This window comes from Streptomyces sp. CA189, assembly GCF_056428985.1.
Genome location: NZ_JBWJVM010000066.1, coordinates 1 through 49,898, shown reverse-complemented (window position 1 = coordinate 49,898; position 49,898 = coordinate 1). Strand labels below are relative to the sequence as shown.

44 protein-coding genes and 2 pseudogenes are annotated in these 49,898 nt (G+C 68.5%); 28 read left to right on the top strand and 18 right to left on the bottom strand.

Features of this window, described 5'->3' with window-relative positions; translation table 11 throughout:
• Positions 1–109: 109 nt before the first annotated feature.
• Together AC061S_RS33990 and AC061S_RS33985 are read right to left on the bottom strand one after the other, a co-directional pair.
• Positions 110–520 carry a reverse transcriptase N-terminal domain-containing protein gene (locus tag AC061S_RS33990; protein ID WP_478689731.1) on the bottom strand — a complete coding sequence of 137 codons (411 nt, stop codon included), beginning with the start codon at positions 518–520 and terminating at the stop codon, positions 110–112.
• A gap of 893 nt (positions 521–1,413) precedes the next feature.
• Positions 1,414–2,280 carry an NmrA family NAD(P)-binding protein gene (locus tag AC061S_RS33985; protein ID WP_478689730.1) on the bottom strand — a complete coding sequence of 289 codons (867 nt, stop codon included), beginning with the start codon at positions 2,278–2,280 and terminating at the stop codon, positions 1,414–1,416.
• A gap of 192 nt (positions 2,281–2,472) precedes the next feature.
• Between AC061S_RS33985 and AC061S_RS33980 the strand changes: the two genes are divergently transcribed.
• Positions 2,473–2,871, top strand: coding sequence for a winged helix-turn-helix transcriptional regulator (locus AC061S_RS33980; RefSeq protein WP_478689729.1), 399 nt, complete (start codon positions 2,473–2,475; stop codon positions 2,869–2,871).
• 66 nt (positions 2,872–2,937) lie between these two features.
• Here AC061S_RS33980 and AC061S_RS33975 read toward each other — a convergent pair whose 3' ends face one another.
• The 8 genes from AC061S_RS33975 to AC061S_RS33940 all read right to left on the bottom strand — a co-directional run bounded on the left by AC061S_RS33975 (position 2,938) and on the right by AC061S_RS33940 (position 10,607).
• Entirely contained in the window at positions 2,938–3,243 is a 306-nt protein-coding gene (locus AC061S_RS33975; RefSeq protein ID WP_478689728.1) for an antibiotic biosynthesis monooxygenase family protein, read from the bottom strand.
• A 10-nt stretch (positions 3,244–3,253) separates the two neighbouring features.
• Positions 3,254–3,934: a GTP cyclohydrolase II gene (locus AC061S_RS33970; protein WP_478689727.1), complete on the bottom strand. Its 681-nt coding sequence runs from the start codon at positions 3,932–3,934 to the stop codon at positions 3,254–3,256.
• Positions 3,935–3,975: 41 nt separating this feature from the next.
• Positions 3,976–4,596, bottom strand: a complete 621-nt coding sequence (locus AC061S_RS33965; RefSeq protein WP_478689726.1) for a malonic semialdehyde reductase — start codon at positions 4,594–4,596, stop codon at positions 3,976–3,978.
• 160 nt (positions 4,597–4,756) lie between these two features.
• Positions 4,757–5,224: a MarR family winged helix-turn-helix transcriptional regulator gene (locus AC061S_RS33960; RefSeq protein WP_478689725.1), complete on the bottom strand. Its 468-nt coding sequence runs from the start codon at positions 5,222–5,224 to the stop codon at positions 4,757–4,759.
• A 302-nt stretch (positions 5,225–5,526) separates the two neighbouring features.
• Complete coding sequence (locus AC061S_RS33955; RefSeq protein WP_478689724.1) at positions 5,527–6,018, bottom strand: esterase/lipase family protein; 492 nt, start codon at positions 6,016–6,018, stop codon at positions 5,527–5,529.
• A gap of 412 nt (positions 6,019–6,430) precedes the next feature.
• Complete coding sequence (locus AC061S_RS33950; RefSeq protein WP_478689723.1) at positions 6,431–7,102, bottom strand: response regulator transcription factor; 672 nt, start codon at positions 7,100–7,102, stop codon at positions 6,431–6,433.
• On the bottom strand, positions 7,099–8,310 hold the full coding sequence (locus AC061S_RS33945) for a sensor histidine kinase (RefSeq protein ID WP_478689722.1): 1,212 nt from the start codon (positions 8,308–8,310) through the stop codon (positions 7,099–7,101). Before AC061S_RS33945 ends, AC061S_RS33950 begins: the two co-directional genes overlap by 4 nt.
• Positions 8,311–8,390: 80 nt before the next feature.
• Positions 8,391–10,607 (bottom strand): MMPL family transporter, encoded by a 2,217-nt coding sequence (locus tag AC061S_RS33940; protein WP_478689721.1) that lies wholly within the window; start codon positions 10,605–10,607, stop codon positions 8,391–8,393.
• Positions 10,608–11,015: 408 nt separating this feature from the next.
• Here AC061S_RS33940 and AC061S_RS33935 point away from each other — a divergent pair, with 408 nt between their 5' ends.
• The 18 genes from AC061S_RS33935 to AC061S_RS33850 all read left to right on the top strand — a co-directional run bounded on the left by AC061S_RS33935 (position 11,016) and on the right by AC061S_RS33850 (position 30,086).
• Positions 11,016–11,597, top strand: a complete 582-nt coding sequence (locus tag AC061S_RS33935; protein ID WP_478689720.1) for a hypothetical protein — start codon at positions 11,016–11,018, stop codon at positions 11,595–11,597.
• Between the two features lie 129 nt (positions 11,598–11,726).
• Entirely contained in the window at positions 11,727–13,376 is a 1,650-nt protein-coding gene (locus AC061S_RS33930; protein WP_478689719.1) for an FAD-dependent oxidoreductase, read from the top strand.
• The gene (locus tag AC061S_RS33925; protein ID WP_478689718.1) at positions 13,373–13,714 is read left to right on the top strand and encodes an antibiotic biosynthesis monooxygenase family protein; all 342 of its coding nucleotides are present in this window, start codon (positions 13,373–13,375) and stop codon (positions 13,712–13,714) included. Before AC061S_RS33930 ends, AC061S_RS33925 begins: the two co-directional genes overlap by 4 nt.
• Before the next feature lie 354 nt (positions 13,715–14,068).
• Positions 14,069–15,355, top strand: a complete 1,287-nt coding sequence (locus AC061S_RS33920) for a DUF6716 putative glycosyltransferase (protein ID WP_478689717.1) — start codon at positions 14,069–14,071, stop codon at positions 15,353–15,355.
• Positions 15,352–16,617, top strand: coding sequence for a cytidylyltransferase domain-containing protein (locus tag AC061S_RS33915; RefSeq protein WP_478689716.1), 1,266 nt, complete (start codon positions 15,352–15,354; stop codon positions 16,615–16,617). The genes AC061S_RS33920 and AC061S_RS33915 overlap by 4 nt, the downstream gene beginning before the upstream one ends.
• Entirely contained in the window at positions 16,614–17,552 is a 939-nt protein-coding gene (locus tag AC061S_RS33910; RefSeq protein ID WP_478689715.1) for an N-acetylneuraminate synthase family protein, read from the top strand. Before AC061S_RS33915 ends, AC061S_RS33910 begins: the two co-directional genes overlap by 4 nt.
• Positions 17,549–18,580, top strand: coding sequence for a hypothetical protein (locus AC061S_RS33905; protein ID WP_478689714.1), 1,032 nt, complete (start codon positions 17,549–17,551; stop codon positions 18,578–18,580). The genes AC061S_RS33910 and AC061S_RS33905 overlap by 4 nt, the downstream gene beginning before the upstream one ends.
• A 189-nt stretch (positions 18,581–18,769) precedes the next feature.
• The gene (locus tag AC061S_RS33900; RefSeq protein WP_478689713.1) at positions 18,770–19,702 is read left to right on the top strand and encodes an ATP-binding cassette domain-containing protein; all 933 of its coding nucleotides are present in this window, start codon (positions 18,770–18,772) and stop codon (positions 19,700–19,702) included.
• Positions 19,699–20,538, top strand: coding sequence for an ABC transporter permease (locus AC061S_RS33895; protein ID WP_478689712.1), 840 nt, complete (start codon positions 19,699–19,701; stop codon positions 20,536–20,538). Before AC061S_RS33900 ends, AC061S_RS33895 begins: the two co-directional genes overlap by 4 nt.
• 254 nt (positions 20,539–20,792) lie before the next feature.
• A complete protein-coding gene (locus AC061S_RS33890) occupies positions 20,793–22,133 on the top strand; it encodes a sensor histidine kinase (RefSeq protein WP_478689711.1) in 1,341 nt (446 codons plus the stop codon).
• Positions 22,130–22,798 carry a response regulator gene (locus AC061S_RS33885; protein WP_478689710.1) on the top strand — a complete coding sequence of 223 codons (669 nt, stop codon included), beginning with the start codon at positions 22,130–22,132 and terminating at the stop codon, positions 22,796–22,798. Before AC061S_RS33890 ends, AC061S_RS33885 begins: the two co-directional genes overlap by 4 nt.
• Before the next feature lie 203 nt (positions 22,799–23,001).
• Positions 23,002–23,877, top strand: a complete 876-nt coding sequence (locus AC061S_RS33880; RefSeq protein ID WP_478689709.1) for a serine hydrolase — start codon at positions 23,002–23,004, stop codon at positions 23,875–23,877.
• A 107-nt stretch (positions 23,878–23,984) separates the two neighbouring features.
• Positions 23,985–24,713 (top strand): response regulator transcription factor, encoded by a 729-nt coding sequence (locus AC061S_RS33875; protein WP_478689708.1) that lies wholly within the window; start codon positions 23,985–23,987, stop codon positions 24,711–24,713.
• Entirely contained in the window at positions 24,713–26,224 is a 1,512-nt protein-coding gene (locus AC061S_RS33870; RefSeq protein ID WP_478689707.1) for a sensor histidine kinase, read from the top strand. Before AC061S_RS33875 ends, AC061S_RS33870 begins: the two co-directional genes overlap by 1 nt.
• Before the next feature lie 151 nt (positions 26,225–26,375).
• Entirely contained in the window at positions 26,376–26,912 is a 537-nt protein-coding gene (locus AC061S_RS33865; RefSeq protein WP_478689706.1) for a hypothetical protein, read from the top strand.
• Complete coding sequence (locus tag AC061S_RS33860; protein ID WP_478689705.1) at positions 26,909–28,162, top strand: peptidoglycan-binding protein; 1,254 nt, start codon at positions 26,909–26,911, stop codon at positions 28,160–28,162. Before AC061S_RS33865 ends, AC061S_RS33860 begins: the two co-directional genes overlap by 4 nt.
• Positions 28,159–28,872 carry an ABC transporter ATP-binding protein gene (locus AC061S_RS33855; protein ID WP_478689704.1) on the top strand — a complete coding sequence of 238 codons (714 nt, stop codon included), beginning with the start codon at positions 28,159–28,161 and terminating at the stop codon, positions 28,870–28,872. The genes AC061S_RS33860 and AC061S_RS33855 overlap by 4 nt, the downstream gene beginning before the upstream one ends.
• Positions 28,869–30,086: an ABC transporter permease gene (locus AC061S_RS33850; RefSeq protein ID WP_478689703.1), complete on the top strand. Its 1,218-nt coding sequence runs from the start codon at positions 28,869–28,871 to the stop codon at positions 30,084–30,086. The genes AC061S_RS33855 and AC061S_RS33850 overlap by 4 nt, the downstream gene beginning before the upstream one ends.
• A gap of 120 nt (positions 30,087–30,206) precedes the next feature.
• Here AC061S_RS33850 and AC061S_RS33845 read toward each other — a convergent pair whose 3' ends face one another.
• The gene (locus tag AC061S_RS33845; RefSeq protein WP_478689702.1) at positions 30,207–30,818 is read right to left on the bottom strand and encodes a TetR/AcrR family transcriptional regulator; all 612 of its coding nucleotides are present in this window, start codon (positions 30,816–30,818) and stop codon (positions 30,207–30,209) included.
• A gap of 160 nt (positions 30,819–30,978) precedes the next feature.
• Between AC061S_RS33845 and AC061S_RS33840 the strand changes: the two genes are divergently transcribed.
• Entirely contained in the window at positions 30,979–32,508 is a 1,530-nt protein-coding gene (locus AC061S_RS33840; protein WP_478689701.1) for an MFS transporter, read from the top strand.
• A gap of 831 nt (positions 32,509–33,339) precedes the next feature.
• Here the strand turns inward: AC061S_RS33840 and AC061S_RS33835 are convergent.
• The 4 genes and pseudogenes from AC061S_RS33835 to AC061S_RS33820 all read right to left on the bottom strand — a co-directional run bounded on the left by AC061S_RS33835 (position 33,340) and on the right by AC061S_RS33820 (position 37,752).
• A complete protein-coding gene (locus tag AC061S_RS33835; RefSeq protein ID WP_478689700.1) occupies positions 33,340–34,212 on the bottom strand; it encodes a MurR/RpiR family transcriptional regulator in 873 nt (290 codons plus the stop codon).
• A gap of 353 nt (positions 34,213–34,565) precedes the next feature.
• Positions 34,566–35,159 (bottom strand): hypothetical protein, encoded by a 594-nt coding sequence (locus AC061S_RS33830; protein WP_478689699.1) that lies wholly within the window; start codon positions 35,157–35,159, stop codon positions 34,566–34,568.
• A gap of 642 nt (positions 35,160–35,801) precedes the next feature.
• Complete coding sequence (locus AC061S_RS33825; RefSeq protein WP_478689698.1) at positions 35,802–37,016, bottom strand: M20 family metallopeptidase; 1,215 nt, start codon at positions 37,014–37,016, stop codon at positions 35,802–35,804.
• Positions 37,013–37,752: pseudogene (locus tag AC061S_RS33820) on the bottom strand (amino acid ABC transporter ATP-binding protein). Before AC061S_RS33820 ends, AC061S_RS33825 begins: the two are co-directional and overlap by 4 nt.
• Before the next feature lie 201 nt (positions 37,753–37,953).
• On the opposite strand from AC061S_RS33820, the gene AC061S_RS33815 reads away from it, so the two are divergent.
• The 5 genes from AC061S_RS33815 to AC061S_RS33795 all read left to right on the top strand — a co-directional run bounded on the left by AC061S_RS33815 (position 37,954) and on the right by AC061S_RS33795 (position 43,173).
• Positions 37,954–39,276 carry a transposase gene (locus tag AC061S_RS33815; RefSeq protein WP_478689732.1) on the top strand — a complete coding sequence of 441 codons (1,323 nt, stop codon included), beginning with the start codon at positions 37,954–37,956 and terminating at the stop codon, positions 39,274–39,276.
• 799 nt (positions 39,277–40,075) lie between these two features.
• On the top strand, positions 40,076–40,867 hold the full coding sequence (locus AC061S_RS33810; RefSeq protein WP_478689697.1) for a DsbA family protein: 792 nt from the start codon (positions 40,076–40,078) through the stop codon (positions 40,865–40,867).
• A 286-nt stretch (positions 40,868–41,153) separates the two neighbouring features.
• Complete coding sequence (locus tag AC061S_RS33805) at positions 41,154–41,549, top strand: WhiB family transcriptional regulator (protein WP_478689696.1); 396 nt, start codon at positions 41,154–41,156, stop codon at positions 41,547–41,549.
• A gap of 283 nt (positions 41,550–41,832) precedes the next feature.
• Positions 41,833–42,429, top strand: coding sequence for a transposase family protein (locus AC061S_RS33800; RefSeq protein WP_478689695.1), 597 nt, complete (start codon positions 41,833–41,835; stop codon positions 42,427–42,429).
• 411 nt (positions 42,430–42,840) lie between these two features.
• Positions 42,841–43,173 carry a hypothetical protein gene (locus AC061S_RS33795; RefSeq protein ID WP_478689694.1) on the top strand — a complete coding sequence of 111 codons (333 nt, stop codon included), beginning with the start codon at positions 42,841–42,843 and terminating at the stop codon, positions 43,171–43,173.
• 112 nt (positions 43,174–43,285) lie between these two features.
• Here the strand turns inward: AC061S_RS33795 and AC061S_RS33790 are convergent.
• The 3 genes and pseudogenes from AC061S_RS33790 to AC061S_RS33780 all read right to left on the bottom strand — a co-directional run.
• Positions 43,286–44,038, bottom strand: a pseudogene (locus AC061S_RS33790) (transposase family protein); the annotation flags it as partial.
• A 301-nt stretch (positions 44,039–44,339) separates the two neighbouring features.
• Positions 44,340–45,122 (bottom strand): hypothetical protein, encoded by a 783-nt coding sequence (locus tag AC061S_RS33785; protein WP_478689693.1) that lies wholly within the window; start codon positions 45,120–45,122, stop codon positions 44,340–44,342.
• 108 nt (positions 45,123–45,230) lie between these two features.
• Complete coding sequence (locus tag AC061S_RS33780; RefSeq protein WP_478689692.1) at positions 45,231–46,118, bottom strand: transglycosylase family protein; 888 nt, start codon at positions 46,116–46,118, stop codon at positions 45,231–45,233.
• A gap of 489 nt (positions 46,119–46,607) precedes the next feature.
• On the opposite strand from AC061S_RS33780, the gene AC061S_RS33775 reads away from it, so the two are divergent.
• Genes AC061S_RS33775 through AC061S_RS33765 form a run of 3 tightly spaced genes read left to right on the top strand, consistent with a single transcriptional unit; the run spans position 46,608 to position 49,793 of the window.
• A complete protein-coding gene (locus tag AC061S_RS33775; protein ID WP_478689691.1) occupies positions 46,608–47,801 on the top strand; it encodes a sensor histidine kinase in 1,194 nt (397 codons plus the stop codon).
• Positions 47,798–48,454: a response regulator gene (locus AC061S_RS33770; RefSeq protein ID WP_478689690.1), complete on the top strand. Its 657-nt coding sequence runs from the start codon at positions 47,798–47,800 to the stop codon at positions 48,452–48,454. The genes AC061S_RS33775 and AC061S_RS33770 overlap by 4 nt, the downstream gene beginning before the upstream one ends.
• Positions 48,455–48,506: 52 nt before the next feature.
• On the top strand, positions 48,507–49,793 hold the full coding sequence (locus tag AC061S_RS33765; RefSeq protein ID WP_478689689.1) for an IS701 family transposase: 1,287 nt from the start codon (positions 48,507–48,509) through the stop codon (positions 49,791–49,793).
• The last annotated feature ends 105 nt before the right edge of the window (positions 49,794–49,898 follow it).

The window sequence follows — 49,898 nt, the reverse complement described above, 5'->3', positions numbered from 1 at the left end:
TGCACCACTGCGCCGCTTGACGAACAGAATGTCCAACTGCATGCCCGACAGGGCGTGGAACGGGTGGGTCACCGTCAAGGAACCCAAGGACTGCCTGGACGCTGCGGCACTATGCCGTGTCCGTCGGAATTCCTAGCGGCCTGGTCTTGCCGTTGGCCTTCGGGATGTATACACACTTTACCGGTGACGGCTTCACGTTCTTCTCCGCGATCAGGTGCCTCGCGAGGAGGCCCCTTTCCTGCGGAGTGAGTGCCGTGTCGCCGTCCACGCCGGCCGTCTTTCTCCCCCTGCTCACCTGCGTTACCCGCCGGACACTCAACAGAGTGTTCGCCGTCGAACGCAACATGAGCTTCTGGAGGTTCCTGACCTTCGGCATGTCGTACTCCTGAGCAGCCTTGAAGATCCTCTGCCTGAGCCTTCGTACATCCGCGTCCACCCGGTTCCAGTCAATGCTGTGCCAGGCTTCGGCGTCGTCGCCGGTTTCGTTCCAGAAGGACTTCCGTCCCACGTTCTCGTCCATCTGTCCTCCCTGTCTAACGTGCACCGTCGTTATGTCGGCGTTGGTTTCTGGTTCTTCAAGGACGAACCTGGTCCGCGTGGGCCCCCTTTCGGGTCCGGCCATCAGGCCGGTATCCACCGGGTTATAGCTGGAGGGTGGAGCCCCTTTATCCAGCCTTTCCCCTGGGCTTTCGCCCCAGTGGCATTCGCTTCTCGGACCATCCTGCGCCCGCAGAGGTTCTGTGCCTTTGTTACCTCCGGCCTACCCTCAGGTGGGGGACCTCTACGGGGTTGTCTAGTTCCACACAATCAAGTTGCGTTCGGGGTGGGTGCCGTCTCTATCCCGGGAGCCGTGGTGACCTATCCGCGCTTTCACAGCCAGCTTGGCGGATCGCGTGAGGGAATCTCACCCTCTGCTCCTTTTCCGCCCGGTTACAACCCACTAGGGCGGTTCGTTCTTTACGAGACCTCAGCGACGATTCACTTTCGTTCACCCGTCCGAACTTCCACCGGACCCGTACCGTCGCAGTGGACGCTTCGGCCTTCGGTCGCGAACTCGGGCTTCACACGAAAGGATTACTCCTGACGCATGCCGAGCGGTGGACGGTCCATTGGTCACAGGACCGACCTGCCCTTATCTCCTTCCGGGCAGGTCCTTGATTGTGCGGCTTCTAGCCGCACTGACCCTTGACGATGTCGACGAGTGGGACTGGTACCCCGGTTGTATCCCAGGGGAGGATGCCCAGGCGGTAGAGGGTGCGGTAGGTGCGGCGCATGTCGATTCCTGTGTCGTGGGCCGGCGTACCGGCGCCCGGCCGCCGACACTCGGGGAAGCGCTGGAGCGCGCCGGTGAAGAGCAACCGGACGAATGCCTGGCGCGGGGCCCCCGGCCGGCGGGCAGGGCCCCGCGCGAGTTCAGTGGGATCGCAGCAGAGGGGCGAATACGTCCTGGGGCGTGGTGGTGCCGTGTTCGATGGGCGCGTCGTCGTTGAAGGCGACGCGGCCGTTGGCGAAACCGACGTACATCTCTGCGTAGAGTTCCGCGGCCTGCTGAGGGAAACCCATCCCGGTGAAGGCAGCGGTCGCGTCTTCGGCGGGTGCGGGGGCAAGTGGTACCGGCTTGCCGAGGAGGTCGGCCAGGGCGGAGGCGATGTCCTGCGGGGTGTACTGGACGGGGCCGGCGACGTGCCTGATCCGGTGGCCCTGGGCCGGGTTCAGGAGGGAGTCGGCGACGAAGGCGCCGATGTCGGCGGTCGCGATCGTGTCGATCGGGGTGTCGGGCGCCAGGAACGTCGGCAGCACACCGTGCTCGAGCACGACGGGAAACACGGGAGCCCAGTTCTCCAGGAAGTACGCGGCCCGCACGAAGGTGAGGTTCCGGCCGGCGGGCCTCAGCGCCTGCTCGCCCCAGTTGACGGTGACGATCGGGCCGGTGCCGGAGTCGTGCTGCGCGCCGACGGAGGAGAGGAACACGGTGTGCTCCACTCCGCTGTCCTTCACAGCGGTGGCGAGCGAGGAGATGAGTTCCCGGCTCGCTTTCAGGTAGTCGGGGACGGAGAAGTTCGGCGGGACCATCAGGAAGGCGCCCGCCGCTCCGGTCAGCAGTCTGGTGAGAGCGGGTGTGTCGGTCAGGTCCAGGACCGCGGCTTCGGCACCCTCCTCACGCCACTGCCGGGCCTTCTCCTCGGAGCGGACGATGACGGTGACCGGCTTGCCGGCCTTGATGAGAGTGCGTGCGGCCGCCGATCCGACGTTGCCGGTGGCTCCTGCGATGACGTACATGTCCGGTTCCTTGTCTGTTTCTGCTGCGAGGGGATCGGGACTGAGTCAGGCCGGGGGCCGGGTCTTCCCCCGGAGGCATCGGCACGGCGGGAACTCCCGCGCCTCCCGGTGGTGCACGTTCAGTGACAACCGGCCGTGCGCGGTCATGATTTCCGAGAGATACACATATCTTCAAAGTGCTATAGTTACCTGATGGAAACCATCGAGGTCAGCGCCGTCGGCCAGCTCGTACGCTGTGGCGATCTGAGCAACCCCGACTGTCCCAGCCGCGATGCTCTCGATTTGCTCGGCGGCAAATGGAGCGTGTTGATCATCCTGACGCTCGCGTCAGGCACTCACCGGTTCTCCGCACTGCGCGACGCGGTCGCGGGTATCACTCCCAAGGTCCTGACCGCCAACCTGCGCGCGTTCGAACGCGACGGCCTGGTGGAGCGAAAGGTGTATGCCGAGGTGCCGCCGCGCACCGAGTACAGCCTGACGCCGCTGGGGGCCAGCGTGATCGAGCCCTTCACCGTGATCCGGCACTGGGCGGAGACGCATGCGGCCGAGATCCACCGCAATCGCACTGCCCACGACCGGGCGGCGGGCTGACCTGCCCCATGCTCCTGAACCACGGGCGCGGGATGAGTGGCGTCACGGTCCGTGGTTGGTTTCGGCTCAGCCTCCGTCCAGGGCGACTGTCTGGTACCGGTCCATGCTCATGGTGGCCGCGTCGATCACCGACATGAATCCCTGGGTGTTCGGGTCCGTGGCGAAGCGTGACATGGAGGCGTCTGCGTCTTCCGCGGTGCGCCAGTGGACTACGACGATGTATTTTCCTCCTTCGCCCGAGGCGAGTTCCCGGCTGAGGAAACCGGGCTGCTTGACGATGTATCCGGCTTCCAGGACACGGTTCTGCTCGATGAACTGTTCATGCGTCGCTCCTGACGCCAGGGCGACATGGGCGATCTCGATCACGCTCATGGGATTCCTTTCATACGCCGACGCGGCTGTCGAGCACGTGACGCGCCGGTCGGGCGGGCCGGCCCGTCAGGGCGATGTCATGGCCGGTCTGTTCGACCTTGGCCCACAGGTAGGCCTGATTGCTTTCGGTCACGAAGGCGCCGGTGGGTACCCGATCACGGACAGTGATCCCCGGCCGTCGCAACTGCCGTGCCTTGTCAGGGTTGTTGGACAGCAGGTCGAGGGTGTCGATGCCCAGCGCGGTCAGCATCTGGGCGGCGGCGGTGTAGTCCCGGCCGTCCTCGGGCAGGCCGAGAGCGGAGTTGGCGGCGTAGGTGTCCAGGCCGCCGTCCTGCAGAGCGTAGGCGTCGAGCTTGTTGTAGAGGCCGATGCCACGCCCTTCCTGGCGCAGATACAGCAGAACGCCGCCGACAGCGGAGATCCGTTCGAGCGCCTCCTCCAGCTGGGGGCCGCAGTCGCAGCGGGCGGAGCCGAAGACATCGCCGGTCAGACACTCGGAGTGCAACCGCACCAGCGGGACCCCGGTGGCCGCCCGGTCTCCCAGCAGCAGCGCGACGTGCTCCGCCCCGTCGGCCAGGCCGTGGAAGGTGACCGCCTCGGCGGTGAGGGTGAAGCCGTCGCCGAGACGGCAGGGGATGGGTACCCGGGTACGCTCCGTCGCTCCGGCGAAGGTGGGCCGCATGGAAGTCATCCGATCATCCGGTCAGTAGTGAGGGGTCTGGGAGGCCGGCGTCAGAGGGTGGTGACGACTTCGTCGTAGTCCAGGCGGGGCAGGCGGGGGAACCAGGCGTTCTCGCCGGGGTGGCCGATGTTGACCACGACCATCGCCTGGTGCTCGCCGTCGGGGAAGAACTCCTTCGACACGCCGTCCGCGTCGAAGCCGGTCATCGGTCCCGCGGCCAGTCCGGCGGCCCGCACGCCGACGATGAAGTAGGCGATCTGCAAGGCCGTGTTGAGGCGGGCGGGCTCGACGCGGGCCTCGGCGTCGCCTTCGAACATGTCGCGGGCGCCGGGGAAGTGCGGGAACAGCTTGGGCAGCTCGTCGTGGAAGCGGGTGTCGGCCGCCAGGACCGCGACGAGGGGGGCGGTCGCCGTCTTCTTCCGGTTTCCCTCGGCCAGGTACGGGACGAGGCGCGAGCGGGACCCTTCGGAGCGCAGCAGCACGACCCGCAGCGGGCTCTGGTTCATCGCGGTCGGACCGTACTTGACCAGCTCGTACACCGCCCGCATCTGCGCGTCGTCCACCGGCTCCGCGGTGAAGGTGTTCGCGGTACGGGCCTCGCGGAACAGCAGGTCCTGGGCGGCCTCATCGAGGGCGAGAAGGTCGGTGCGGTCCTGCACGGCGGTCGTCATGGGTGTGGCTCCTCGGTACACGACCCCGGCCGGCGCACGACGGCGGCGCGGGTGATTGCTTCCGCATTTTCTGCGGATGCAGATAAACCTAGGGTGAGGTTTACGGGCGGAGAAGAGGCGGACGGGCCACGTGTTTCCGGGACCTTGGTCCCGGCCCGTATCACTCCTGCGGGGAACTGTTCCAGGCGTCCAAGCGGACCAGCACCGACGTCATGACCCGGCGCTCTTCGGCAGTGAGCGGGTCCAGCAGGTACCGGTGCAGCCGGGGCGCGTGCACGGTCAGAGCGGCGAGCAGCTTCTCCTCGCCCAGATCGGTGACGGCCACCCGTACGGCCCGCCGGTCCTCCGGGTCGGACGTACGGGCCAGCAGGCCGTCCCGCTCCATGCGGTCCACGAAACGCGTGAAGCCGCCGGAGCTGAACGTCATCTCCTCGGCCAGCACGCTCATCCGGGCAGTCCCGCCCGGGTGGCGGGAGAGCCGCAGCAGCACCTCGAACTGTTCCGAGCTCAGCCCGACCTCCGCGATGTCTCGCACCGCCCTGGCCTTGACCACGTATCCCGCACGCAACAGCAGGCCCAGCAGCACGACCGCGTCGTCATCGAGCAGCCCGTCGAATCGACCATTCATACCGGCCATGCTCACACGTGCGTCGGCCGAGATCACGGCACGGCCACCGCTCCAAAACGTCCGGCACCCGGCTGCGCCGCGCCACGGATTCGCGGGCGGGCCGGCCGCACGGGAGTGGCGGCCGTGCCGCGCCCCCCGCGGGGCGCACCCCGCGGCGGGTCAGCCGACGAACGACTTGACCTGACCGTAGGCGGTGCTGTCGGAGCGCAGTTCGCCGTGGCTCATGCAGGCGGTTTGCTGTTGCTCACGCCGGAGAGCGCGACGCTGGTCTCCGGGTTGATCACGGAGTCGCAGGGCCACCATCACGTGGCGTACCGGGAGGCGCCGGGGGTCTCGTCGCCGGAGTTGGGGGCGCCCAGGTAACTGGAGCCGGGGCGCATCTCGGTGCAGGAGGCGCACCCCCAGAAGTACGCGGTGTCCGTTCCGTGGTTCGGCCCGCCGAGGGAGATCCAGGCGTCCGCCTTCGCGTCTCCGCCGAGATTCTTTGTGTAGTAGCGGGACGATAGGGCGCTTATGGCGTGCGTCACCACATCGACCTCGGACGCTCCCGTCGCGGCGAGGACACGGTCGATCTCCTGGGACAGCTGCGAGGCGGTGGTGGCGTTGGGCTGGCTGGCGTTGTAGGTCCACTGGCCGGGGGCGTCGATGGGCTCCCAGCCGACCCCCTCATCAGCCCACGCCCGGACCCGTCGGGGTGCCGACCGCCGACGACGCGGCCTGACCGCGGGGGATCCACCGGACGGCGTCCGACCAGCGCCCGCCCGCCGGGGCGCCGACACGGGGGCGAGTATCATCAGAGGTTCACCGCCTTCGCCTCAGAACTTTCCGCTGTTCCCTGCCTCGGCGGGAGAGGGAATTGGCTCGGCGTTGTCCCAGTGCTCCACGATCAGGCCGGAAGATGTCGAACACCGCCATGGGCGTGCCCGCCCAGTCGACCTCGCCCCGGACGTCCCCGCCCGGACGTAGCAGTTCTACTTCCCCGGCACCAACCAGACGGTCTTCGACTCCGCGGCTCTCTGCCTCGCGCTGACGTCCGGCGTGCCGGTCGAGATCGACGGCCCGGACACCAGGTCCTCGTTCAAGCTGCTCGAAGGTGAGGCCGCGGTCTTCGCGCTCGACCGGATCGGCGGCGATGTGGGGCAGCGGTCCTTTGGGGGTGGCCGAGGCGGAGGAGCTGTTCGGCGCCACGGTGCGGTACTGGCGTTGTCAGCGGGCTTCCGGCCGTACCAGGCCGGTCCGGTAGGCGATGACAACCAGTTGGGCGCGGTCACGGGCGTGCAGCTTGGACATGGCCCGGTGTACATGCGTCCTGATGGTGAACGGGCTGACGTGCATGCTTTGGGCGATCTCGTCGTTCGAGAGGCCGGCTGCGACCAGGGCCATCACTTCCCGCTCCCGAGCGGTCAGGGCTTTCAGCGGCGAGTCCGAGAGTTGCAGTGGTGGCCCGGGAAGGGAGAGGAACTGGGCGATCAGGGCACGGGTGGCCAGTGGGGAGAGCAGGGAATCGCCCGCTGCCACGGTGCGGACCGCGGCCAGGAGGTCTTCGGTGCTGGTTCCCTTTCCGAGGAACCCGCTCGCTCCGGCCTGCAGGGCATGCGCCACGTACTCGTCGATCTCGAAGGTGGTGAGAATCAGTACCCGGGTGTCTGGCAGATCCTCATCTGTGCAGATGGCGGCGGTGGCCGCGATGCCGTCCATTCCGGGCATACGGATGTCCATGACCACGACGTCGGGCCGGGTGGCTTTCGCCATTTCGACTGCCTGGCGGCCGTCGGCTGCTTCCGCGACCACTTCCATGTCATCGGCGGAGTCGAAGAGCAGACGGAAGGTGCCGCGTAGCAGTGCTTGATCGTCGGCGAGTAGTACGCGGATGGTCATGTCGGGGTCTCTTCCTCGTCGGTTGGTTCACCGGTGTGCAGGGGAAGCTCCGTGGATACCCGGAAGCCGCCTTCCGGCCGCCGTCCCGCCCGGAGTCTTCCTCCGACGGCGGCCGCCCGTTCCCGCATGCCGATCAGCCCGTAGCCCGACGGGCTGTCCGGCTGCCGGACCGGGGGGCTCCCACTGTCCTCCACGGTGATCATCAGCCGGGTCCTGGTGTACTTGAGGGAGACGGTGGCCGACCCGCTGCCGGCGTGCTTGGTGACGTTGGTCAGGGCCTCCTGGACGATGCGGTAGGCGGTCAGGTCCACGCCCGCCGACAGCGGGTGTTCCTCGCCCTCCCGCCGGACCGTCACTTCCAGTCCGACATGCTGGAACGACTCCACCAGAGCGGGAAGTTGGGCGATTCCAGGGGTGGGTTCCAGCGGAGCTGCCGGGTCGTCCGGCTGGCGTAGCAGTCCGACGGTGGCCTTCAGCTCTCGCAAGGCGGAACTGGTGGTCTCGGTGATCTGTTCCAGCACCGTGCGGGCCTTCTCGGGGTCCCTGGCCATCAGGTGAACCGCGACGCCTGCTTGGGCGTTGGCCAGCGCGATGTGATGGGCGACGACGTCGTGCAGATCCCGGGCGATGCGCACTCGCTCCTCGCCGACCCGCCGACGGGCCTCCTCCTCGCGAGTCTGCTCCGCGCGCTCGGCGCGTTCCTCCACCGCGGCCAGGTAGCCGCGCCGGGAGCGGACCGCGTCACCGACTGCCCCCGGCAGGAGAGCCCAGGCCAGCACGGCGACCTTCCCGGGTTCCAGCCATGAGCCGGGGCCGAAGATGAAGGCCGCCCCGGTGAGTGCCGCGGCCGAGGACAGGGAAGCCGTCCAGGCGGTGCGCCGGTCCGTCCGTACGGCGAGCCGCCAGAGCGAGACCATGGCGGGACTGAGCAGGAACGGGTTCGGGCGGTAGCCGAGGAGGATGGACAGCACCCCGCACGCCACGGTCACGGCGGTGACCGTGCGCGGCAGCCGGCCATGAGCCGTTACGACCGCACAGGAGAGCGCCGCGATCGCGATCGCGGAGACGCGCAGGGGTCCTTGGAATCCGTCTCCGTCCAGCAGAGATCCGAACAGGGACAGGGCGAACAGTGCAGCCGCCGCGAGGCAGCCCGTCACCTGCTCGCGCCTGGTCCTGCGGCCATGCCGCCGCGATTCAGTCGCTTCCACAGTGCCTATGGTCCTTACGCAAGCGTTGTGCGGTTTTCGCGGTCTGTCCAGAGTGCCCTGCCTACGGTCCGGGGAGGATCTCAGACGTGGCTGACCTCTGCCAGCGCAGGTTCCCGAGCCGGCAGCTGCTCGCTGAGGCTCTCGCCTTCGACGTCCACGCGGGGCAGGAACCGCTCAAGCTTGCGGGGAAGCCACCACGCTCGGTGGCCGACCAGGGCCAGTATGGCGGGGACTATCGCCATGCGGACCACGAAGGCGTCGAAGGCGACGGCGGATGCGAGACCGACTCCCATCATCTTGAGCATGGGTTCGGGCATACCGATGAAGCCGGCGAAGACGGCCATCATGATGAACGCGGCGGCGGCCACCACCCGGGAGCTGTGGCGGAATCCACTGACGATCGCGGCCCCGGGGCGCTCCCCGTGGACATACGCTTCCCGGATCCGGGTGACGAGGAAGACCTCGTAGTCCATGGCGAGACCGAAGACCACGCCGATCATGAAGATTGGCATCATCGACATCACCGGGCCGGTCTGCTCGACTCCGAAGAGGTCGGCGAGCCAGCCCCATTGGAAGACGGCGACGATCACGCCGAGACCGGCCGTCACGGAGAGCAGGAAGCCCAGGGCGGCCTTGACCGGCACCAGCAGTGACCGGAACACGACCATCAGGAGCAGGACGGCCAGACCGACCACGAGGGCGAGATAGGGCACCAGGGCGTCTGTGAGTTTCTGGGAGACATCGATGTTCATCGCGGTGGTTCCGCTCACCAGGATGGTGGCACCGGCCTCGGCTTTCAGGTCACCGGCCTCACCGCGAATGGCGTGCACCAGGTCTTTGGTCGCGGTCGTGCTCGGACCCGTAGCGGGCACCACGGTGATCATCGCGGTGTCGCCGGCCTTGTTGAACCGGGCGGGGGAGACCGTGACGACACCAGACGTCGCGGCAACGGTCTTCGACACCTGCTGCGCGGCGGCCTTGGGATCGTCCGCGCCCTTCGCATCGACCAGGATCGTCAGCGGCCCGTTGAAGCCGGGGCCGAACCCGTCGGACAGCAGATCGTAGGCCCGGCGCTGCGTTGTCGAGGTCGGCTGCGCCTCGTCACCGGGCAGGGCCAGCTTCAGGTCCATGGCCGGTACGGCGACGACACCCAGCCCCACCACACCGAACAGCAGCACCGCGACCGGCCTGCGCAGTACGAACCGGGCCCAGCGGACACCCAAGCCGCGCTCCTGGGATGACCCAGCCGACGCCTTGAGCCGTGGCCGCCGCTGCTTTCGGGCACTGCGCGCAAGCACCTTGCCTCCGAAGAAGCCCAGCAGGGCAGGCACCATCGTCAGCGCGATCAACACGGCGACGACCACCGTGCCCGCCGCGGCCAGGCCCATCTTGCCCAGCATGGGCACTCCCACCACGGACAGTCCGGCGAGTGCGATGACCACGGTCAGGCCCGCGAACACCACCGCGGAACCAGCGGTGCCGACGGCCCGGCCGGCCGCCTCCTCCGCATCATGGCCCTCCGCACGCTCGGCGCGGTAACGCGACACGATGAACAGGGCGTAGTCGATGCCCACCGCCAGGCCGATCATCATCGCCAGCTTGTTGGTCGTGGCGGAGAGACCCAGCGTGCTGCTCAGCGCCGCGATCGACGCCACGCCCAGCCCCACTCCGATGAGAGCGGTCAGTAGCGGGAGCCCCGCGGCGACCAGCGACCCGAAGGTGACCACCAGGACGATGGCGGCCACGGCGACACCGATCAGCTCCGTCGTGGGATTGGTCTCCGGTGACTCTTTCAGCGCGGTCCCGCCGACCTCCACCGTCATCCCCGTGTCGCGGACCTCCTGGGCCGCGTCCGCCAGCGATCGGGTGGTCGACGCGGTCAGGTCCTGCGCCTTCCCGTCGTAGGAGACCGTGGCGTAGGCGGTCGACCCGTCCTTGCTCACCCCTCCCGCCGCGAAGGGGTCGGTGACCGAGGTCACCTGGGCTCCTGCGGTCAGCTCTCCAAGAGTCCTGTCGATCGCCGCCTTGTACGAGGTGGCGGTGACCTTTTGGCCGTCGGGAGCGGCGAACACCAGACGGGCGGAGGCGCCGTCCGCCTTGACGCCCGGGAAGCGTTCGTCCATCAGATCGAAGGCACGCTGCGCCTCCGTTCCGGGCACGGAGAACCCGTCGTCGGGGGCGGTGGGCGCCATGGCAGCGCCCACCCCCGCAACGGCCAGCAGGCCCACCCACACGAGTGCGACGAGCCGCCGCTTCCGGAAGGCCAGCCGGCCCAATCGATACAGGAGTGTGGCCACGGGGAGAAGAGCTCCAGTCGAACGGGGCCCGCAAGGAGGCAGGGCCGGCCCTCAGCGCGGTTGCTGTGCCAAGGGCATGAGTGCAGAGGGGCAGGGCGCCCGGGCGGCAAGGGCCGGTCGAGCTTGGTCGGCCTCCAGCCTGCCCACGCCCGGCCGTGGAGTCGTCGTCCGGGTGCAGGCAGCTGCCCGTAGTGCCGATGCGGTACGGTCGTCGGCTCGTACGGCGGTGGTAGGAGAAGGGTCGGGAGACGGCCGAGGGGCACATCGCGGGGGGCCTCTGGGCGAATACAGCGTTTACGCCCGCATCGATAGTGTCGATGAGGACGATCCCCCAGGGGCGTCGTTCAACTCTTTGGTTCCCGCGGGTGCGGCAGGCCGCACACGCCGAAGACAGGAAGGGCACGGGTCATGACCCTCGCTGCGGCGCACCGGGCCAGAGCCCGCCGCGCATCCCTGAAAGACGTCAATGCCATCGTCCGCCTGTTGACGGACGACTCCCTGCCTCCCGAGCAAGCCGTGATCACCCGAGAGCATCAGCCTGAGCTCCGGCTGGCATTGGCTCACTTCGGACTGGAGGCCGGAGAGGTGTGGATCGCCGAAACGAATTCCGGGGTACTGGAAGCGGCAGCGGTGTGGATTCCGCCCAACGCTGCCATCGACGAGGCGCAGTACGCAGCCCTGCTGAGACTTCACGGGTTCGGCGCTCTCGCCACGGTGTCCTCCAGACGTCACGACGGCCCGATGCAGCCGCGCGAGGAGCACTGGCTGCTTGCCGCCTTCGGCGCGGCTGCCACAGCTGACCTCACCGCTGCGGACGCTGTCCTCATGCCGGTCCTGCGGGCCGCGGACCACGCACGTCTGCCCGCGTACGCCTGCGCCCCCGCGTCCTACCGAGCTGAGGCGCTCAGGCCATTCGGTTTCGTCTCGTGGACTTCGGGATCCCTACCGGACAGCGCCGGCTGGCTGCACCGTGCACCCACCCCGCGGTAGATGGCCCCTCAGTCGGATCCAAGCCCGTCCGGGCCTCGCGGAGGATTGATTCCGGGCAGGTCATTCACGACTCGCACACCGCTGTTCACCTCCCGTGCCGAGTCCGTCGCGGCCGGTAGTTTTCTTGTCATGCGTTCAGGAAGCAGTGATTCGCCCGTACTGATCGTCGGCGGTGGCATCGTCGGACTGTCCTGCGCCCTGTTCCTTGCCCGAACTGGCGTCCCGTGCGTCCTGGTCGAGCGCCACGAGGGCACATCGACCTACCCCCGGTTCCGCGGTATCAACGTCCGCACGATGGAGCTGTACCGGAGTGTCGAACCCGCCCTGGAACGTGACCTGCTGGCCATCGCGGAACGGGAAGAGGAGAGCGGTGAGCTGGGCAAGGGACAGACCCTGACCGACCCGGATCTCGTCTGGATCAACACCGCGAGCGGGGCGGTGCCGCAGCACCTGAGCCCGACGTCCACGTGCGTGGCCGACCAGGACCGGGTGGAGCCGATCGTGCGCCGCCACGCCGAACGCCTGGGCGCCCAGCTGCGTTTCCATACCGAACTGGTCGCCTTCGAGGACCGGCTCGACGGTGTCGTGGCCCGGCTGCGCGACCGGACGACCGGTGAGGAGTCGAGCATCCGCGCTTCCTTCATGATCGCCGCGGATGGAGCTGACAGTCCCGTACGGCAGCAGCGGGTGATCACCAGCCACGGCCCGGGCCACCTCGCCCACCGGATGGCCCTCTACTTCCGGGCGGACCTGAGCGCGCTCACGCCAGGACGCAAGGTGTTCGCCGCTTTCCTGGACAGCGTGGGAGGACACCTGGTCCGCCGGGACGCGGACAAGGGCATGTGGCAGCTCAGCGCGCCCTTTGACCCGGAGAGCGGCGAGCGGGTCGAGGACTTCACCCCGGCACGGTGCCTGGAGATCATCCGTACCGGCGTGGGGCGGGCCGACTTGGACGCCGAGATCGTCGGGGTGCTGCCCTGGGAGATCGCCGCACGGGTAGCCGACCGATACCGCTCGGGCAGAGTCTTCCTCGCCGGCGACGCGGCCCATGTCAACGGACCGTGGGGCGGGCTGGGCGCAAACACCGGCGTGCAGGACGTCCACAACCTGGCCTGGAAACTCGCGGCAGTCCACCACGGCCAGGCCGCGGACGCCCTCCTGGACACCTACGACGCCGAACGGCGCCCGGCGGCCGATCTCGTCGTCGGCTACGCCTTCCGCTCCATGCTTCAAGACGTGTCGCCCGGCGCTCCTCTGCCCCCGGGCCCGGAGATCGAGTTCCCCGAGGTCGTCCTGGGGTACTGCTACCGCTCCGCGGCGGTGTCCGGCAGGCCGGCCGACATCGTGGAGCCTCTGGTCCCCAGCCTCCCCGACCCCGCCCCGGTCGAGAATCCCTTGTGGCCCTCCGGGCGGCCCGGCACACGAGCCCCCCACATCATCCTGGACCAGGCCGGCCGGACGGTGTCCACCATCGACCTGACCGGCTACGGCTTCACACTGCTGGCCGCGCCCCGGGCCGCTTGGGCCGATGCCGCCGTGGCGATCGCCACCGACCTGGCACTACCCGTGACCCTGCACCGGATCGGCCCCGGCCTGGACCTCGAAGATCCCGACGACGTCTGGGCCCAGGCCTTCGGCCTCACCCCCACCGGGGCCAGTCTGCTGCGGCCGGACGGCTTCATCGCCTGGACAAGCCCCTCCGCCGAGAACGACCCCCTGACCGGATTCCGCACCGCACTCACCGGCCTGCTCGGCCGTACCCCGCAGGAGCACACGTGACCTCGTTCGTAGCGATCAACCTCTTCACCGTCACTCCCGAGAAGCAGCACGAGCTCGTCGAGGTGATGGGCCAGACCATCACCGACGACGTGGCATCTGAGGGCCACCCCGGGGTCCACAACGCGTTCCTCTACCGGAGCCTGGACGGGTCCCGCGTTGCGAACGTCACGGTATGGGCGAGCAAAGGCGACTTCGATACGGCTCACAGCCTACCGAGCTTCCCCAAGGCGCTGGCCCGGCTGGCGGGAATCGCGGACTCCGCCGACGCCAACACGTACGAACTTGCCTTCGAGCTGATCAAGGCCCCGCCTCATGAGGGCGATACGCGGCATCGCTGAACTTCTCCTCGGCGCCGACTGCGGCAATGGGTTGGCCGAGACGTCCGTGGACTTCGCGTGTGAGTCCGGTGCAACGAGGCCCGGCGGAGCGGCCCAGTTTCGTCCGCGGGCCTCCGCCGAGGTGGCTGTTCCCTGAGCAACCGGTGATTTCGGCCCCTTTCAGGGAGGGACTGACTTACCTCCCAGGCCACTCCCATGCTGGCCCCAGGTGTGTCTCACGTTGCGTCTGTACGTTCGGTTCAACCTTGTCCCACCGAACGCGTCGTCCCCTTGTCCTCTACCACAGGGGGTGATCGGCCATTCATGTAAGGGCCTTCATACGTGATCAGAGAAAGACGTCATCGGGTCGTCGTAGTGGCCGACTCAGACACCCGTTGGAAGTGGGGTGCATCGGTCGCCCGCCGGATCGGCCCGGACCATGTACTTGATGCGTGCTTCTTGCGGACCCGGGCAACGCCCACCGAGCGTCAGCTCGCGGAGATCGGCATTGTGCCTGACAGCCGACGGGACGTTGACGCTGCCCAACTCGGCGTCGACGAACAGCTGGCGTGCGCGGATCTGCTGGTGCTTGCGACCGCGGGCGGCACCACGGTGTCGCTCCTCCACAGTCTGGGGCAGAACTGGGCGGCTCTTGACCATCGTCCGATCACGGTTACGGGATATGTGGGAGTGGTCTACGAGAAGCTCGTCGACGGTCTGCTCACCCGAGCCGGCGCCGATCTCGTACTGGCCAACAGTGCTTATGACGCCGAACGGTTCCGCGAGGTATTGCGGGGTGTCGGCGCCGACCAGACGTCTGTGGTGGAAGCGGCACTTCCTTTCATGGACGGGAATCCGTACGACCCCACGATGGCAGGTGTCACCAGGCCGTTCACGGTGTGCTTTGCCGTGCAGCCTTCGGTACCGAGAGGTAAGCGGGCCCGACTTCGAATGCTCGAACGGGCGGCCGAGCACGCGCGCCGCCATCCGGAGCGGATGGTGCTGATGAAACTGCGGAGCCTACCCGGCGAACACACCACGCACATAGAGGCGCACCCCTATCAGACGCTGATCGGACAGCTGGAGCATCCGGCCCCGCCGAATCTTCAGCTGGTATACGGAAACATGGGAGAAGTCCTCGACCGCACAGACCTCCTGGTCACCGTCTCCTCGACGGCCGCCCTGGAGTCCTTGCACCGCGGGATACCCACAGCGATCCTCACGGACTTCGGGGTGCGGGAGGCGAACGGCAACCACTACTTCACCAACTCAGGCTGCCTGACCTCCTGGTCAGAGATTGACGACGGGCATGTTCCTCGGGCTGACCCGGACTGGACGGCGCATCAGGGAATCGGCAAGGACGATCCGTACGCCGCCGCGCGTGCCCGGATCGCCGCGCTGCGCGCTGCCGGCCCGTTGCCCCCGATCACACCGTATTACACGCCTGAGCGCGCTTCCTGCTACCTGCCCGAGCTGTTGGCCAGGCACGGTCTGGACGAGCGGGGCAGGCCGCTACCCGTGCCGCTCGGAGGTGGGCCCGGCGCGCGCGGCATCGTTCCGCGCCACCTGCGAAAGATGCTGAGGCCGCTTGCCAAGCGTGCGTACCAGTTCGGGTATCAGCGAGTCGCCCCCGCTCTGCGGCGCATCGGAGGCCAGCTGTGAGCACCCGTCATATACCCCGTGTCCTGGTCGTCATTCCAGCCCGGGGCGGCTCGAAGGGGGTACCCGGCAAGAATGTGGCGCTGGTCGGCGGCGTACCCCTTGTCGCGCGTGCGGTGCGTGCCTGTCTGGCCTCCCAGCGGGTGACGGACGTGGTCGTCTCCACGGACGATGCGTCCATCGCAGCCGCGGCAGCCGCAGCCGGCGCGGATGTCATCACGCGTCCCGAGATCATCGCGGGCGACACGTCGAACAGTGAGGCCGCGCTCATGCACGCGCTGAACAGGTTCGAGGCGGAGCGCGACGTCACAGTGGACGTCTTGGTGATGGTCCAGTGCACCAGCCCGTTCCTCCTTACATCAGAGGTGTCGGGTGTGGTCGCCCGCGTACTCGATGATGGCGCTGACAGCGCACACACCGCCGCGCCCTTCCACGGCTTCATCTGGCGGGAGAGTGATGGGCCGGCCGAGGCGGGTGAGGTCGGTGCGCAGGGCGTCAATCACGACAAGACGTATCGGCAGCGCCGCCAGGACCGGCCGCAGGAGTTCGTGGAGACAGGCGCCGCGTACGCGATGCGCGCCGCCGGCTTCCGCAGGGCTGGCCACCGCTTCTTCGGGCGTACCGCACTCGTGAGTACCGATCCCGCGCGCATATTGGAGATCGACGAGCCCGCGGATCTGGAACGGGCGCACACCCTGGCACCGCTCCTCGACCGGTACGACAGCGCGCTCGACGGAACGAATGACACCGCGGTGCCCACCCCGCCGGCACCCGCGTCCATACCCATGCGCGCTGACGTGGACGCTGTCGTCCTCGACTTCGACGGCACCTTGACCGATGACCGAGTGTGGATCGACGCCTCGGGCCTTGAGACGGTCGCGGTGCACCGCGGCGATGGGCTCGCCATCGCGGCACTGCGCCGGGCGGGCCTGAAGGTGCTGGTCCTGTCCACCGAGAAGAACCCGGTCGTCGCCGCCCGCGCCCGGAAGCTGGAGGTGCCTGTGCTTCAGGGCATCGACCGCAAAGACTTCGCACTCAAGCAGTGGTGCGAGGAGCAGGGAGTCGACCCCCAGCGGGTGCTCTACGCCGGAAACGACGTGAACGACCTCCCGTGTTTCACCCTCGTCGGCTGGCCCGTCGCGGTCGCCGACGCCCAACCAGAAGCCCGTGCCGCCGCCAGGACTACCACGACCAGTAACGGCGGACACGGAGCTGTCCGGGAGATAGCCGCCTGGCTACTCGGAAAGGAACTGTACAAGTCATGACCTTCCCTATACGCGCCCGCCGGATCGGCGACCGCCTGGTAGGCCCCGGCCACCCGGTCTACGTCACCGGTGAGATCGGCATCAACCACAACGGTGATCTGGAGAACGTCTTCGCCCTGATCGACGCCGCCGCCGAGGCGGGCTGTGATGCCGTGAAGTTCCAGAAGCGCACCCCGGAGATCTGTACCCCGCGCGATCAGTGGGACATCGAGCGCGACACCCCCTGGGGCCGTTTGTCCTACATCGACTACCGCCACCGCGTGGAGTTCGGTGAGGACGAGTACCGGGCTATCGACGAGCACTGCGCCGATCGGGGAGTCGACTGGTTCGCCTCCCCGTGGGACACGGAGGCCGTCGCGTTCCTGGAGAAGTTCGAGAACGTCACGGTCCACAAGGTGGCCTCCGCGTCCCTGACCGATGACGAGTTGCTGCGCGCCCTGCGCGACACCGGCAAGACGGTCATCCTCTCCACCGGCATGTCCACCCCTCAGCAGATCCGGCACGCGGTGGAGGTGCTCGGCAGTGGCAACATCGTGCTCTGCCATGCCACGTCGACGTACCCGGCGAAGAACTCGGAGCTCAACCTGCGCATGGTCAACACCCTTCGGGAGGAGTTCCCGAACGTCCCGATCGGCTACTCCGGACACGAGATCGGGCTGCAGACCACCCTGGCCGCGGTCGCCCTTGGTGCCGTCTTCGTGGAGCGGCACATCACCCTCGACCGCGCCCACTGGGGCTCCGATCAGGCCGCTTCGGTCGAGCCTCAGGGCTTGGAGCGCCTGGTGCGCGACATCCGCATCATCGAGGAGGCGCTCGGCGACGGAGTCAAGCAGGTGTATGAGGGCGAGCTCGGCCCGATGAGGAAGCTCCGCCGCTTCCCCGGTGTGGTCGCCGAGCGCGAGGCAGCCGAGCGCGTGCCGGCAGCGGCGTCGTGAGCGGCACGCTCGCGCTGATCGAGAGTCCCGCCCAGTTGCTGAACCTCCTTGAGTGGGTGACGGGGGAGCGGCGTGGCACGGCTGATCCCGGGCGGGTGCGGGCCGCGGTGCTGCTGCCCCGCGATGCCACCACGCGCCGCCAGCTAGCCGCGGTGACTCCCTTCGCCACTGCCGAGGGCATTCGCGTGAGCGTGCACGACATTCGCCGCAGTCCAGCCGCTCTGGCCTACTGCGGGGCCGTACTGGCCCCGCAGCTGGCCGGGGCGGACCGGTTGGTGCTCGGCGATCCGTTCTCCGGCCTGATCCAGCAGCTGCTGCCGCTGGCCAGGTCGGCGAGGGATGTCGTCCTGGTGGATGACGGCACGGCCACGCTGGAACTCGCCACTCAGCTACTCGCCGGCCGACCCCTGGTGCGCTGGCACCGCACGGGGCCGCCGCCGGCCGCCGCCTATCGCACCACGCGCCTGCTCACCCCGGGCCGCGGCCGGCGTCTGGAGGTCTACACCTCCCTTGCGAAGGATCTGCTCCTGCCGCCAGGAGGAGTGGTCACCGTGAACGCGTACTCCTGGACCCGCGGCCGATTCGGGCCGCCCGACGTCCTGCCCGGCGTCGACCTGGTCGGTACGTCGTTGACGGAGACGGGACTTGTGGACCCGGGCCGGTACGTGACCGAGGTCGTCGCGCTGGCCAGGGAGCTGGGCTGCAGCCGCTATCTGGCCCACCGCCGCGAGGATCCCGGCAAGCTGGAGCGGATCTCCCGGGCGACTGGCGCCGAGATCGTCCTGCCGGAGCTGCCGCTGGAACTGGCGCTGCGTACGGGCCCCGTGGGGCGGACGGTGGTCAGCTTCGCGTCAACGGTGGTGCACACCCTGCCCGCAGTCCTGGCGGGCACAGGCGTCGACGTGGTGGTCCACGACGGGGCCGTCGACTGGCTGAAACGGGACGCCCCCGACCGCGTCCGGGCCTTCCTGGAGGAGGTGATCACCACAGCCCGCAACCGGCACCGCCTGCGGATCGTGCACCGCTGACCGGTTCCCGGGTGGACCGGCCCAGGCCCCACTGAGTCCGACCAGCTCGCGGCATCGGGCGGAGGTGTACTCAGGTACCACCCGGCCGTCGAACGGTCACCCACGGTGCCATCCCCGAGCCGTTTCCGCCTTCTAGCGTGGAAGGCATGCGCTCGGGGATGGCCCGGCCGCCGAGTGGAAGGTGCACGGGTGATCGAGGTACGCGAGCTGACGAAACGCTACGGGGTCAAGACCGCCGTCGACCGTCTGGACTTCGCCGTGAAACCCGGCGCTGTCACCGGCTTCCTCGGCCCGAACGGCGCCGGCAAGTCCACCACGATGCGGATGATCGTCGGCTTGGATGCGCCCACCGCGGGAACGGCCACGGTCAACGGAAAACGGTACGCGGAGCATGCCGCGCCCCTTCAGGAGATCGGCTCGCTCCTGGAGGCCAAGTCGATCCACCCGGGCCGGACGGCCGAGGGCCATCTGAAGGCGCTGGCCTACACCCACGGAATCTCACGGGCCCGGGTGGCCGAGGTCATCGAACTGGTCGGTCTGACGAGTGTGGCCCGCAAGCGCGCCGGGGCCTTCTCGCTGGGCATGGGCCAGCGGCTGGGCATCGCTGCGGCGCTGCTGGGTGATCCCGCCGTCGTGATGCTGGACGAACCGGTCAACGGTCTCGACCCCGAGGGTGTCCTGTGGGTGCGCAATCTGCTGACCGGCCTGGCGGCCGAGGGGCGCACCGTCCTGGTGTCCTCCCATCTCATGAGTGAGATGGCGCTCACCGCGGAGTACCTGGTGATCATCGGGCGGGGGCGGCTGCTGGCCGACACCACGGTGGCGGACTTCGTGCGTGAAGCCGACGGCAGTGGAGTGAAGGTGGTTACTGCCGAGCCTGCCCGTCTGCGGGAACTGCTGGCTGGGCCGGGTGTGGAGATCACTGGTTCGCCAGGCACGGAGGAACTGCATGTGAGTGGGCTGGAGGCCCGCCAGATCGGAACGGTGGCCGCCGAGTACGGCGTGCCGATCTTCGAACTCACACCACGTGAAGTCTCTCTGGAAGAGGCGTTCATGGACCTGACCCGTGACGCCGTCGAATACACCAGCGCCAGTCACGACGATTCCAAGAAGGCGGCATGAGCAGCGTTTCCACCAAGATCCGGGAGGTTCCCGGCTCCGTCCGGCCTCAGTACCGGGTGACCGCACTCCGGGTGCTCCGTTCGGAGTGGGCGAAATTCTGGTCGCTGCGCTCCAGCTGGATCACCCTGGGTGTGGCCGCGCTCATTCTCGTGGCCTTCGGATTCATCGCCTCAGTCTCGTTCGACCCCTCGGGTACCGCAGCGCAACGCCCCGTCGGCCCCACCCCCGCTACCGACGCCGTCGGTCTGGCCCTGACCGGCACCTCGCTTGCCCAGCTGGCGATCGGCGTCCTCGGGGTCCTGGTGGCCGCGGGCGAGTACAGCACCGGCATGATCCGGTCCACGCTGACCGCCGTACCACGACGCCTGCCGGTCCTCTGGTCGAAGGCCCTCACCTTCGCAGCCGTCGCCCTGGCGGCCTGCACCGTGGCCGTGCTGGCCGCCTTCCTGGTGGGCAGCACCCAAGTGAGTGGCACGTCCGCGGCACTGTCCCTGTCCGACGACGGTGTACTGCGCAGTCTGGCGGGCGCGGCCCTGTACCTCGCCATGGCGGGAGTCCTCGGCGTTGCCCTGGGAGCACTGCTGCGCTCGGTGGCCGGAGGCATCGCGGTACTCGTGGCGTCTTTGATGGTCATTCCCGGCCTGACGTCACTGCTGCCCGATTCCTGGGCCGACACCGTGGGCCCCTACCTGCCGAGCAACGCCGGCGGCGCGATGATGAGTCTTCACCAGGCATCGGACGCCCTCAGCCCGGGGGCGGGCCTGGCCGTACTCGCCGGATGGGTCGCCCTGGTACTGGGCGCCGCCGCCCTGCGCCTCGTACGTACGGACGTATGAGCACGCCACCCCTTTAGGGGTGGCGTGCTTATCGGACACCCGACCAGGCAGGTTAGCCATCCGTAGCAATGAGGTGACAGTGTGTGCGTAAGTCCGGTCTTCAGGCCACTGCGGGCACCCTCGATCCGGATAACGCTTCGAGCGGCAGGCCCTACTCAATCAGAGACGCTCGGGTTCGCACGATGGCTGACGAGAACAGGTTTCCACCGCGGCCCGGCAGAGGCGCGGGCCCCGGCGCCCGCCCGGTTCTCTCCGTGAACTCGGAGAGAACGGGCGGGCACCCCTTCCTGGACCGGCTGCTCGGATGGCAGCAACGGCTCCAGCGCGTCGATCACCGGCGGCCGTGGATACTCGACACCGGTGTTGTGGTCTTCGTGGTCCTGCTGGGCCTTCCGGCCCTTCTCGGGGGACAGACCGGACCCCCCATGTCGGCGCACCGGGTGAGTGAACCGCCGGCTGCCGTCCTGCTGCTGCTGCACGCAGGCCTCGCCCTGCCGCTTTGGTGGCGGCGCCGGATGCCGACGGTCGCCTTCAGCGTGGTCGCGGTCACCTGTCTGACGCAGTGGATCAGCTCCATCTGGCTGCCCAGCGGCATCAGCCTGCTCCTGGTCCTGTACAGCCTCGCTCTGTACGGGGCCATGAAGGTGCTTCCCTGGGCGGCGGCCGTGACCGCTGCGGGACTGGGAGTGGCCGCCTTCCGGTCCGGCACCGGCCAGCCCTGGCTCGCTGTTTTCTTCCTGGTCGGGACGGCGACCGCCGCCTTGGCGCTGGGCCTCGTTTTCCGGATCAGACGCGCCTACCTTGGGGCGCTGGAGGACCGCGCCGCCCGGCTGCACACCGAGCAGGAGCAGCAAGCACGTCTGACAGTTGCGGCCGAACGCTCCCGTGTGGCCCGCGAGATGCACGACATCGTCGGTCATAATCTCGCCGTCATCGTCGGCCTCGCCGATGGCGCGGCGTCTCTCGCCGCCAGCCGCCCCGAGCGCAGCGCCGAGGCACTGCGCATCATCTCCGGCACGGGACGCCAGGCGCTCAAGGAGCTGCGGCGCGTCCTCGGAGTCCTGAGGGACGAGTCCGAGGAAGCGGAGCTCACCCCTCAGCCGGTACTGGCTGACATGGAGGCCCTGATCGAGCGCGTTCGGGCGGCGGGTACCCACGTCACCTACCGGACCAGCGGCAGTCTCGCCGAGCTGAGCGGCGGCGTTCAGCTGACCGTGTACCGCATCGTCCAGGAAGCTCTGACCAACACGCTCAAGCATTCCGGCTACCGCTCGTCCGTACGCATCTCCGTCGAGTTCCACGACGGCCGAGTCAGGGTGACGATCACCGATTCAGGAGTGCCGTCCGAGTCGGCGGAGCCGCGCCCAACAGCCCCGGACCACCGTCAGGCCGGCCATGGGATCATCGGCATGCGGGAACGGGCCGCGATGTACGGCGGTACCCTCACCGCAGGTCCCCGGGCAGGAGGCGGCTGGAGCGTGGACGCAGCCTTCGATGTGGAGCCCTACGCCGCCCATGAAGGGGAAGTCCACGGACCGCAGCCCAAGCCCGGTCCAGGGCCAGGGCCAGGGCACGGCGGCAGGAGAGCACCTTGACGACTGTGTTGATCGCGGATGATCAGCCGCTCCAGCGGCTGGGTTTCGTGATGCTCATGGAAACCAGAGACGACATCGAGGTGGTCGGGGAAGCGACCCATGGCGCCGAGGCTGTCCGCCTCACCGCCTCGCTCCGCCCCGACGTGGTGCTCATGGACGTGCGGATGCCCGGAATGGACGGCATCGAGGCCACCCGGCGCATCGTCGCGGCCGGCGGCCGGTCCCGCGTTCTCATCCTCACCACGTTCGACCTCGACGAGTACGCCTACGCTGCCCTGCGCGCGGGCGCCAGCGGCTTCCTCCTCAAAGACGCCATGCCCGATGAGCTCCTAGCCGCCATTCGGTCCATCTCGGCCGGGGACGCCGTGGTGTCCCCCAGACTGACCCGTCGCCTGCTCGACGCCCACGCGCGTGACCTGCGCCCGCCGGGGCAGCGTCCCAGCGGCAGCGATCCCCGGCTGCGTCTGCTCAGCGAGCGTGAACGGGAGGTCCTGATCGCGATCGGCCAGGGGTGGACGAACACCGAGATCGCCGAAGGTCTGAGCCTGTCCGAATCGACGGTGAAGAAACACGTGGGCCGCGTTCTGGCGAAGCTGGAAGCCCGGGACCGGGTACAGGCAGTGATCATCGCCTACGACACGGGCCTGGCACACACCACTCCCTGACACACCTGAGTCCGCCGCAGACCCGGCGCGTCGGTCTTCGGCGGCGCGCCGACTCGCTTGGATGCAACTTGGAGGCGACTCTCAGGGCGCTCTGACCGTGGTCCCAGGCTGCGCACAGCTGTGATTCGTAGCGTCGCGGCATGCTTGGATCCGGAACTCGTCGCCGCCCGCGCCCTCGTCGCCGCCCCCTTCGTCTCCTTGTCATGGTGACGGGCACCGCTGCTCTGCTCGGTGGTGTCGTGGCCGGTGCGGCGAACTTGCGTCAGGAGTCAGTGGGTACTGTTGCCGTCGCGGCGGTGTCCTCTTCGGAGCCCAGCCTCAGCCCCGAAACCGAGGCCGCCCCGGCACCCGAAGCTGATCTCGACGAGCTGCTGGCGGGTGAACTTGCGCGGGTAGCCCCGGGCGGCGACGTGCAACTATCGGTGGCGGTGATGGATCTGGAATCGGGTGACCGCGCCGTGTTCGAGAGTGGCCGGTACGACACGGCGAGCATCGTGAAGGTCGATATCCTGGCCGCGCTGCTGCTCCAGGCCCAGGATGCGGGGCGGGCGTTGAGCTCACGCGAGCGTACCCAGGCGACGAGCATGATCCGCAGCAGCGACAACACCGCGACCAACGTACTGTGGGACGCCATCGGCGGGGCACCGGGGCTGGACGCCGCCAACGAACGCCTCGGCCTGACCGTCACCTCCGCCGGCGGAAACGGCAACTGGGGCCTCACCCAGACAACAGCCGAAGACCAATTGATCCTGCTCGACGCGATATTCGGCACCGCATCACTCCTTTCCCCAACCGACAGGGACTTCATCGAGGATCTGATGGAGGGTGTCGCGGCAGGTCAGGACTGGGGTGTGTCCGTCGCCGATTCCGGTGCGGCGCTCAAGAACGGCTGGCTCCCGCGCACCGCGACCGGACTGTGGGACATCAACAGCATCGGGCGCGTGGACATCGACGGCCGCGACTGCCTGATCGCGGTCCTCTCCGACGGAAACCTCACCCAGGCCGACGGCATAGCTCTCGTCGAGGATGCCACCCAGGCCGCCGTCTCAGTCATCAGTACAGCCGGAAGAGCCTCTTGACCATCACCGCCCTGGTCAGCTGGTCGGCTGGTATGTGCGGATCGTTCTGGCGCGACGTGAAGGTTGTTCTCAGCTGGCTTTGAGGTTGGTGCGATACGGATGAAGCCATGACTGATTCCGCACCGGCCCCGACCACCGTCCTCGTCGTCGACGATGAGCCGAACATCCGTGATCTCCTCTCCCAGACGTTGCGTCTGGTCGGCTTCGAAGTCGTCTCGGCGGCGACCGGCTTCGAAGCCCTGACGGCCGCCGAGGATACGCGGCCGGGTCTCATCGTGCTGGACGTGATGCTTCCCGATCTCGACGGATTCGAAGTGGCGGCCCGGTTGCGTGCGGCCGGGCAGGAAGTTCCGGTGCTGTTCCTCACGGCCCGGGACTCGATGGACGACCGTATCCGCGGGCTGACGGCCGGTGGTGACGACTATGTGACGAAGCCGTTCAGCCTGGAGGAGGTGGTCCTGCGGATCCGTGCGATTCTGCGCCGGACCGGGGCAGCCACGAAGGCGCACCCCCAGGCTGTTCCGGATCCGGTGCTGCGTTACGCAGACCTGGAGCTGGATGAGGACCGGCACGAGGTACGCAGGGGCGGCAGGCGCATCGAGCTGTCGCCGACCGAGTTCAACCTGCTGCGCTTCCTGCTGGAGCACCCGGGCCGGGTCATCGGCAAGGCCCAGATTCTGGACCGGGTGTGGTCGTACGACTTCGGCGGGGACAGCCGGATAGTTGAGTCCTACGTCTACTACCTGCGCAAGAAGCTCGACACCACCGGTCCCCGGCTCATCCACACCGTCCGCGGTGTCGGGTACACGCTGCGGCTGCCGCACGGGGAACAGTGATGCCCCGGCTTCGGCGGTGGCGCCACTGGACGCTGCGCTCGCGTCTCGTCGTGGTCAGCGCCGCCCTGACGGCTCTAGCCCTCATCGGCGCCAACACGGCGGGGGTGATCCTGCTGCGCTCCTATCTCATCGACCGTGTCGACCGGCAGCTGGCGATACCCGGAATGGGGGGACAGCAGCAGCGGCTGGTGCGCAGCCTCGGCGATCGCCCGGCGGAGGAGCAGTCCGCGAGGGCTCCGGGTGACTCGTTCCTGTCCGGGGTCTTCGGCGACGATTCACGGATCTACGTGTATGGGCAGAGCGGCGTGCGCGCCGTGTACCCCGAGGAGGCGCGTGAACCCGGCCCTGCCCTGCCGGCGGCCGCTGAACTGGCCGGGTATTCGGGTGCCCCGTTCACGGTCCCGGGCAAGGGAGGCGGTTCCGACTGGCGGGTCGTAGTCAAGGTGGTGGAGCCGACCACCGGCCTTGAGGACGGCGGGTTCATCGTCACGGCCGTCTCGCTGGCCCAGGTGGAGGAGACCACGGACCGGCTGCTGCTGATCGACGCGGCCGTCGTGGCGGGCGCGCTCGCCCTGCTGGGCGTCGGGGCCACGTTCCTGGTCCGTGTGGGACTGCGCCCCCTGACCCGAATGGAGGCCACCGCCGGGTTCATCGCGGCAGGGGACCTGTCGCAGCGCGTGGCCGACACGGATCCGCATACCGAGCCGGGCCGGCTGGGCGGGGCGATGAACGCGATGCTCGGCCGTGTGGAGCACGAGATCGGCGCCCGTACGGCGTCCGAGCTGAAACTGCGCCGGTTCCTCGCCGATGCCTCCCACGAACTGCGTACCCCGCTGACGTCGATCCGTGGCTTCGCCGAGCTCTACCGGCGCGGTGGCGACCCTGTGGACGCGATGCGGCGCATCGAGGCCGAAGCCGCCCGGATGGGAGTGCTTGTGGAGGACCTGCTGATGCTTGCCCGGCTGGACGAGCAGCGCGTCCCGCAGGAGCTACCGGTCGACCTTCTGGAACTCACGGTGGACGTGGCACGCGCTCTGCACGCCCGCTCCAGCAGCCGGGTCGTGCGGATCGTGGACCTGGACGAGTCGGGGGGCCTGATCGAACCGATGGTCGTCATCGGTGATCCACTGCAGCTGCGCCAGGTGCTCGGCAACCTGCTGGCCAACGCGGACCGCCACACGCCACCCAGCGCAGTGATCGCGATCCGCCTCGGACCGCGGCGGCCCGACGCTCTCGGCCCCGCCGTAGCAGCCGCGGGCGCGCTGCTGCCCTCCGACCGGCCGGCCGCGGTCATCGAGGTCGCCGACACGGGTCCGGGCGTCCCGCCCGGTGATGCTCCGTACGTGTTCGAGCGTCTCTACCGCGCCGATCCAGCGCGCTCCGGGGGCGGCGCGGGCCTGGGTCTGTCCATTGCCGCCGCCATCGTCGCAGCCCATGGCGGCCGTCTCGATCTAGCCGCTCAGCGCCCCGGAACGGGTGCGACATTCCGCGTGGGGCTCCCGCTGCTGTGAATCGTTCGGGATTCCCAGGTGGCTTCGAGGTTGGGCCCAGGATCCGCTGAGTTTGTGCTGCCAGCATCGCCCTTTGTACGGACCGCAGACCACGTGGTGGTCTGCGGCATTCGGATTCAAGGGAGTGGTGAGGATGCGAGGAGCACTCAGGGTGCGGGCGCTGGCGCTACCGGCCGCCGGGCTCGTGGCGGTCGGCCTGTTGGCAGGGTGTGGCAGCTCCGACAGCGGCACGTCGAAGGTGGCCTCCGTCAGCGGTGAGGGAGGCACTTCGGGTGGAGGCGGCTCGGCGAAGAGCGAGGCCGAGCAGTCGCAGGCGTTCGTGGGCTGCATGCGCGAGAACGGAGTCGACATGGAGGACCCCGACCCGGAGACCGGGAAGCTGAATCTTCAGTCTGTCATGGGCGGCGGTGCGAACAGCGACGCCCTGCGCAAGGCGATGGAGGCGTGCCGCGACAAGGCACCGCAGGCGATGAAGGACCGCGGCGGCAGCCAGGGCGCGCCGGATGCCGCGCAGTTGGAGAACATGAAGAAGTTCGCCGCCTGCATGCGCGAGAACGGTGTCGACATGGACGACCCCGGCCCCGAGGGCCTCGACCGGGAGTCGATGAACATGAGTGATCCCAATTTCCAGGACGCCATGGGTGAGTGCCGCGAGTTCCTCGGCGGCATGATGGGGGGCCAGCAGTGACCCTGCACCAAAGCACCGAGAACATGGCGGCCGCGGCTGCCGAAGACACGAGCGGTGGCCAGACACAGAATGCCGGTCGCCGCAGGAAGCGCCCGCTGCGTACCTCGCTGATCGCCATCGGCGTGGCGGTCGTCGCCGCGACCGGCGTGGCCGCCGCGACCGGAGCCCTGGGCGGTGACAGCGAGACGAGCACCTCCGCGGCACCGGCCGGTCCGCCCAAGACGGCCAAGGTCGAGACCACCTCGCTGACCCGTACCGAGACCGTGAACGGAAACCTCGGCTACGGCGACGCCACCGCGGTCCAGGCCCCACCCGCGGCAAGCTCTTCCTCGAGTGGCTCCACGTCCTCCAGTGCCGCGCAAGGCGGCCAGAGCACGGCCGGCAGTGGTTCGGGGGTGCTCACCTGGCTGCCGGCGGAGGGCGAAACGATCAAACGCGGCGCAGCCGTCTACAGCATCGACGAACGGAAGGTGCCGCTGCTGTACGGCTCGACGCCGCTGTACCGCACGATCCAGTCGGGCAGCGAGGGCAAGGACGTGAAGCTGTTGGAGGAGAACCTCTCCGCCCTCGGCTATACGGGGTTCACCGTGGACGACGAGTACACCGACGCCACCGCCACCGCCGTCAAGGCGTGGCAAGAGGACCTCGGCCGTGACGGGAGCGGCATCGTCGCACCCGGTGACGCGGTCGTGGCAAGCGGGGAACGGCGCGTGGCCGACGTCAAGGCCACCAGCGGCGGCTCGCCCACCGGGGACATCCTCACCTGGTCCGGCACGGAGCGCATCGTCACCGTCGACCTCGAAGTGAAGTTCGAGGACCTGGTGGACGACGGTACCAAGACCACGATCAAGCTCCCCGACGGCACAAAGGTCGACGCCACGGTCAAGGACATCGGCACGGCGGCCACCGCTGCTCCCGCCGCCGGCAGTACAGGCGGCGCCGGGACAGCCAGCACCAGTTCCGCCGACGCCACGCTCCCGGTGAAGCTGGAGATCAAGGACCAGACGAAGCTCGGCCGCTATCAGGCCGCGCCGGTGGACGTCACCTTCGAGGCGGAGACCCGCAAGGACGTCCTCGCGGTTCCGATCAACGCCCTCGTCGCACTGCGCGAGGGCGGCTACGCACTGGAGACTGTCGGCACCACAGGCATCGAATACCTGCCAGTGGAGTTGGGCATGTTCGCAGGTGGACTGGTCGAGGTATCCGGCCAGGGAGTCACCGCGGGCCTGGTCGTAGGGGTTCCCAAGTGAGCACCACCACCCCGCCGGTCATCGAGCTGAGGGGCGTCACCAAAACGTACGGGGAGGTCGCCGCCCTCGCCGGGGCCGACCTGGTCGTACAGCGGGGTGAACTCCTGGCCGTCGTCGGCCCTTCCGGCTCGGGCAAGTCCACGATGCTCAACATCATCGGAACACTCAGCCTGCCGACCACCGGAACCGTGGCCATCGACGGCCACGACATCACCGACCTCAGCGACCGCGAACTGTCCGCACTGCGCGCCGCCACCATCGGGTTCGTGTTCCAGCAGTTCCACCTCGCCCCCGGTGTCCCCGCACTGGACAGCGTCGCCGACGGACTCCTGTACAGCGGCAAGCCCCGGGGCGAGCGGCGCAGGCTCGCCGAGCAGACCCTGCGCCGGGTGGGCTTGGGCCACCGCCTCCACAACGAACCGCACCAGCTGTCCGGCGGGGAAAAGCAGCGCGTCGCCATCGCACGTGCCGTCCTCGGCGATCCACCCCTCCTGCTCGCCGACGAGCCGACCGGCGCACTCGACTCCACCTCCGGTGCGGTCGTCATGGAACTCCTCCACGAACTGCACGACTCCGGCACCACCGTCGTGATCATCACCCACGACCGTGACATCGCCGCCTCCCTTCCCCGCGAAGTGCGCATCAAGGACGGCCGCATCGAACACGACTCTGCCCTACCGGACAGGGCATACGAGAGGGCGGGGACATGAGCACCGCAGCACCGCCCAGGCCCCGCCCGAAAGCCGCCCGCCTCAGCCCCTCCGACGTCCTGCGCGTCGGCGGATCCGGCCTGCGCTCGCGCCCCATGCGGGTGTTCCTCTCCGCGCTCGGCATCGCCATCGGCATCGCCGCGATGATCGGCGTCGTCGGGATCTCCACCTCCTCCAGCGAAGAGCTGAACCGAAAACTGGACGCACTGGGCACCAACCTGCTCACCGTCTCCCCAGGCCAGTCCTTCGGCGGAGGCGACGCGCACCTGCCCGCCGAAGCCGTCGACATGGTCGCCAGGGTCGGTGCCGTCGAATCCGTGTCGGCCATTGGCAAGACGGACGCCAAGGTCTACCGCAACGACCGCATACCCAAGCAGGAGACCGGCGGCATCGGCGTCTACGCGGCCCGCACCGACCTCCCCGCCACCGTGGGCTCACACGTCACGACCGGACAGTGGCTCAACGACGCCAACGGCAAGTACCCGGCTGTCGTCCTGGGACCCAAGGCCGCCGAACAGCTGGCCGTCTCCCAAGCCGACCCCGACACCCAGGTGTGGCTGGGCGGACAGTGGTTCACCGTCGTGGGAATCCTGGAACCCAACGAACTCGCCGCCGAGCTGGACTCCGGAGCGTTCGTAGGCTGGGAAGCCGCCGAGGGGGAGCTCGACTTCGACGGCTACCCGACCACCCTCTACACCCGCGCGCAGGGGAGGGCCGTCGCCGACGTGCAAGCCGTCCTCGGAGCGACCGCGAACCCCGAAGACCCCAGCTCCGTCGAGGTCTCCCGGCCCTCCGACGCGCTCGCCGCCAAGGAAGCCACCGACGACACCCTCAGCGGGCTGCTCCTGGGACTCGGCGCCGTAGCCTTGCTCGTCGGCGGAGTCGGCGTGGCCAACACCATGGTCATCTCCGTACTGGAGCGCCGCGCTGAGATCGGCCTGCGCCGCTCTCTGGGCGCCACCCGCGGCCAGATCCGCACCCAGTTCCTGTGCGAGTCCCTGTTGCTGTCCGCCCTCGGCGGGGCCGGCGGCGTGCTCCTCGGCATCGGCGTCACCGCCGGCTATGCCACCTACCAGGGCTGGCCCACCGTGGTGCCTGCCTGGGCCATGGCCGGCGGAGTCTGCGCCACCCTCCTCATCGGCGGACTCGCCGGCTTCTACCCAGCCGTCCGAGCCGCCCGACTGCCCCCGACCGAAGCACTCGCCGCGGCGTGACCGTCCTGAAACACCAGTCGGCACCGGCCCGTTCTGCCCGTACGTGTCCATGGCAGAGCGGGCCGGAGCGATGGGCTCACCTTGAGTGGTACGTCACTGCGGGCTGGAAACGCAGAGATGTCAGCCTTGGGGCGACAACGCGGGGAGGATCACAGCATCGACATAGCGGTGCAGGTACTCGGCGTCCGCGTCGCAGCCTTCGAGCGGGAAGCGGGCGAGGACCGCGCCGATGACCAGGTGCGGCAGGAACTCGGCCGCCGGACCGGCGGCGCCGAGTTCCCCGCGGGCGACAGCGCGCTCCATCACCATGCGCAGGGCGGCCACCTCCGGACCCGCCATGACCTCGCGCAGGGCCGTGGCCAGCTCCTCGTTGCGTCGCGCGGCGTGCATCATGGCCTGCATGAGTTCCGTGTCCTCGCCCGACACCACCCCCATCCGGTCCGCGAGCTCGTGGAGATCTCCCCGAAGGCTGCCGGTGTCGATGGCGGATAGCTGGACGCGCCGGGTGTGGCGGATCGCTGTGGCCACGAGCTGAGGCTTGGATTTCCACCGGCGGTAGAGCGTGGCCTTGCTGGAGCGGGTGGCGGCGGCGATGGCTTCCATGGACAGGGTCTCGTAGCCCGCCTCCCGGAGCTGGTCCAGCACGCAGGTGTAGAGCTCCTGCTCCCTGTCGGGGCTCAGGCGGGACTTGCGGCCCGGCTTGTCGGCTCCTGGCGGTGCGCTCTCTGTCACGGATCTCCTTGTCGACACGGTGCCGTTTCGATAATCGGCTGCCCTGGGTTAGCATCATAGTGAAACGCACCCGTTTCTTTAATGTGAGAGCCGGCAGCCCCTGGCCTTGGGCACCCCGCTCCCCCTGCTTCGTTCTCCGTGACCGCGAGGTGATCCCGCCATGCCCCTGTCCATGCCCGATACCGATCCCAGGCGATGGAAGGCATTGCTGTTCATCTGCCTTGCCCAGCTGATGGTGGTGCTCGACGGCACGATCGTGAACATTGCGCTGCCCTCGGCACAGGTCGACCTCGGCTTCTCTGACGGAAACCGGCAATGGGTCGTCACCGCGTACGCACTGGCCTTCGGCGGCCTGCTGTTGTTCGGCGGCCGTATCGCCGACCTGTGGGGCCGCAAGCGGGCCTTCACCATCGGCGTGATCGGATTCGCCCTGGCCTCCGCACTGGGCGGAGCCGCCACCACCACCGGGATGCTGCTCGGCGCGCGAGCCCTCCAGGGCGCCTTCGGAGCCCTGCTGGCCCCGGCGGCCCTGTCGCTGATCACGGTCATGTTCACCGAATCGAAGGAGCGCGCCAAGGCGTTCGGCATCTACGGGGCCATCGCGGGCGGCGGCGCCGCCCTCGGGCTGATCCTCGGCGGTGTACTGACCGAGTACCTCAACTGGCGCTGGACCCTGCTCGTTAACATCTTCTTCGCGATCGCGGCGGCGGCCGGCGCCTTCCTGGTCATCCGGGAGCCCGAGGGTGACCGGCAACGAACCGGCCGCCTCGACATCCCCGGTGTCGTTCTCGCCTCCACCGGCCTGGTGGCCCTGGTGTACGGCTTCACTCGCGCCGAGACCGCCGGCTGGACCTCGGGTTCCACGATCGCCGTGTTCGCCGCGGCCGCGGCGCTGCTGACCGCGTTCGTCGTCGTCGAGAAGCGGGTCCAGGCCCCGCTCCTCCCCCTGCGCGTCGTCCTCGACCGCAACCGCGGCGGGGCGTACCTGTCGCTGGGCACCGCGGTCATCGGAATGTTCGGCCTGTTCCTGTTCCTCACCTTCTACCTTCAGGTCGTCCGCGGATACAGCCCGGTGATCACCGGCCTGGCGTTCCTGCCCATGGTGGTCGGCATGATGATCGGCTCGACGCAGGTCGCCACCCGCCTGGCCACACGTGTAGCGCCCCGCTACTCGATGGGAGGCGGCTTCCTCGTCGCCGCCGGCGGGCTCGTCATCCTGGCCCAGATCACGACCGACAGCCCGTACGCCGCCGTCGTCATGCCGGGCATGTTCATCATGGGCCTGGGACTGGGCACCGCCTTCATGCCCGCGATGAACCTGGCCACCCTCGGCGTGCGGGCCGCGGACGCGGGTGTCGCCTCGGCCATGGTCAACACCTCACAGCAGATCGGCGGCGCCATCGGCACGGCCCTGCTCAACACCCTCGCCACCAGCGCCACCGCCACGTACGCCGCCTCACACATGTCCACGGCCGCCACCCCCGACGGAGCGAGGCTCCTTCAGCTCCAAGCGATGGTCCACGGCTACTCGGTGGCGATCTACTGGGCCGCCGGCATCCTGGCCCTCGCCTCCGCCATCGCGTTCGTGTTCATCAACCACCTGCAACCGAAGGACAACCAGCAACCTGCGGGAAGCGCACCGCCGGTCATCCCCGCCCAACTCCCGGAAGCCACCAAGGCACCGCGCTGACGCCCGCGACGAAACGGACGCGCCCGCCTGCCTGCGCCACGGGTCCTGCGTGCTTCCGGCCCGACCTGCTGCGGCCATTCGGCCTTGAACAGCGGCGCGTAGCGTCAGCCCGAGCCCAGTAGCCCGCCTGGAGCAGGAGCATCGGCGCACGGGGAGACAGCGCAGCGGGCGGCGGTGCCGCGGTCGCCGATGCCGCAGGACCGGGGCGCTCGGCAGGCTGTTCCAAATCGTCGGACCTGGGTGGCGAGGCGATTGTTTCGGTCACGCCACAAGCCCTGCCCGTCATTAACGCGTGGGTGAGAGCGCCCCTGGGCCGCGCGCGCTCACATGCTCCCCGCCGCCGCGTCTATCGCAAGGACTCGCGCCCAGGCCGTGGACGTCCGTCCTGCTGGCAGTGGTGGGCGAGTTGGACGTACGGCAGAGGCCCGGGCAGCTGCTCCTGGACGGCGGCGGCTCGGTGGTGAAGGCGCCGGCGTTCCAGTGGTGGCACCGAGTCATAGGCGGCGTGCCGGCCAGGGCGTGCCGGAAGCCGTAGCGGCCGGATTCGTGATCGTGCAGCAGTGCTCCCGCGAGGGCACGGGACAGCGCGTTCGTCGCCCGTCCTGAAGTCAGACCCAATACCGACCCGATCAGTGCCTCGCTTGCCGGTACTCGGAGAACGGCGGCGGCACTGACGATGAGGCGGACGTCGTAGGGGGCGGGCACGAGCTGTTCCAGACCGTGCACGTCACTGCCCTGTACCGAAGCGGGAGATCCACTCAGGCGGTGCGATCGGTGGGTCGAAACTCGGCAAGGACGCCCTGGTCGAGTCGGGGATCGAATCGTGAAGGGTCAGTACAGGTCCATACGGCGGGCGGTCTCCTCACCGTGCCGCATGCGCTGGTGGGCGTCTTCGCCGAGGGCGGTGATGACACCGGCGACGACCGTCTCGATGACGGCGAGGGTGGGCACCAGGCTGTCGTAGGGGGACGGCGCAGCTACCTGGCTGGGCAGGACCACCTCCGCGTGGGTGGCCGCCGGCGAGAGCCAGGTGTCGGTGAAGAGGACGACCTTGCCTCCATGTTCCTGGACGAGTTCGGCCATGGCGACCTTGTCCTCCTCGTAGCGGCGGTAGTCGAACACGACGAAGACGTCACGCCGGTGGAGGGCCGCGAACACGGCGGTGCGTTCGACGTCTCGGTCGGGGAGGAATCTGACGTCGTCGCGTAGTTGCATGAGGTGCAGGCCGAGGTACTGGGCGAAGAGGTTGGTGAAGCGGCCTCCTGTCAGGGTGATGCGGCGTTTGCCGTCGAACAGCAGACGCACCGCGTGCGTGAGGTCGTGTGGGGGTAGTTCGGCCAGTGTCTGGGAGACAGCCGCGCTGAAGACGTTGCTGCCGCGTTGGAGGAGGTCACTGTCCTGATCCTGTCCCGTCGTGGCGCGGCCGTAGTCGGTCGCTTCGTAGAGGGAGAGGGGGGAGGCGTTGCGCTCGTCGAGTTCTTCGCGCAGCGCGGCCTGGAAGTCGGGGAAGCCTCGGTATCCGAGCCGGTTGACGAAGCGTAGGACTGTCGGGGCGCTGACGGCGGCGCGTTCCGCGAGGACGGCGATGGTCTCGAAGCCCGATGCGGGATAGCCGGCGAGGAGCACACGGGCGACCTTGCGTTCGGCGGGGCTGGCGTCGCCCAGCTTGATGCGGATCTCGTCGGCGATTGTGCCGGAGGCCATCGCGGGGTCTCCCTTCGGGTGGTTCGGGACGGTGCGTGGTGATCGGTCGAGCCTACTGTCGATCACCGGTGAGTGAGGCCGGCCGGACCACGGTGTCCAGCCGGCCTCGGTCGCCCGGGGTGGTCAGGGCAGAGTCGCTCCGGTGCGACGGCTATGCGTAGCCCGGTCACCGTTTGCGCCGTGGAACCGTCACTGGTCCACGCGGTGAATCCGGGCTGCTTGCTGAGGGTCACGGAGAACCGCGGCCCGCTCTCGAAGGTGGTCGCCTTCGCGGTGCGCTGCCTGTCGGAGGCCGCGAGTGCGCGTGCGGTGTTCAGGAATGAGTAGGGAACACCCGCCGGGTTGGCCGCGGATTAGAAGACATCCTTGTTGGCGGGGATCGGCGAAGCAGAGGTGGGGACGATGGGCCGCTTGCCCGCGGCGGGCAGGATCCGCCATCGGTTCGGGTCGTAGCGGTCGCCGTCAGTGAGGTAGCTGTAGCCGGCTCCGGTGAGAGACCAGCCGGACTCGCCTCTGCTCACTCGGGCTTGGCGCAAGTCGAGGATGGCAACACCGTGGGGACCCAGGACACGTATGCGCTCGTACGGCGTGCCGGGGGCCTCCACGACGAGTGCGGTGTTCTCTTCCAGGGCGTAGACACGGCCGTGCCCCGTATCCGCGGCCAGGCGCAGGGCGCGGCCTTCACGTCCGTAGGCCCCCGTGTGAGTGTCGATCAGTCCGGAGCGCAGGAAGCCGAAGCCGCCCGCAGGCAGGTATCCGAGCCGGGCGGGGTCGTCGAAGTAGCCGGGGCTGCTGCCGTCGCGCAGTCCTTCGTAGGAGTCTCCGCCGGTCACCATGTCCGCTCCGGCTGCGATCTGCGCACCGGCACTGGAGCCGGAGACGACCGCACCGCGAGCCAGTTTGGCGCGGATCGCTGCGAGCACCTTGGAGTCGGTGGGCTGAGCCATGGAGCAGAGTGGTGACGTAGCGGTACTGGTCGCCACCGCCGAAGAAGAAGCCGGTCATGGAGTTGACCTGCCGGACGACGTCGTCGGAGTCTGCGTTCCCGATGTGGTCGAGGTCGATCGGGATCCACTCGGCGTCTGCGGCGCCGTACCGCTCGAACAACCCAGCGTAATAGGCTCCGTTGCATTCCGAGTTGCCGCACTTGGCGGGGTCGCCGGCATGGGGGTCCTGGCTGGCAGGGACCGAGGAGGCGGTGATCACGCCGATCCGGGCCGTGGCACCGCCCGCGCGCTCGATGATCTCTCCGTACACCTGCGAGTTGTCCGCCTTCAGGCCGCCGCCTATGAGGACGAGCGAGCCTCGGCTACCCGGAGAGCGAGTGGTGCCGGCGGCGGCGGTCGGTGCGAGGGCCAAGGCAAGGACGAGAGCGGTACCGCCCGCCAACGCGGTACGGCGGGCTCCGGTCGGGACGCGCATGTGGGGCCTCCTGGGGTTGGGGATGGTTGGTGGCCGGGACCGCACGACGGGGGGCCGGCGGCGGTCCCGGCACTAGCCGGCAGCCATCGCGTGGTGCACATGGCTGCCGGGGCTGGTCTCCCGCACCGGGCAATGGCGCGTTCAAACCGGTGCGGGAGGTTCTGTGGTCAGCCGGTGCGGCTGTCGCCGAGGTCGGCGATGAGGGAGGCGAGCAGGGCGACACGGGTGGGGACGGTGGAGGTGTCCAGCCACTCCTCGGGGGTATGGTCGGCGCCACCGACGGGCCCAAGGCCGTCTAGCGTCGGCACACCGGTCCCTGCGATGAAGTTGGCGTCGCCCACACCGCCCGTAGCCGCACCGCCGAGCGGGATCCCGAGGCCGGCGGCGATGTTCCGGGCCGTGTCGAGGATGCGGCGCGAGGCGGGCGTGTCCTCCATCGGAGGGCACAGGTCGAGCTGCACCACGGTGGCCGTGGTTCCGCGAACGGCCGTCCGCGCGACGGCCGTCTCGATGGCAGCCCTGGCCATGCCGATGCCCGCGGCGGTGGCTGAACGCACCTCGATACGCAGCTCCGCCTCCGGGCAGACGATGTTCGCCCGGGTCCCGGCCCGTACAACGCCGACGTTGACGGTGACGTCGTCCCAGTGGCCGTTCAGGGCCTGGAGGGCGACGACCAGGTGGGCGGCGGCCAGCGCGGCGTTCGCGCCGCGCTCCGGCTCGATGCCTGCGTGGGCGGCGCGGCCGGTGACCGTCACCAGGAAGTCGGCGACGCCCTTGCGGGCGATGACCAGATCACCGTTCTCTCGGGCGCACTCCAGAGCAAGCGCGAAGTGTGCCCCGCACGCTGCCGCCTCCGTGGTGGGACGGCTCGCAGGGGAGCCGATCTCCTCGTCCGGGGTGGCGAGGAAGACGAGCTCGGCGTAAAGGTCAGCTCCAGCCTCGTGGAGGATCTCCAGGGCGGTGAGTCCGGCCAGCAGACCGCCCTTGTCGTCGCTGACACCCGGCCCTCGCGCAAGCTCTCCGTCAAGCCTGAAGGGCCGTTCGACGGCCGTGCCGTCCTCGAACACGGTGTCCATGTGCGCGACGAGCAGGACACGTCGGCCACCATCGGCCACCGGCAGGCTGCCCGACTTGCGTGCGATCAGCACGTCCCCGATGCGGTGCCCGTGGACGGGAGCGGGAGCGGTGCGCTCCACGTCGAACCCCAGCCGCAGGAGGCGGTCCTGAGTCCAGTCCGCCATCCGGTTCACGCCGTCGGGGCTGTACGAACCGGAGTCGACGGCCACGAGCTCGGCGAGGTCCGCCAGGTAGCCCCCCAGACGGGCTTCGGCGTACGGGAGCAGCGCGGCGGGGCGCAGCCGCTCCGGCGATGAGGCGGTCACAGGACCTTGGACAGGAAGGCGCGGGTGCGTTCCTGCCGGGGCTCGACGAGTACCCGTCGGGGTCGCCGGCCTCGACGACGACTCCGTCGTCCATGAAGACGGCGGTGTCGCCGACCTCGCGGGCGAAGCCGATCTCGTGGGTGACCACGACCATGGTCATGCCGTCGGCAGCGAGCCGGCGCATGACATCCAGGACGTCACCGACGAGTTCGGGGTCGAGCGCGGAGGTGGGCTCGTCGAAGAGCATGAGCTTGGGATTCATCGCCAGGGCGCGGGCGATGGCGACGCGTTGCTGCTGTCCGCCGGAGAGCTGCGCCGGGTAGTGGCCCGCGCGGTCGCCGAGTCCGACCTGTTCGAGGAGCCGCTGTGCGTCTTCCCGGGCTTCGGCCCGGGGGACGGAAGCGACCTTGACGGGTGCTTCCATGACGTTGTCGAGTGCGCTCAGGTTGAAGCGCTGGAAGACCATGCCGATGTCCCGGCGGCGTTCGGCGACTTCTCTTTCGCGCAGTTCGTGCAGCTTGGAGTCGTGGCGGCGGTATCCGACGAGGTCTCCCTCGACCGCGAGGGTGCCGCCGTCGATCTTCTCCAGGTGGTTGATGCAGCGCAGAAAGGTGGACTTGCCCGAGCCGGAGGGGCCCAGCAGGCAGCACACCTGGCCGCGTTCGACGATGAGGTCGATGCCCTTGAGGACTTCGACTTTCCCGAAGTGTTTGCGCACGCCCTGTGCGTGCACCATGGGGAGGTTCACAGGACCGTCTCCTTGGCGTTCTTCGGCCGGCGGGCCGGTCGTGGCACGGCTCCGGCGAACATCCTGCGCAGGCGGCTGGAGAGCACCGCGGCGGAGGTGGATTCCGGGTATCCGGACAACGCGGACCTGGAAATCGACGAGAACGGGGTGCCGGTGCTGCGCAAGCAGCGTGCCAAGGGCGTCAGCGCGATGGCCGAGGCGCTGGAGGCCGAGGTCAAGGCGCGGATGCCGGAGCGGACCCTGCTGGGCATCTTGTCGCGCACCGCGTACTGGGTGGAGTGGTGGCGCCGGTTCGGCCCGGCCTCCGGCAGTGACCCGAAGCTGAAGGACCCCTTCGGCCGGTATGTGCTGACCGCCTTCGTGGGCGGTATCAACATGACGTTCGCCGAGGCCGCGCGGCACATCGCGGGGGTGTCCGCGCACGAGCTGAGCGCGATCACGAACCGGCACCTGAGCGTGGAGAAGATCAACGAGGCGATCACTGACGTGGTCAACGCGTTCATGCGTCTGGACCTGGTCAAGGCGTGGGGCGATGGGACGAGTGTGGCGGCCGACGGCACGCAGGTGGACACCTTCATCGACAACCTGCTCGCCGAGTCCTCCATCCGGTACGGAGGCTTCGGTGGAATCGCGTACCACCACATATCGGATCACTACATCGCACTCTTCCCCAGATTCGTGCCCTGTGGAGTATGGGAAGCCGTGTACATCATCGACGGGCTGCTGAAGAACGCCTCCGAGATGCAGCCCGACACGATCCACGCGGATACGCAAGGGCAGTCGTTCCCGGTCTTCTGCCTTGCCCATTTGATGGGGATTGAGCTGATGCCGAGGATACGGAACTGGAAGGACCGCACCTTCTACCGGCCCTCCGCGAGCGCCCGCTACCGGCACATCGACGTCCTGTTCGACCAGGGTGGCCGCAACGTCATCGACTGGCGGCTGATCGAGACGCACTGGCGCGATCTCATGCGTGTCTCGATCGCGATCCGGGAGGGCACCCTGGCCTCGCCACTGCTGCTGCGCCGGCTGGGCAGCAACTCCCACCGCAACCAGATCTACCGGGCCTTCCGAGAGGTCGGCCGGGCGGTCGCCACCGTGCAGCTGCTCAAGTTCATCTCGGATCCGTCGCTGCGCCGCCGGGTGACGGCGGCCACCAACAAGGTGGAGTCCTTCAACAACTTCACCGACTGGCTGGCGTTCTGCAACGGCGGAAAAATCGCCGAGAACGACCCGGTCGACCAGGAGAAGGCGGTGAAGCTGACGTCTCTGCTCGCCAACAGCGTGATCTTCCATACGACACTTGACCTCATGAACGTCGTCCGCGAGCTCCAGGCGGAGGGCTGGCAGATCACCGGTGAGGATCTGGCCGCAATCAGCCCGTACCTGACCGACCACATCATGAGGTTCGGTTCCTACGCCACCACCGAGCTGACGGTGCGGCCCGACGCCTTCGACCCCCACCTGGACGTTGACATCGACGCGGAGGAGGAAGAGCCGGCCGCGGCGTGAGAAGCCCTGGGCTGCGGGGAGGGGCCGTCCCGCGCAGTGGCCGTCGGCGGGGAAACGCTGTTCGACATCGTGTACCGGCCGTGGCCCCCCGCTCGCCAAGGCCGCCCGCTGCGCGGGCAGCACCGTCATCGGCGGCCTGCCGATGCTCGTGCACCAGGCCGCCCGGCAGGTCGAACTTCCGAACCGGCCGCGCTCCGGCGCCCCTGGCCGCGATGCGGAAAGCCGCCGAAGGCGCCCTCGGCGAGGTCACCCGTTGAGTGGAGGCGCTTCCGGCTAGCATGATCATCGGGTTGATCGTTGTTGGTGGAGGAGCCGCCGGCCGTTGAGCCCGCCCGCTGCAGGCCGCGTCAGGGTGTCATCGAGACATTCGTCACGCGCGCCTCGGCGGGAACGTTCGGGGGCGGGGCGCATCGGTGGCCCCGGGCCATCGGCTGTACGTGAGAGGGCCGAAAGGAGGATGCCACGTCCCCCGGCTGCGGGCCGATGGTCCCGCAGGGGACAGGCCTTCTTCTGGTCCCGTACCCCCCGCTCCGAGCTGAGAATGGAACGCGGGTGCTCTGCACGCTGCAGCTCTTGAGCGCCCCTTTTCACGTCCATTTGTCGGGCGCCACGCACGGCAACAGGGGTGTCTGGCGGTTCATCCGAGCCGATGCCCCCGTTGCCCGATCCGGGTGCGCATGGCACTTATGAGACACCGTCTGTATATGACGGCGTCTCGGGTGCATGGCCGTGTCCTGATTCCTACGTCAGCCCGCGGATGTCTACTGCGGCTGCCCCGGTATGAAGAAGTGAGAAGCAGATGGATCTCGGAGATCAGCGGAAGGACGGTGCCCGCGAGCGGCTGCGCGCCGAGCGGGAAGCCGCGGCGCGCAGGAACCGGATCCGCCGGCGCGTGATCCTGGGCGCTTTGGCGGCTGTGGCTCTCGCCGGCGCCGGTTACTGCTACTTCGCGGCGCAGTCCCCGCGGGCTCCCGAGTCTGTGGCGCGGGCTCAGGCGCTGGTGCGGCCTGCCCACATCAGCGGCGCCGACGGCACGGTCATCTCCTACGGTCCGGCGAATGCGGCGCACACGCTCAGCATCTTCGTGGATCCGCGGTGCCCGTACTGTGCGGGGGTTGAGACAGGCTTGGGCGCGACCATGCGTAAGCTCGCCGACGAGGGCGCCTTCCGGGTCGACTACCACTTCGCGACGTTCCTCGACGGTGCGCTGGGCGGCAGCGGGTCCAAGCGCGCGGTGAACGCGCTGGGCGCCGCGGCCAACGAGGACCCGGGCAAGTTTATGGACTTCCTTGGTGTCCTGTACGCCCACCACCCCGAACAGGAGAAGGACGACAAGTTCGGCTCCACCGACACCCTCCTGGACCTCGCGGGGAAGGTCAACGGCCTGCGCTCGCCGGCCTTCGACCAGGCCGTCGAGGACCTCACCTACATGCCCTGGGTGGAGGAAGTCTCCAAGGCCTTTGAGAAGAGCGGCGAAACCGGTACCCCCTCCGTCAAACTTGACGGACAACCGCTCGAAGTCCTCTCCGGGCAGGGCATCTCCTCCATCACCCCGGAGGACTTCACCCAGCTCATCCACAGCAAGACCTGAGCCGGCCGGCAACAGGCCGCTCCGCCGGAGACCCCGGCCGTGGCCCCAGGCCTCAACTCCGGTCCTGGGAACCACCTGGATACCGCATGTGGCCGACCGGATCGTCGATGGCTGAGACCGGTGATCGACCAGCCACACTCCCACTCGTCAGCTCCGGGCAGTGGGAGGAGGCGACCCGGCTCGGTCGCCACTGCCCTGGCCGGATACCACCGTTGTGCGGCGCAGAGCAGGGGGATTTCCGTACGGGGGTGGTCGTCCATTCCTTCTCAAGAACAGGCAAGTCGTCGTGACCGTCGATTCCCATTCCGCTCCCGTCGTACGCAAGCCGGTGGTCGTCCCGTTCAAGGAGTATCCGGGGCTCTTCGCTCTCTCCCTGTCGGCCGCCTGCGCAGAGGACGACACCGAACACTTCTTTCCCTCCCACCAAACCCGTGAGGACACCGAGGCCGCCCGCGCCCTGTGCGCCGCGTGCCCCGTGCTCGCGGCATGCCGCGAGCACGCAGTGCAGGCCCCCGAACGCTGGGGATTCTGGGGAGGCATGAGCGCACAGGAGCGGGGATGGGACAAGTACGCCAAGCGCCTGACGGACTCCCCGAAGCGCGGCCGGTCCGCGGTGACGCCGCCAACCACCGGCATCCCGCAGCGAGGCCTTCCCGGGGCGGCCGGACCGCCCTGCACCTGAGTTCCACAGTTGCGGCGTGGTGTTCGAGAGCGGGGATGTCCGGGCCGTGACGTGAAGAGAGCCGTACGGGTTGGTGTTGTTGTGACGCAATACCTGGCCCCGTACGGCTCTCTCGCATCGTATCTGTACTGGCCTCTCTCGGCGTCGACTTGGCGCCCTCATCGTCGAGTTGGCCGGCCCGTGGATGGCGCGGGAGGACTCTCGGCTGCGTGAACGCCGAGGTCATGAGCGTCTGCGGGCCGAGGGCGGCGGACCTGACCATCAACTGGTCTTCACCGATCGGGTGATCGCCACCCTGGTGGTCCTTCGGTTCCAGCTCCCGCATGCGGCTCTGGCCGTCTTCTACGGCGCCGACCGCTCCACCATCACCCGGGCCGTCCAGGAGATCCGCCCCCTGCTCGCCCGCCGCGGCTTCGCGGTCCCCGGCGAGGCCGGACTGCGCCTGCACACGCTGGCCGATGTCTTCGCCTACGCCGACGCGAAGGGCGTTGAGCTGCGGCTCGACGGCACCGAGGTGCGCGTACGACGCCCGAAGGCAGGTCGGCCCGGACGGCGGGTCTTCGTCTCCGGCAAGATGCGGCAGAACACGAAGAAGGCCACCGTCATCACCGACGAGAAGGGCCGCACCCTGTGGACGGGCGCGATCCGGCCGGGCCGTATGCACGATCAGACGGCGGTGAACACCGAGGGGATCAGCGACCTGTTCGAGCAATATCCCAAGGTCAAGGCCAAGGTCGACGCCGGATACCGGGGCCTGGCCAAACGGTTTCCCGACCAGGTCCAGGCCCCGCCGAAGAAGCCCGGGAAGGACACCCCGCCGAGAACGTCAACGCGTGGAAGGAGGCGCGCAAGCGGCAGTCCTCGGAGCGGATCTGCGTAGAGCACGCCAACGCCGTGCACAAGCAGTGGCGGCCCCTCCAGCGGTACATCGGACGCCGCGAGCCGGTGCCCTGCAGCAGGGCCGGGCCCTGGCGGGCGGGTCCGTGTCGACGATCCTTGCCGTAGGCGACGGCGTTAGCGGTGAGCTTGGCCTGGTTGGTCTCGTACTTCTCGAAAGAGAGGCAGCCGGCGTGAGCGTCGGGGAACAGGGCGATCCACTGCTCGCGCGGCTGCAGTGTCGGGCCGCTCTTCCCGCTGGCGCCGGGTTTGTGCTGGTGGCGGCCGTAGACGAAGGCCCGGCATATCGCGGGTTGTGGAGGATCTGTAGCACCCGCGAGTGCGCGATCGGCCCCCAAACGACCTTCCCCTTGTCCAGGCCGCACTGGATCCGCCGAGGCAGGGTGAGGCGGTCATGGTTGAACGCCTTGACCACGCCCGTGGCCGAGCCGGTGGTGTCGAACAGCGTGAACACGGTGCGGATCGCCTGCTGGATCGCGGCGTCCGGGTCGAGAACGACCCTTCCGGCGCCGTCGGAAACCAGGCCGATCGGCAGCGGCTGGACGAGTTCCCCGCGCCGGGCCTTGGACAGCTGCCGACGTGGCCCATGCCGACCTCGGCGACCAGGCGCTGGAACCCTTCCCGGTCCGCGGCCGTGGCACCGGACTGGCCCTGGTCGGTGTCGATGACGTGGACCCGGTCGGCCGACCACCCAAGAGTGATCGCCCGCTCCTTCAAGCCATACTGACGCACCGTCGACTCGGTGGTGTTCAGGACCTGCCGAGCGAGCTCTGACGGATATAGAGGTACGCGTCTCGGGCAAGGTGAGAGGCCGTCATCTTGAGCCTTTTCCATCCGCATGCTGACGCGTGGTGGAGGACGAGGACGGCTTTGACGATGTCGGTGATCCGGTTGGTGCTGCAGCGGAGCTTCCGGAGCAGGCGCCAGCCCTTCAGGACGGCCATGGCCTCCTCGCCGACGCACCGGATCTTGGCGTGGCTGCTGTTGTGGCGTCGCTTCCACTGTTTGAGCCGGCAGCCCCGGAAAGGGACCCGGATGTTTCGGCCAGCCCCTTGGTACGCCTTGTCCGCCCAGCATTTCAGTCCCGCGACGGCGAGCGCCTCGACGATCCCGTGACTTCGGGCGGCCGTCAGGTCATGGGTGGAGCCCGGTAGGGCTGCCGAGGTCCACAGCAGTCGGCCGAACGGATCGGTGAGGACCTGCACATTCATGCCATGCCGCTTGTGCCTACCCGAGTAGTACGGCGTGTCCGCGGCGATCCGGTCGATCGGCAGCAGGGTGCCGTCCAGGATCAGGAACGCCTTCGTCCGGGCCGTCTCCACCGCCTCGGCCAGGGTCGGTGCGAGAGCAGCCAGGACTTCGATGGCCTTGCGTATGCACCGGCTATACGGTCGCGATGGCGATTTTGAACCCGGCGGCGAGCTGGGGGTAGGTGTCACCGCACCGCAGATGGCCAGCGCGGGCAGGGCCTGGCGGCCGGCGGGCAGACGCCGCCACCACGTGCCGATCTCCCGCTGCCTCGCGGTGAGCTGTCCGGTCAGGTGCCGCAGCGTGCGGCTGGCCAGGTCGATCGACGACGGGTAGACAAGCACGGAAGCTCCTGGCAGCACGTGTGATCTTGGTCGAGAACCCGTCTACCAGGAGCTTCGTCGCTACGTACAGCCCCCGACCTCCAACGGTCCGACATCCCAGTCAGGTTGGAAAAGGCTCAGGAGCGGGAAGATTTCACTTACGAGGTGCCTCGCTGAGCCTGCTGGATGGAACCGTAGGAAGTCCCATTCTCGCAGGTCGGAGGACACCTCTTCTCGTTTCACTATCCCACGGGGGCGACCGTCACGCGGTGGATCCAGGCTGAAACCTCGGCGGTGTAAGAGGTTTCAGATGAATATTGGCCTAGTAGCGGTGACCCTTGGGCCGGAAATGGAACAACTGCCACACGTCAACCCGGTCCCCGTAAAGGTTTACCCTCGTTTGCCCCTTGCCGTTGGGGACATCCAGGTATCCCTTGAATCCGGTAGATCGCGAGTAGCTCACGAGCGGGGTGCCACTCCATCCGTTTCCCTGATAGAGCCAGCCGAGACGCCAGACGTCGGACACCTTATCGCAGTCGATTGCCGTAATGCCGTCACGGTTTCCTGATGGCGTGAGGCACTTGCCATCATATTTACCGCTAGTGGCCATCATCAAGTATTCTGCCCCGCGAGAGTAGCTATTGTTGCTACCCTTTCCTGTAGCCACCAACTTGAATGTATCGCGTATGTTCTTTGATCCGTCGAAATCGCCCTTGCGGTTGATGTTGTTGCTGTACAGGAAGCTGTCAGAGTCGACAACCATTTTAGGGCCACGCACGTCCCAGGAGGGCGCAACCATCTCCAGCTCGAAATCATCGCCTGCTTCGGGGTCAACGTGGTGCGGATTCCCGGTGTTCAGGAAGCTGCATCCCTTTGCCTTCGCCGTGGCGTAGAGCGCAATGTATGCCAATCCGGCTGACGTACCGCCGCTACCGTCACCGTTGAAGTCGTTCATTTTGCTTTGGAGCTGGTCGCACGTGATTGCCTCCTTCGGTGCCGATGCAGCCATCGCAGGCGCACTGAACGCGGCAGGGGCGATCAGGGAGGCCCCCGCCAGGAAGGCGATGACGGATTTGCGGAGACCAATACTGCTGTGGCGTGACATGTTGAAGTGTGCTCCTTATTTGGGCGGTTGGTTGGGTTGTGTTAATGAACTGGCACCCGGTTGAACTTGGTTCTCATCGGGTCCGCGGTGACGGTCGCACGGCTCTGGTCAGTTCATGAGGGCGAGGCCGTGCGTGCTGAGCCAGGTGAGGGGGTTGAGGGCGCTGCCGTAGTTGGGGGTGGTGCGGGCTTCGAAGTGGAGGTGGGGGCCGGTGGAATTACCGGTGGATCCGACCAGTCCGATGACGTGCCCGGTCTCGATCTCCTGTCCGGTGTGGACATAGAGGGTGGAGAGGTGGGCGTACTGGGTGTAGGTGCCGTCGGCGTGGCGGATGACGAGTTGGTTGCCGTAGGCGCCTCCCCAGCCTGCGGTGACGACGGTGCCGGTGAGGGCGGTGTGGACGGGGGTTCCGGCGGGGGCGATGAAATCCTGGCCGGTGTGGCCGTTGGCCCACATGGAGCCCTGGGCGGCGAAGCCGGTACCGGTGACAGCGCCGGGCAGCGGGTGCGTGGCCTGGCCCGCTGCACGTGCCGCACCCGTGCCGGCCGCGGTGGATGTGGCGGGGGTGGCGTCGGCCGCGGTCAGGCCTGCCTTTACGGAGCAGACGGGCCAGGCGCCGGGGCCCTGGTTGGCCAGGACCTTCTGGGCGATGGTGATCTGCTGTTCGCGGCTGGCCTGGTGGGCGTGGGGGGCGTAGGCGGTGCCGCCGTGTTCGCTCCAGGTGGTGGGGGCGAACTGCAGGCCCCCGTGGTAGCCGTTGCCGGTGGAGGCCTGCCAGTTCCCCGATGCCTCGCAGGCTGCGAGCCGGTCCCACACGCTGCCGTCGGCGGCCTGAGCCGTGCCGGCTCCGGCCAGCATCGTGGCCGACAGGGCCCCCAGGACCAGGGCTGCAGTGCGCAGGCGGCGCAGCACGACCATACGGGGCGTGGCGCGCTCGCCAGGGCCGGGAGCCTTGGGCACGGGGGAGTTGATGGAGTGAGGCTGGGACTGGGGCATGGGGCGGCGCATCCTGGATGTCGAGGGTGAGGGGGGTGAGCCGCGGTGTCGCACCGAGTACGGCTGCTCATCCAGATTCGCGTCCTCAAAGCACCCGAAAGCGATCCATAAGTTGCGGATAGGCGCATCGAAAGTTGCGCCCACGGCCGTCCCGGCGTGGTAGAGGCCGGCCTTGTGGCGGGGGCACAGGCTTTCGGCTCCGCGGGAGGGGCCTTCTGGCCGACCGGCGAGTGACCTTCGGCAACCAGTCGTTCTGCCAGCAGCTTCTAAGGTGGACACGCGGCAACGTTTCCTACGAACAGCGCGCCGCAGGCATGGGCGAACAGCCAATACCGCTTATGACTGCGTGGCGTGGGAGCGTCCGCGGGCCGGGCCGTGCCTGTTCCAGATCGGCCACCGCGCTACTCCGCTGCCAACCGTCGGCGCCCCTGTCAGCCAGTCCGGATCCCGGCAGCACCTGCCGCTGCCCCGATCGCGAGGTTCATGCTCATGTCCGCATCCACCGCTTCCTCGAAGCTCCACGGCTTCCTTGTCCGGCTGCCCCGTATGCCGCCACGCCTTGTGGACATCACCGTGGTGGTGCTGACGGCAGTGTGCGGGGTGCTGGACACGCTGACCGATCAGCACAACGGACAGCTGGACCACCACATCGCCTGGACACTGATGGTGGTGATCCCAGCCAGTCTCGTCCTGCTCGTCCGCAGGCGTTACCCGCTGTCGGTGGCCTGCCTGGTCATGGCCACGCATGTCATCGCGTTCACCCCGCTGCCGCTGACCGCGGCCATGTACACCGTCGGCCGCACCACCCGCTCCCCACGGCGCCTCGCCCTGCTGGGCACGGCTGCGGTGCTCCTGCACGCCTGGGCCGTCCACAACGCACTGAACGTCCAGATCCGCGCCTGGGCCTTCGCCCTGGTCTTCGCGCTGGGCCCTCTGCTGTGGGGGCACGCCACCCGCATGCGCCACGAGCTGGCCACCGGCTGGGAGGAGCGCGCCATCGCCGCGCAGCGCGAGGCCGAACTACGCGTCACCCAGGCCAAGATCCGTGAACGCGGCCGCATCGCGCGGGAGATGCACGACACTGTTGCCCACCGGGTCGGCAACATGACGATCACCGCCACCGCGTGGGAAGTCAGCAACCCCGACGCACACCATGAAGCCGGCCTGATCCGCAAGGAAGGACGCCAGGCATTGGCGGAACTGCGCCAGACCCTCGGCGTGCTTACCCGCCCCGGCCACAGCCCCATCGTCGTCCCCGCAGGCATCGCCGAGATCCCCGCCCTCGTCGACACCACCCGCCAAGCGGCCGCCAGCCCGATCACCCTCACCCTGCCCGACACCATCAAGGCGCAGGCCAAGACATGGCCGGACGGTATCCAACGCGCCCTCTACCGCACCGTGCAGGAAGGACTGACCAACGCAGTCAAACACGCCCCCGGCGCAGCAATCGCCGTCACCGTCAGCCACGACAAGAACACCGTCACCATCCGCGTAACCAACAGGCCCGCCCACACTGCCCCGCTGGACCTGCCCGGCAGCGGCCATGGCCTGGTCGGGCTGGCCGAACGCCTCCAACTCCTGGGCGGCACCCTGACCACCCGCCAACTCCCAGACGAAGGCTACGAGTTGTACGCCACCATCCCCGCCCCCGCTCCCGCCCCCGGCCAGGGATCCATCTCGTGATCAGCATCTTGCTCGCCGACGACAGCACCATCGTCCGCCAGGGCCTGCGCACCATCTTGGAATCCGACCCCGCCCTGCACGTGATCGCCGAAGCCTGGGACGGCCCCACCGCCGTCGGCGCCGCCACCCGCTGCAGCCCCGATCTCGCCCTCGTCGACATCGTCATGCCCGGCATCGACGGCATCGAGACCACCCGCCGCCTGCAGCGGCTCCCCCGTCCGCCTCGTGTCCTGGTCCTCACCACCCTCGGCAGCGACGAGCACGTCGATGACGCCATCGCCGCCGGAGCCGCCGGATTCCTCCTCAAAGACACCCCGCCAGGTGAGCTCCTCCACCACATCCACACCATCAACAAAGGACACGCCGTCCTCGACCCCACCCTCACGGCCGGCCTCTTCAACCGCCTGGCCCACCACACAGCACCCGAGTCCATACCGCCCAGCCCACAAGCGGCTCAGATCGCCGATCTGCCCCTACGCGACCAGCAGATCCTGCACCTAGTCGGCCACGGTCACTCCAACGCGGAGATCGCTGACCAGCTATCCGCCACCGAAGCCACCATCAAGAGTCAGCTCAGCCGCCTGCTGACCAAACTCGGCGCCCACAACCGCGTCCAACTCGCCCGCATCAGCTACCACGCAGGTCTTGCTTAGTGGGACTCCGTTAGGTCTTCCCGATCATGTTTGGGCGGAGCATGTTGGACGGATGGACATGTGGCAGGTCGAGGGCCTGCGGGCGGAGTTATCGGGGTTCGTGGCGGATGTGTTCGCGTCGGTGCCGCGGCGTGATCAGCGGGCGAAGGGCGACTGCTACCTGCGGGGGCTGATGCTGGACGGGCGACGCAAGTCGATCCAGCCGATGGCCGAACGGCTGCCGGACGGCAACGAGCAGAACCTGCAACAGTTCGTGAACCAGTCCACCTGGGATCCGGTCCCGGTGCGGCGGCGGATCGCGGAGCGGATGGTCCCTCTGATCCGCCCGGAGGCATGGGCGGTCGATGACGTGTCGTTCCCCAAGGACGGCCGGATGTCGGTCGCGGTCGCCCACCAGTACTGCGGCGCGCTGGGCAAACAGGCCAACTGCCAGGTCGCGGTGAGCGTGCACGCGGTCACCGACACCGCGTCCTGCCCGCTGCAGTGGCGCCTGTTCGTCAACGAGGACTGGGCCGCCGATACCGGACGGCGGCACAAGACCGGGATACCCGAGGACATCGGGCACCGTGAGAAGTGGCGCCTCGCCCTGGACGTCATCGACGAGCTGACGGGGTGGGGTCTGGTGCCGCCGGTGGTGGTGGCCGACGCCGGCTATGGGCAGAACGCCGACTTCCGGGACGGCCTGGACAGCCGCGGCATCGGATACGTCGTCGCGGTGCGCTCGGACGTGAGCGTCCACCCGCACGACGCGTTGCCGGTCACACCGCCCTGGTCCGGCAACGGCCGCCGCCCTCAGCCCCGCTATCGGGACAAGCCGTCCTCGGTGGCCGCGCGCGCGGCAGTTCACGGACGGCACTCGTTCACCCCGGTCACCTGGCGGGAGGGCTCACGAGGACCGATGCGCTCACGCTTCCTGGCCCTGCCGGTGCGGCCGGCCGGGGTGCGGGCCCGCCGCCTGGCCCAGGCCGCCGCCACGGGCCACGACGGCCACTGGGGCGGCGTCCTGCCCGAGGTCACGCTGCTGGTCGAATGGCCCGTCGGAGCCGAAGCACCCACCGACTACTGGCTGTCCAACCTTGCCCACGACACGCCGCTCGCCGAACTGGTCCGCCTGGCAAAGATCCGCTGGCGGATCGAGCACGACTACCGGGAGCTCAAGCACGGCCTGGGCCTGGACCACTTCGAGGGACGCTCCTGGACCGGCTGGCACCACCACGTCACCCTCGTCACCGCCGCCCACGCCTTCCTCACCGAACACCGGCTCTCCCCAAAAGCCCGCACGCCGGACTGTCCCTCTACCAGGTGCTCGACGCACTCTGAACCGTTCCGGGTTCGGTAGAGACTCGATTCCATGAAAGGATCGAGTCATGGCACGCCCCTCCTCCTATCCCGCTGAATTGCGTAAACGAGCGGTCCGTATGGTCGCCGAGGTCCTCAGCGACTA

Excerpts from the sequence above, each read along its gene's own strand:
- AC061S_RS33815 (WP_478689732.1), top strand. The coding sequence starts at position 37,954 with ATGGCCGAGGCGCTGGAGGCCGAGGTCAAGGCGCGGATGCCGGAGCGG.
- AC061S_RS33785 (WP_478689693.1), bottom strand. The coding sequence starts at position 45,122 with ATGTCACGCCACAGCAGTATTGGTCTCCGCAAATCCGTCATCGCCTTC.
- AC061S_RS33955 (WP_478689724.1), bottom strand. The coding sequence starts at position 6,018 with ATGATACTCGCCCCCGTGTCGGCGCCCCGGCGGGCGGGCGCTGGTCGG.
- AC061S_RS33895 (WP_478689712.1), top strand. The coding sequence starts at position 19,699 with ATGAGCAGCGTTTCCACCAAGATCCGGGAGGTTCCCGGCTCCGTCCGG.
- AC061S_RS33765 (WP_478689689.1), top strand. The coding sequence starts at position 48,507 with ATGGACATGTGGCAGGTCGAGGGCCTGCGGGCGGAGTTATCGGGGTTC.
- AC061S_RS33970 (WP_478689727.1), bottom strand. The coding sequence starts at position 3,934 with ATGACTTCCATGCGGCCCACCTTCGCCGGAGCGACGGAGCGTACCCGG.
- AC061S_RS33975 (WP_478689728.1), bottom strand. The coding sequence starts at position 3,243 with ATGAGCGTGATCGAGATCGCCCATGTCGCCCTGGCGTCAGGAGCGACG.
- AC061S_RS33835 (WP_478689700.1), bottom strand. The coding sequence starts at position 34,212 with ATGGCCTCCGGCACAATCGCCGACGAGATCCGCATCAAGCTGGGCGAC.
- AC061S_RS33930 (WP_478689719.1), top strand. The coding sequence starts at position 11,727 with ATGCGTTCAGGAAGCAGTGATTCGCCCGTACTGATCGTCGGCGGTGGC.
- AC061S_RS33985 (WP_478689730.1), bottom strand. The coding sequence starts at position 2,280 with ATGTACGTCATCGCAGGAGCCACCGGCAACGTCGGATCGGCGGCCGCA.
- AC061S_RS33795 (WP_478689694.1), top strand. The coding sequence starts at position 42,841 with ATGGTTGAACGCCTTGACCACGCCCGTGGCCGAGCCGGTGGTGTCGAA.
- AC061S_RS33880 (WP_478689709.1), top strand. The coding sequence starts at position 23,002 with ATGGTGACGGGCACCGCTGCTCTGCTCGGTGGTGTCGTGGCCGGTGCG.
- AC061S_RS33910 (WP_478689715.1), top strand. The coding sequence starts at position 16,614 with ATGACCTTCCCTATACGCGCCCGCCGGATCGGCGACCGCCTGGTAGGC.
- AC061S_RS33935 (WP_478689720.1), top strand. The coding sequence starts at position 11,016 with ATGACCCTCGCTGCGGCGCACCGGGCCAGAGCCCGCCGCGCATCCCTG.
- AC061S_RS33990 (WP_478689731.1), bottom strand. The coding sequence starts at position 520 with ATGGACGAGAACGTGGGACGGAAGTCCTTCTGGAACGAAACCGGCGAC.
- AC061S_RS33780 (WP_478689692.1), bottom strand. The coding sequence starts at position 46,118 with ATGCCCCAGTCCCAGCCTCACTCCATCAACTCCCCCGTGCCCAAGGCT.
- AC061S_RS33950 (WP_478689723.1), bottom strand. The coding sequence starts at position 7,102 with ATGACCATCCGCGTACTACTCGCCGACGATCAAGCACTGCTACGCGGC.
- AC061S_RS33870 (WP_478689707.1), top strand. The coding sequence starts at position 24,713 with ATGCCCCGGCTTCGGCGGTGGCGCCACTGGACGCTGCGCTCGCGTCTC.
- AC061S_RS33830 (WP_478689699.1), bottom strand. The coding sequence starts at position 35,159 with ATGGCTCAGCCCACCGACTCCAAGGTGCTCGCAGCGATCCGCGCCAAA.
- AC061S_RS33810 (WP_478689697.1), top strand. The coding sequence starts at position 40,076 with ATGGATCTCGGAGATCAGCGGAAGGACGGTGCCCGCGAGCGGCTGCGC.
- AC061S_RS33875 (WP_478689708.1), top strand. The coding sequence starts at position 23,985 with ATGACTGATTCCGCACCGGCCCCGACCACCGTCCTCGTCGTCGACGAT.
- AC061S_RS33775 (WP_478689691.1), top strand. The coding sequence starts at position 46,608 with ATGTCCGCATCCACCGCTTCCTCGAAGCTCCACGGCTTCCTTGTCCGG.
- AC061S_RS33960 (WP_478689725.1), bottom strand. The coding sequence starts at position 5,224 with ATGAATGGTCGATTCGACGGGCTGCTCGATGACGACGCGGTCGTGCTG.
- AC061S_RS33980 (WP_478689729.1), top strand. The coding sequence starts at position 2,473 with ATGGAAACCATCGAGGTCAGCGCCGTCGGCCAGCTCGTACGCTGTGGC.
- AC061S_RS33840 (WP_478689701.1), top strand. The coding sequence starts at position 30,979 with ATGCCCCTGTCCATGCCCGATACCGATCCCAGGCGATGGAAGGCATTG.
- AC061S_RS33965 (WP_478689726.1), bottom strand. The coding sequence starts at position 4,596 with ATGACGACCGCCGTGCAGGACCGCACCGACCTTCTCGCCCTCGATGAG.
- AC061S_RS33850 (WP_478689703.1), top strand. The coding sequence starts at position 28,869 with ATGAGCACCGCAGCACCGCCCAGGCCCCGCCCGAAAGCCGCCCGCCTC.